The following is a 57,671-nucleotide window of genomic DNA, read 5'->3' on the forward strand; positions in this document are numbered from 1 at the left end:
GCCAGGTTGGAGGCGCGGCGGTCCAGTTCGCCATAGCTGATGCGGCGTTCGCCGCAGAGGATCGCCGGGGCTTGCGGCTGCACGGCGGCGCGGGCGATCAGCAACTGGCTGAGTGGCTGGTCGTTCCAGAGGCCGGCGGCGCGATAGCGTTGCGCCCGGTCTGTGGGCCAGGGAGTGAATTCGATGGTCATGGGCATCTCGGAAAGGCGGTTTGAGGTCAATGGTCCAGGCCGCATGCACGCAGCATGGTGCCGAGCTTGGTCTGCACTTCGTTCCATTCGCTGTCGGGGCTGGAGGCCTCGACGATGCCGGCGCCGGCGAACAGGCGCACGCGCTGGCCGCTGAAGGTGCCGCAGCGGATGGTCACCACCCACTCACCATTGCCCTGGGCGTCGCACCAACCGACCATGCCGGTGAACAGGCCACGCTCGAAGGGCTCGACGAAGCGGATCAGCTGGCGGGCGCGCTCGGTGGGGTAACCGCAGACGGCGGGGGTCGGGTGCAGGCGGCAGGCCAGTTGCAGGGCGTCGATATCGGCCGAGGCCAGTTCACCCTCGATACGCGTGGACAGGTGCCACAGCGCCGCAGTGCTGATCAGCGAGGGCTGCTCGGGGACCTGCAGGCGGCTGCACAGCTCGCCGACGCGCTGGGCGATGTCCTCGGTGACCAGGCGGTGCTCGTAGTGGTCCTTCTCCGACGCCGCCAGCCATTGCGCATTGGCGCGGTCGGCCTCGGGGTCGGCCATGCGTCGCACGGAGCCGGCCAGCGGGTTGCTGACGAAGGCGCTGCCTTGCTTGTGCACCAGCAGTTCCGGGCTCACCCCCAGCAGGGTGGAGCCATCGGCCAGGGGCACGCGGAAGTGGTAGCCCTCGCGGTTCAGTGCCTTGAGGTTGGCCTGCATCTGGGCTGTGTCCACGGGCGCGGCAAAGTGCAGTTCGCGCTGTACCGAGAGCACGGCCTTGCGCACATCGCTGTGCTGGAAGTTGACGATGGCGTGGCGCACGGCGCGCTTGAAACCGTGTTCGTCGGGGATGTTGGCCTGGCTGAGCAGAGCAGGCAGCGAGCCGGGCTGTACAGGAGCCGCGGTGCGCGCCTGCCAGGTATAGGCCTCGGGAACGTACAGGCTGGAAGCCTGGGTGGTGTCGAAGGGGATCGCGCCGACCACGATGGGATTTTCCTGCCCGGCCTGACGGGCGCGTTCGAAGGCCTGGTCGATGCTGCGCCGCAGTGCGCCACCGGCCAAATGGCTGCCGTGAGCCGGGGTGTCGATGCGTTCGCGCAGGCCGCTGACGCTCAGCTCGCGCTCGCCGGATGTGAATGAAAAGCTCGAATCCTCTTGGTTGAGCGGCATGGTGTCCCTGTCTTGCAAACGCAGGGTGCCTGTCTTCATGGGTTGCCTCCTTGGCGATGGGTGAGAAAGAAAACCTTGAAATATAATCATTCTCGTTAGTAAATATGAGGACGCGAAACACATGGATTTGTCAACTACGCGGGTAAGCGATGAGAGAGTTAACTTCGATGCAGGCCGCCTGTTGGATCGGGCGGGATGCACATGCGGCACTGGGTGGCGTCAGCGCGCACCTGTACGCCGAGTTCGATGGCCGGGCCATCGATGTGGCGCGCCTTGCCGGCGCACTTGAGGAGCTGTACCGGGCGCATCCGATGCTGAGCCTGCGCATCGACGGGCAGGGGCTGCAGACCATCGACGTAGCACAGCGCGCCCAACTGGAGCTGGAGGATTTCAGCGATCTGGATGGTCCAGCCGTGGAGCGGCGCCTGCTGGAGAAACGTCGCCAGTGGAGCCACCAGCGCCTGGACCTGGGTGCTGGCCAGGGTGCGCGCTTCGGCCTGAGCCTGCTGCCGGGCAATGCCTGCCGGTTACATGTGGACACCGACATGATCGCGGTGGACCCGTCGAGCTTCCGGGTGCTGATGGAAGACCTGGCCCGGCTGTACGAGTCGCCTGGAAGCGTTCTGCCGAGCACGCCGAGCTACTTCGACTGGCTGGACCAGGTGCGTGCCGATGCCGACCTGCGTGCCGCCCGCAGCCGCGACCGCGCCTGGTGGCGAGCGCGTCTGGCGCAGATCGCCCCGGCGCCCTCGTTGCCCTTGCTCCCTGCGGGGCCGGCACGCAGCGAGCGCTTTGCCGCTCGCCTTGAACCTGCGCAGTATCGTGCCTTGCAGCACGCGGCGCGCGCACAGCGGATCACCTCGTCGGCGTTGATGCTCGGGCTGTTCGCCACCGCCCTGGGTGAGCACACCGGCGATCGGCGCTTGCGCCTGAACGTCCCAGTGTTCTGGCGCGAACCGCTGCTGGAGCCTGTGCAGCGCATCGTTGGCGAGTTCGCCAACCTGGTGCTGGTGGATGTCGACTTCAGCGGAGTCGCCAGCCTTGCCACGCTGTGTCGGGATCTGCATCGGCAACTGCTGGAGCGTCTGGCGCACAGCGCCTATCCGGGCGTGGACCTGATGCGCGACCTGTCGCGCCATCACGGTACGCCGCAACTGGCACCAGTGGTGTTCACCGCAGGGCTGGACCTGCCTGGCGGCGAGCTGTTCTCCGAGCGGGTGAGCCGGGTGTTCGGGCCGATGGACTGGGTGATCTCCCAGGGCCCGCAGGTGGCCCTGGACGCACAGGTGGCGCGGGCCGACGGTGGCCTGCTGATCAATTGGGACGTGCGCCTGGACGCATTGCCCGCTGATTGGGTCCAGGCACTGTTCGAGCGCTTCATCGCCCTGGCTGGGGCGGTGGCTGCCGACACGGGCGCGCTGCACCAGCCATTGGCGATCGCGGCGAGCCGGGATCGACCACTGAACGCTCTGCAACAGGCTTACCTGCTGGGGCGTGGCGAGCATCTGCCGCTGGGCGGCGTGGCCATGCAGGAGTTCCGCGAGTATCGCGGGCGCCTGGACCTGGCGCTGCTGCGCAGCCGCCTCACGGACATGGTGCGCCGCCACGACAGCCTGCGCACCCGTATCGATGCCCAGGCATTGACCCAGTCGATAAGCGCCCAGGTGCAGGTCAACCTGGAGGTGATCGACCTGCACGGGTTGACGGCCGAGCAGGCCCAGGCGCAGCTTGAGGTCCGTCGCGAGGACTATGCCCATGCGCTGTTCGACCTGGCCGGGCCGCCCTGGAATGTGACCGCCTTCCAGTTGCCACAAGGCGAGCTGGTGGTGTTCGTGCGCTTCGATGCGCTGATTCTCGATGGACGCTCCATCGCTACCTTGATGGTCGAGTTGTTCGACGGTCACTGCCAGCCGCTGACGGCCAGCGAGCCGACGACAGCTGTCATCGACCAGAGCGAGGTGCGCAAGGCGGATGCCGAGTATTGGAAGGCAAAGCTGGCCGAGGTCGACGGCGCACCAAGGCTGCCGTGGCGCCAAGCCTTGGACAAGGTCGGCGTGGCCCGATACGCCCGCCAGCGTCAGGTAATCTCCGCCCAAGCGTTCAAGGCATTGAGCCGCGCCGGTGCGCGTGAGGGGCTGTTCAAGAACTCGACGATCATGGCCGTGGTGCTGGAAGTGCTCGGCCACTGGCTCGACGAAGGCAGCCTGTGCGTGGCGGTGCCGGTGGCGCCGCCGCAGGACGGCGCATTTGCCAACCGCTCCAGCTTCATCGCTGTCGATTGGCAGCGCGGCCTGCCCAGCCTGGCCGAGCGCGCCAAGCGCCTGCAGGCCGATGTGCTGGAGGGCTTGCAGCATCTGGCGTTCTCCGGCGTGGACCTGGCCCGCCTGCTGTACGACAGCAACGGCCCGGGCCCGGCGCTACCGGTGGTGCTGACCAACGGCCTGTCCTGGCCGGTGGGCGCGGTCGATGGCCCGATGTCCCTGAGCGCGGGCCTGACCCAGACGCCGCAGGTGGCCATGGACATCCGTTTCTGCAACACCGCCGAGGGCGGGTTGGCGTTCGAGATCGACTATGCCCGCGAAGCAGTCGATGGCTGCTGGGTCGGGCAGTTGCTCGCGGCCTTGAACCAGGCGGTGGCGCAATTGGCCGGGCAGGCTGCATTCGAAGTCCACGCACGGCAGTTCATCGACCTTGGCCATTACCGCCTGAACAGCAGCGAGGCGCAGGCCGAGCCGGTCGATTTCCTTGGGCGCATCGCCCACAACCTGTTCGGCCCGGACAATGGACGCATCGCCTTGCTGCATGGCGAGTGGCGCATCAGCTATGCCGAACTGGGGGAGGGTGTGAAGCGCATTGCCGGGGCATTCCAGGCCCGCGGGCTGCGCCCCGGTCAGGTGGTCGCCATTTGCCTGCCACGCGGTCCTGAGCACACCATGACGGCCCTGGCCTGCGCCCTGAGCGGGCTGGTCTGGGTACCGATCGACGCGGCGGCGCCCGAGGAGCGCCTGCGCTATCTGCTGGACAACTGCCAGCCGGCACTGGTGGTCGACGCCGTCGCGCCACTGCTGGCCAGCCCTCCGGCAACCCTGGACCTGACGGGTCTGGCGGCCTTGTCGGCGAGTACCGCGCCGGCCTACTACCTGTACACCTCCGGCACCACCGGCAAGCCCAAGTGCGTGGTGCTGAACAACCGCGCCACCGCCAACGTCATCGGCAGCACCTTGGCGCAGTGGCAGGTCAGCCGCGACGATGTGTTCATCTCGGTGACCCCGCTGCACCACGACATGTCGCTGTTCGACGTGTTCGGCAGCCTGTGCGCCGGGGCGGCGCTGGTGCTGCCCGAGCCCGGCGAGGAAAAGGATGCGCTGCGTTGGAACCAGTTGGTCAGGCAGCACGGCGTGAGCCTCTGGTGCTCGGTGCCGGCCATCCTCGAAATGCTCCTGGCCTGCCGTCAGGGTGATGGTCTGCGCAGCCTGCGCCTGCTGGCCCAGGGCGGCGACTACATCAAGCCGGCGGTGATCGCCGAACTACGCGAGCAACTGCCCGAGGCGCGGCTGGTGTCCCTGGGTGGCCCGACCGAAACCACCATCTGGAGCATCTGGCACGAAATCGGTGAACAGGACCGCGCCAGGGTGCCCTATGGCCGGCCACTGCCGGGCAACCGCTACTGGCTGCTGGATGAGCACGGCGCGCATTGCCCGCAGGGCGTCGCCGGTCGTATCCACACCAGTGGGGTGGGCTTGGCCTTGGGCTACCTGGAGGACGGCAAACTGGTGCAGAACGACTTCGTCAATGTGCCCGACGAGCACGGCGCGCCAGTGCGTGCCTTCCGTACCGGTGACCGGGGCCGCTACCGCGAGGACGGCGTGCTGCTGTTCGACAGCCGGGTCAATGGCTATGTGAAGGTGCGTGGCGTGCGCGTGTCGCTGCCGGACATCGAGATCGAGCTGATCCGCCATCCGGCGGTGCAGCAGGTGCTGGTGGTGGATTACGGCGACACGCTACAGGGCGAGGCCTGCATCGGCGCGCTGTATGTACGGCGCCATGGTGCGCCGCCCGGCGCCGTGGCGTTGCGCGAACATGCCCGGGCCCTGCTGCCGCAGTCCCACGTGCCCACACGGTTTGTCGAGGTCGACGCCTTGCCGTTGACCGCCAACGGCAAGCCGGACCGCAGGCTCGCCCGCGCCTTGCTTGAAGGTGACACCGAGCAGGCGCCGATACCGGCGGCTGTGCCCAGCGACCCGCAGCGTCATGCCCAGGTGCTGGCGATCTACCAGCAGGTGCTCGGCGCCACACAGCCGGTCAGGGATTTCCTCGCCATGGGCCTGCGGCCGCAGCACCTCAAGCCGCTGGCGGCACGCTTGGGCGAAGCCTTCGCGGTGCGCCTGTCGCCCGCGCAGTTGCTGCCGTGCCGCACGGTGGAAGAGGTCGAGCGCCTGCTCGTCAGCGCCCCCGTGTGAAACCACCGGCCTGAATCAATCGCCCTGGGCCTGGCCTGGGGCGCCAATCATCGTTCTTGGGAAATCATCGAGCATATGGACATCGCACACCTGGATATCGCCGGCATCGGCATCGGACCGTTCAACCTGGGCCTGGCCGCGCTACTGTCGCGCCACCCGCACCTGAGCTGCGCGTTCCTCGAGCGCAAGGCGCAGTTCCGCTGGCACGAGGGCCTGCTGCTGCCCGGCACCACCTTGCAGGTGCCGTTCCTGGCCGACCTGGTGACCCTGGCCGACCCATGTCACCCGCTGAGCTACCTCAACTACCTGCACCAGCACGACCGCCTGTTCCAGTTCTACTACTACGACCACTTCCAGGTGCCCCGGCGCGAGTACGACCACTATTGCCGCTGGGCGGCGGGCCAACTTCCGGGCTGCCATTTCGGCGAGGAGGTCACGGGCGTGCGCTACGACAACGCCAGCGAACGCTTTGTCATCGACAGCGTGTCGGTGTCGGGCCTGGAGCGGCGCTACACCAGCCGCGACCTGGCCATCGGCCTCGGTACCCGGCCGTGGTTGCCGGCCTGGGCGCAAACCCGCACCCAGGCGCCGTTGCTGCACTCGGCGGAGTTCGGCAAGCGTCAGGGCGAGCTGGAGCAGTGCCGGCGCGTGGTGGTGGTCGGCTCCGGACAGAGCGCCGCGGAGTGCGTGCTGGCGCTGTTCAACGCGCTGACCCCGGAGCAGGTGGAGGCGGGGGCGTCGATCCACTGGATCACCCGCTCGGGAGGCTTCCACCCCATGGAATACTCCAAGCTCGGCCAGGAGTGTTTCACGCCGGCGTACATGAACTACTTCCACACCCTGGCGCGGGACAAACGTCGGGAGATCGTCGCCCAGCAGGGCCTGTTGTACAAAGGCATCAGCTTCTCGACCATCGGCGCGATCTACGACCTGATCTACGAACGCTCCATCGGCGGGCGCGAACCTGGGCTGACGCTGTTGTCCAGCTGTGACGTGGAGACGGTCGAGGAGCTGGGCTCGGCGGGGCTGCGCATGACCTTCCGGCACAGCCAGCTGGAGCAACGGGCAACGCTGGAAGCCGACGCGATCGTCGCGGCGACCGGCTATGCCCATGCCTGGCCGCAGTGGTTCGAGCAGCTCAAGGGTTCGGTGCTGGCCACCGACGCGCACGGCGACTGCATCGTCGGCGAGGATTTCACCGCGCAGCGTTGCGATGGCGGCAGTGGCCGGGTGTTCGTGCAGAACGCCGAGATCTTCCAGCATGGCGTCGGCTCGCCGGACCTGGGGCTGGGGCCGGTGCGCAATGCGGTGATCGTCAACCAGTTGCTGGGCCGGGCGCAGTACCGGGTGCCGCAACGCTCGTCGTTCCAGCGCTATGGGTTGCCGGAGGGGTGATTGGCGTTTGGGCTGCGAGGTGTTCGCCGGGAGGGATGTTGCGCCTATGAAATCGAGCGCCGCGCGGGCGGCGCTCGATCTTGAAGGCGCTGAACCTCTTTCGCCAAACACATAGCAGGCGACGCTCAACCCCAGAAGCGCCGCCCACCTTGAACTACAAAACCACCGCAGCCAAAGCCCGCCGGCCGCCATCCACCTCGGCCAACACCCCAAATGCCGCCGAAATCATCGCGCACAGGCGCTCGACCTGAGCACCGCTGTAGCGATCGCTGCGGTAGGTGATCACCAGGCGCAGCGAGCGCTGGCCATCGAACACATCTTCCATGATCTCGAACTGCAGGCCGAACATCGACTCGCTCTTGTCCGGGTCGATCTGCTTGTAGCGGATAGCCCGGCCATCGGGTGCCTGCAACGCGCCATTGAGGGCGTTGTTGGCGTGGATCTGCACATACACATCGAACATCAGGCCCTCGGCGGGGGTCATGCCCAGCGCCTGCTGGATGGTCTCCATGGGCACGTCGGCATAGGCCATCGAGTCGTTGATCATCCGCGTCACCTCGCCCAGCAACCCGGCCAGCGACTGTTCGGGGGCGAACTGCACGCGGTGGGCGACCATGGTGGTGAAGTAGCCGACGGTGTCGAAATACGCAGGGTCGGTGCGCCCGGACGCCGAGGTGCCGATCACCAGGTCCGAGAGGTTGCCGAGCTTGTGCAGCGACAGGGCGATGGCGGTGTAGATCACGCTGAACAGCGATGACTGATGCAGCCGGGCACTGGCGCCCAGTTGCTCCAGCATGCCGGGTTCGGGGCGCAGCTCCAGCCAGCGCGCACGCGTGGTCGCCTGGTCGGCGGGCAGCAGCGTGGCATCATCGCAGGCGGGTAGGGCGAGACCGCGGGTGGCGTCGCGCAGCAGCTCGGTCCAGTACGCCAGGTGGCGCGGGTTCGGGCCCTGGGCACTCTGGGCCAGGGCGAATTCGTGGAAGGTGCGCGCCGCCGCGGGCCATTGCGGCGCCCGGTCCTGGGCGCGGGCCAGGTAGGCCTCGACCAGTTCGGCCATGATCACGTTCAGCGACCACTCGTCGATGGCCATGTGGTGGACCAGGAACGACAGCACCTGGTGGCCACTGTGCGGGTCACGCAGCATGCGTAGCCTGAGTGGCAGTTCGCGGGCCAGGTCGAAGCGGTGCTTAGCCTCGCTGGCCAGGCTCGCGCCAGCGCTTTCGGCGCTGTTCCAGAACCACTTGAAACGGCCCAGCTCGGCCAGCGGCACGATGCGCTGGCAGGCGTCGTCGCCCTCGCCATGGTAGGTGGTGCGCAGGCTGGCATGGCGCTCCAGCAGGTCGGTGAAGGCCTGCTGCAGCAGCGCCTCGTCCACCGGGTCGTGGAAGTCCAGGGCAAAGGGCAGGTTGAAGATAGTGCCGTAGTCGAAGGCCGCACAGGCACGCCACAACGATGCCTGAGCCAGGGCCATCGGCGCCTGCTGGATATCCACGGCCTGATCGCTGGCCTGGCTGGCTTGCCCCTGGCTCAGCTTGGCGCGTGTGGCCAGCGCCGAGGCGCTGGGCGAGGCGAAGAAGTCGCTGAAGCGCAGTTCGATGCCATGCTCGCCCTGCAAGCGCCCGATGATCCGGGTGGCCAGCAGCGAGTGGCCGCCCATGTCGAAGAAATCATCGTCCAGGGTCATGCCAGGCTCCGCCAATGCCTGGCGGAACGCGTCGAGGATGCGTTGCGCGATGTCCGTCGAAGGCGCCTGCGACAACGGTTCGAGCACCAGTGGCTGGTCGCCGGCCTGAGCGTCATAGGCGGCGCGGATGCGTTCGAGCAGGGCTTGCGGCGACTGACGCAGCACCGCATGGCAGAGCAGACCGAGCGCCGCCTGGTGATCGCCGGCCAGCAGCAGGGCCTCGAATGGCGGCTGCGTGGTGGAATCCCAGGACGCCGCCTGACGCGTCCGCAGCAGGGCGTCCATGCCCTCGGCCGTGCTCCGCTCGATACGCAGGCACGGGTACCAGCCGGGTTCCTGGATCTTGTACAGGTCGCCATCGTCGCTGAAGTGGTAGCGGCTATTCAGGCCCGGCGTGGCTTCGACCACCGCCTGCACGGCCAGGGCCAGCAGCGACAGGTCGGCCGTGGGCCCAAGGCGCCAGGCGCCCAGTTGCCGGTGCAGCTGCTCGGGTTGCTGTTGCTGGGCGAACCAGGCGAGTTCTTCGTGTTCATCCAGGGCCTGGGGCGAGGGTAGGGTGGTGTTGCGTTCCAACATGGTTAGCTTCCTGCTGTTCGATCGATCAAGGCCCGCGTCGGCCTTCACTGCCATCCGTGGATCGCGGTGAGTGGCCGCGCAGAGGGTTCGCACCACCGGGGTGCATTGCGTGAATCCCGAGGATTCGTTATGGTGAGAAAGATGCAAATAATTATCATCTAGATTGGCGCACGTCAAAGGAAGCCGTCTGGAATGCACCACGCTCAGGGAGAGGTACCGTGGACAACGGAACGTTCGCGCTTCGTCAACAGCTGCAACAGCTGTATCAGGATCATCACGGCTGGTTGTGCGAGCTGCTGCGCCGCAAGCTGGGCAACGCGGTGGATGCGGCGGACCTGGCCCACGATATCTACCTGCACCTGATGAACAAGGGCCAGGTGCCGACGGCGGAACAGTCGCGCTGCCACCTGACGCAGATCGCCAACGGCAAGGTCATCGACCTGTACCGCCGCCGCCAACGTGAAACCCGTTACCTCGAGGACCATGGCCTGCAGCCCGAGCCGCGGGTGCCGTCGGAAGAGGCGCGGGCGCTGGTGGTCGAGGCCCTGGGTGCGATCGACAGCGCCCTGCAACGGCATTCGCCCAAGGCCCGCCAGGCCCTGCTGCTGTGCCGGCTCGACGGCATGGCCCATCGCGCCATCGCCGCCGAGTTGCGGGTGTCGGTGTCCTCGGTCGAGAAGTACATCGCCGCCGGCGTGCGCACCTGCAGGCGCTACCGCATGGGCAGTGGCGCCTGAGCGTGGGCATTGTTTTTTGCGGGTTTGTCCGCCTCGTGCGGAATACAGGTTGAGAAGGACTGGCGGGCCAGGCGCCAAAGTGGCTGCCCGGCCTGCTCCTCGTGCTGAAAAGGAGCATTCATGAGTGTTGAACAAGGGGTGGCGGTGGAACAGCCCGCCAAGGGGCCGGTCGCCGCAGTGCTGGCGCCGATTCGCGGGCGCTTGATCGTCGCCGGGTTGCTCGCCGCGCTTGGCGCCATGCTCAGCCTGGCGCCCCTGGCCGCGATCGCCGAGGTCGCCCGGCTGGCGTTCGCCGAAGGGCAGGGCGTCGCGCAGGCCTGGCCGGTGATCGTGCTGGGGCTGGGCTGCCTGTTCGTCGGCATGGCCCTGATTTCGCTGGGCGACCTGGTGGCCCACCTGGCCGACAACCACATCACCGGCACGCTGCGCCTGGCGATCATCCGCCGCCTGGCACGGGTACCGCTGGGCTGGTTCACCAGCCGCGCCTCCGGCGAGGTGAAGCAGGCCATGCAGGACGATATCGGCATCCTGCACAGCCTCACCGCGCACTTCTACACCACCCTCGGGCGCAGCGCCGGGGCAGTGCTGGCATCGATCGTCTACCTGTTCGCCATGGACTGGCGCATGGCGCTGGTGTCGATGCTGCCGTTCCCGCTGTTCTTCCTGTTCTTCGCCCGTGCCCACCAGGCCAGCGCCCGCAACATGCAGGCCTTCGGCGCCGGCATGGGGCGGATCAACCAGGCGGTGGTCGAGTTCGTCAACGGCATCCCGGTGGTCAAGGCCTTCGGTGGCCAGCGCAAGGCGCATGGCAGCTACCGCGAGGCGGTGGACGCCTTCGCCGCGGCCTTCACCGACTTCACCCGGCCGCTGGTCAGCGCCATGGCCAATGCCAACGCGATGATCGCGCCGGTGTCGGTACTGGGCGTGGTGCTGGCGTTCGGCACGCTGTTCGTCGGCCTGGGCTGGATCACCCCGGTGCAGGTGCTGCCGTTCGCCCTGGTGGCGCCGGGCATCTGTGCGCCGCTGCTGTTGCTGGCCTATATCACCCACGACCTGAATAACGCCACCGGTGCGGCCCAGCGCGTGCAGGCGCTGCTGAACACGGCGGTGCTGGAGACCGACGGCCAGGGCGCCGGCAAGCTGCCGGCCGATGCGCGCATCGAGGTGCAGGGCCTGGGCTATCACTACGACCCGCGCAATCCGGTACTGAGCGAAGTGTCGTTCACCCTGGAACCGGGCACGGTCACGGCGGTGGTCGGCGCCTCGGGCGCCGGCAAGTCGACCCTGGCGCGCCTGCTGCTGCGCTTCTTCGACCCCAGTGCCGGGCGTATCACCCTGGGCGGCGTTGACCTGCGGCAGATCGACAGCGCGCAACTGTACCGGCGCATCGGCTTTGTCCTGCAGGACGTGCGCCTGATCCATGCCAGCGTGCGCGAGAACATTGCCCTGGGCCGGCCTTCGGCGAGCCAGGAGCAGATCGAGGCGGCGGCGCGGATTGCCAATATCCACGAGCGCATCCTCGCCCAGCCGCGCGGCTACGACGCGGTGATCGGCGAGGACGTGCAGTTCTCCGGCGGCGAGCTGCAACGGCTGAGCATTGCCCGCGCGGTGCTGCTCGACCCGCCGGTGCTGGTGCTCGACGAGGCCACCGCGGCGGCCGACGCCGAGAACGAAGTCAAGCTGCAACAGGCGCTGTCGCGCTTCGCCCGGGGGCGCACGCTGCTGGTGATCGCCCATCGCCTGGACACGGTGATGCACGCCGACCAGATCCTGGTGCTGGACCAGGGCACCGTCGCCGAGCGCGGCAATCACGACGAACTGCTGGCCCGTCGCGGGCTGTATGCCCGCTTGTGGGCCGCCGGCGGCTATGCGAAGACGCGGGCGACCGCGCAGGTGGAGGAGCACTGATCATGTTGGGGACTTTCGTTCGACTGCTCGGCGACGACGCCGTGTTCCTGCGCCGCTACATCCGCCTGGCGCTGGTGTATGGCGTGCTGTGCGGGCTGACCATCGTCACCCTGGTGCCGATCCTGCGCTACCTGCTGGGCAATCAGCTGGAGGCCGCCGGCCAGTGGCTGGCACTACTGGCCGTGGGCGTGGTGGTGTGCTGGTACCTGCGGCGTCGGGTGGAGAAGGCTGGCATCTCCGTGGGCATTGCCGTGCTGCGCGGTGGCCGCCAGCGCCTGGGCGAGCATGTCGGCACGCTGCCGGTGGGCTGGTTCAATGCCGCCAATACCGCGCGCCTGAGCCATGTCACCACCCAGGGCATGATGGAGATCGCGCAACTGCCGGCCCATGTGTTCACGCCGCTGTTCACCGGGGTGGTGACGCCACTGGTGATCCTCGTTGCGCTGTTGCTGGTCGACCTGCGCCTGGGCCTGGTGGCCCTGGTCAGCCTGCCGCTGCTGGCCCTGGTGATGCTGGCGACAATGCGCCTTGGCCAGCGCGCCGACCAGCGCTACCAGCGCGACACCGCGCAGACCAGCCAGCGCATGGTCGAGTTCGCCCAGGCGCAGTCGGTGCTGCGTGCCTTCAATGGCGAACAGGGCGGCACGCGCTTCCTGGAGCAGGCCGTGGCCCAGCAACAACAGGCGGCGCGCAAGCTGATCCAGCTGTCGGCGCTGTCGTCGGTGCTCAACGTCTGGGCGGTGCAGGCCAGCTTCGCCGCGTTGCTGGTGGTCGCCACGCTGTGGCTTGGCGAGCAGGCCGGCGCGGGCTTCGACAACGCAACGGTGATCGGCACCCTGGTTGCGCTGGTGCTGGCGACCCGTTTCATCGACCCGCTGCTGGATGTGGCCGGCTACAGCGAGGTGCTGCGCGGCACCCGCGGCCAGTTGCAGGCGGTGGCCGAGTTGCTGGCCGTCGAGCCGCTGCCCGAGCCCGCCGCACCGCAGGCGCCGGTCGACGGTTCGGTGCAGCTGGAGCAGGTCGGATTCCGCTACGGCGACGACCAGCCAGAGGTGCTGCGCGAGGTCAGCCTGGACATCGCGCCCGGCAGCATGACGGCACTGGTCGGCGCATCGGGTTCGGGCAAGACCACCCTGGTACGCCTGATCGCCCGTTTCTTCGACGTCACCCAGGGCCGGGTCAAGGTCGGCGGGGTGGATGTGCGGCAGATGTCCGCCGAACAGCTGGCTGGGCAGATCAGTCAGATCTTCCAGGACGCCTACCTGTTCCAGGGCAGCATCGCCGACAACATCCGCCTGGGCAAACCCGACGCCAGCGAGGCCGAAGTGCTCGAGGCGGCGCGGCTGGCCGGGGTGCAGGAGATCCTCGAACGTCTGCCCGAAGGCTTGCACACGCCGGTGGGCGAGGGCGGTGCGCGCCTGTCCGGCGGCGAACGCCAGCGCATCTCGATTGCCCGCGCGCTGATCAAGGACGCGCCGATCCTGCTGATCGACGAGGCCACCGCGGCGCTGGACGCCGAGAACCAGGCGGCCATCGCCGAAGCGCTGGCACGGCTGCGCGGCAAGCGCACGCTGATCGTCATTGCCCACCAGCTGTCGACGGTGGCCATGGCCGACCAGATCGTGGTGCTGGACGAAGGGCGCATCCGCGAACAGGGCGCCCATGCCCAGCTGGCTGCCGAGGGTGGCTTGTACGCGCACTTCCTCGAGCAGCGCCGGGCCGCCAAGGGCTGGCGCATCGGTGAGGCCGCAGGCGATGGAGTGACCGCTTGAGTCGGTTGTTGCTGCCAACACTGTTGTTGCTGCTGTGTGGCGTTTCACTGATGGTCGGGGCCAGCCAGATGTCCTGGTCGGCCTTGCTGTCGGCCTCCGACGATGCCTGGCTGACCCTCACCGCCAGCCGCCTGCCACGCCTGGCGGCATTGGTGCTGACGGGTGTCGGCCTGTCGATCTGCGGGGTGATCCTGCAGCAGATCGTGCGCAACCGCTTTGTCGAGCCGGCCACCTGCGGCGGACTCGATGCGGCCAAGCTGGGCATCCTGGTGGCCCTGACCGTGCTGCCGGGTGCCGGGGCCACCGGGCGCATGCTGTTTGCCCTGGTGTTCTGCCTGCTGGCGAGCCTGGTGTACGTGGCGATCATCCGCCGCATCCGGTTCACCAACCTGGTGCTGGTGCCAGTGATCGGCCTGATGTACGGCAGCGTGCTCAGCGCCATCGCCGAGTTCTATGCCTATCGCCACAACATCCTGCAGAGCATGCAGGGCTGGCTGCTGGGCGACTTCTCGCGGGTGATCGAGGGCAACTACGAGATCATCTACCTGATCCTGCCGATCGTCGTGCTCACCTATCTATATGCCCAGCGCTTCACCGTGCTGGGCATGGGCGAGGGCATGGCTACCAGCCTCGGCCTTAACTACGCGGCCACCGCGATCCTCGGTCTGGTGCTGGTAGCGGTGACCGTGTCGGCCACGGTGATCACCGTGGGCGCGATCCCCTTCGTCGGCCTGGTGGTGCCGAACCTGGTGGCGCTGCGCTACGGCGAGAACCTCAAGCGCACCTTGCCCATCGTCGCCATGTGCGGCGCGGCGTTGCTGCTGGCCTGCGACATACTTGGCCGGTTGTTGATCCACCCCTACGAAGTGCCCATCGGCCTGACCGCCGGCAGTGTCGGCGGTGTGCTGTTCCTGGTGCTGATCCTGTGGAAGTGCAAATGATGCGCCGCGCCGCCTGGTTGTTGCTGCCGGCCCTGGCGCTGGCGTTCCTGTTGCTGGGCTCGGGCCTGGACTTCAGCTACGTGATCCCCAAGCGCCTGGTGCGCCTGGGCGCGATCGTGGTGGCCGGGGTGTGCATCGCCTTGTCCTCGGTGATCTTCCAGACCTTGGCCGGCAACCGGGTGCTGACCCCGGCGATCATGGGCTACGAAGGCATCTACCTGTTGTTCCAGGCCGTGCTGGTGCTGTGGCTGGGCACCGGCAGCGTGGCGCTGCTCGGCGCGCAGGGCAACGCGTTGCTGTCGATCGCGTTGATGCTCGGTTACTCGTGGCTGCTGCAGCGCTGGCTGCTGCGCGAAGGGCGCGGGGATGTCTACCGCCTGTTACTGCTGGGGCTGGTGCTGACCATGGTGCTGGGCACCTTCACCCAGTTCATCCAGCTCAAGACCAGCCCGGGGGAATTCTCCATCCTGCAAGGCTTGGGTTATACCTCGTTCAACCGCGCCCAGCCGGCCCAGGTGCTGTACTCGGGCCTGCTGGTGGCGGCAGTGGCAGTGCTGGTGGCGCGCGGCACACGGGTGCTTGACGTGCTGGCGCTGGGTCGCGACCAAGCCATTGCCCTGGGCCTGGACCATGGGCGCTGCCTGCGCCTGCAGATGGCGCTGATCGCCGTGCTGGTAGCGGTGTCCACCAGCCTGGTGGGGCCAACCGCATTCATGGGGGTGTTCGTCGCCAACATCGCCTATGCCCTGGCGCGCAGCGCCCGGCACCAGGTGACCCTGCCACTGGCCTGCGCCGTGGCCATCGGCATGTTCCTGCTCGCCCAACTGCTGGTCGAGCATCTGTTCAACTACCGGACCAGCGTGAGCATCCTCGTCAACCTGGTGTGCGGCGCGTACTTCCTAGCGCTGATGGTCCGTACCCGAGGCACCCCATGATCACCCTCGAACACCTGCACAAGGCTTATGGCGACAAGACCGTGCTCGAAGACGTGAGCCTGACGTTCCCGGCCGGCCAGGTTACCTCGCTGATCGGCCCCAACGGCGCCGGCAAGAGCACCTTGCTGATGTGCATGGCTCGGCTGCTGCCGGCCAGCCGCGGGCGCATCCTGCTCGACGGCCTGGACATCGGCCGCATCGCCATCGCCGACTACGCCCGCCGCGTGGCCACCCTGCGCCAGGTACTGGACTTCAACCTGCGCCTGACCGTCGAGGAACTGGTCGCCTTCGGCCGCTTTCCCTACAGCCGCGGGCTGCTGACCGCCGACGACCACCAGGTAATCGACGAATCCCTGGATTTCCTGGGGCTGCAAGCGCTGCGCCGCGCCTACCTCGACGAACTCAGCGGCGGCCAGCGGCAGATGGCCTTCCTGGCCATGACCATCGCCCAGCGCACCGACCTGTTGCTGCTCGACGAGCCGCTGAACAACCTCGACATGAAGCACGCGGTGCAGATCATGCAGGCAATCCGCAGGCTCTGCGACGAGCAGGGGCGCACGGTGATCCTGGTGGTGCACGACATCAACTTTGCCGCCAACTATTCCGACCACATCGTCGCCATGAAGCAGGGCGCGGTGCACAGCCACGGGCCGGTCGCCGAGGTGGTCACCGAGGCCAACCTGCGCGCGCTGTTCGGCCTGGCGTTCGAGATCCTGCCGAGCGCGCAGGGTTTCGTCTGCAACTACTTCAACCCATCACTATCGAGAGAGCTGGTATGAACGGAATCTGCAAGATACTGCTGGCCGCCGCCGTGGCGGCCACGTTGCCGGGCTGCGACCAGGCCCCGCCGGAGCAGGCGCGCGCCGCCAGCGCCGACTACGCCCCGGTGAAGGTCGAACACGCCCTGGGCACCACGCTGGTCGAACACCAGCCGCAGCGCGTGGTGGCCTTCGACATGAGCGAGCTGGACACCCTCGACCAACTCGGCGCGCCGGTGGTCGGCATCGCCAAGGACTATGTCGCGGGCTTCCTGGCCAGGTACCGCGACGACCCCAAGGTGGCCGACGTCGGCACCACCATCCAGCCCAACCTTGAACGCCTGCATGCGCTCAAGCCCGACCTGATCCTGATCTCGCCGCTGCAGGCGCAGAGCTACCAGGAGCTGAGCCAGATCGCCCCGACGGTGCACTACGACATCGACATGGACAACCGCCAGGGCAATGTCATCGACACCGCCAAGCAGCACCTGCTGACTGTCGGGCACATTCTCGGCAAGGAAGACTTGGCCCGGGAAACCGCCGCGCGCATCGATGCCAAGGTGGCCCAGGTGCGCAAGGTGACCGACGGGCGCCCGGAAAAGGCGCTGGTGGTGCTGCACAACAACGGCGCGTTCACCGCCTACGGTGTGCGTTCGCGCTACGGCTTCATCTTCGACACCCTCGGGGTCAAGCCGGCCAGCGACGACATGCAGGCCGGCCTGCACGGCCAGCCGATCTCCAACGAGTTCATCCACCAGGCCGACCCGGACATCCTCTATGTGATCGACCGCACCGCGGTGATGGAGCGCCGCGCCGCGCTGGACCGCGAGACCCTGGACAACCCGCTGCTGCGCCAGACCAAGGCGTGGAAGAACGGCCATGTGGTGTTCGTCGATCCGCAGACCTGGTACCTGTGCACCGCCAGCGTGACCTGTCTGGAGCGGGTGGCGGACGAGGTGGTGAAGGGGTATCAGGGCTGACTTCCTGAAAGGGGGCTGCTACGCAGCCCATTCGCCGGCAAGCCGGCTCCCACAGAAACTGCAGCCATGCGCGATTCCTGTGGGAGCCGGCTTGCCGGCGATGAGGCCGGTACAGATGTGAAACCGATAGTGGCCAAGTGACTGTAATTTCTGTTGAGGGATTCGCCGACTCGTACGGAATGACTAATGAGAAACATTACCATTCTGCCCCGAAAGGAATCCCTCATGCCTCCACTGCAACATCCCCAGGCACCGAAACTGCCCCGCAGGGCCTTGCCCATGGCCGTGCTGCTGGGCATGGCCGCCATCGCCGGCAATGCCTTCGCGCAACCGCCACGCAGCACCACCTCGGCGCAGCAGCAGACCCCCGATGTGAAGGAAGAGGGCCTGACCCTGCCGGAAACCCTGGTGCAGGAAACCCGTGACGCCCTTGGTACCCCGCCACCGGAATATGCCGGAGGCCAGGTTGGCTCGGGCAGCCGGGTAGGGCTGATGGGCAACAAGGACTTCAGCGAAACCCCGTTCAACGCCATCAGCTACACCAAGGAATACATCGAGAACCGCCAGGCCCAGGACATCGGCGCGGTGATCGGTGCCACCGATCCGTCGGTCTACGTGCCGAGCAAGCGCGGCATCTTCGAGACCTTCTTCATTCGCGGCCTGTACAGCACCGGCAACGACATTACCTTCAACGGCCTGCCGAGCATGGCGCCGAACATGCGCGGCTCCACCGAGCTTGCCGAGCGCATCGAAGTGCTCAAGGGCCCGTCGGCGCTGCTCAACGGCATGCCGCCAGACGGCAGCGTCGGCGGCAGCATCAATATCGTGCCCAAGCGGGCCGGCGACGAGCCCCTGGCCCGGTTGACCGCCTCCTACGAGTCCGATGGCCTGGCCGGCATGCATGCCGATATCGGCCGCCGCTTCGGCGACCAGAAGCAGTTCGGCGTGCGCTTCAATGGCGTCTACCGCGACGGCGACACCCCGGTGGACGACCAGCAGCACCGCATGCAGCTGTCGTCCCTGGCCCTGGACTGGCGCGGCGAGCGGGCGAGGGCGTCGCTGGACTACTACCACCAGCGCGAACGCATGGACGGGGTCAACTATTTCGGCATCGCCTCGATCAGCCCCGGCGTGACCCACCTGCCCAAGGCCAAGAAGGGCGATCACTCGCTGGCCCCGGAGTGGGGCTACACCGTCAACGACACCGACACCGTGGTGCTGCGCGGCGAGTACGACCTCAACGACTCGCTCACCGCATTCGCCGGCTGGGGCCATCGGGAAGGGGGCTACAACGCGCTGATGACCAGCGGCATGCTGCTCAATGATGCCGGCGACATCTCCGCCACACCGATCCGCTCGGCTCGAGATGGTGAGCAGAAGTCCGGCGAGGTCGGCCTGCGCGGGCGCTTCGCCACTGGCCCGGTGGACCACGCCTGGTCGCTGGCGGCCACCCGCTACGACTCCGAGAACAGTTTCAAGGACAAGCGCCTGCCGACACGCATCCTCACCAACTACTACAACCTGGACTATGGCCCGCGCCCGGAGATCGGCGAGTACGGCAACGTCACCTCGCGCATGCGCGCCCGGCTGAGCAGCGAAGCCTTGCTCGACACGATGTCGTTCCTCGATGACAAGGTGCAGTGGACCGTCGGTGCACGCCACCAGAACGTGCGCGCGTCGAACTACAACGGCAACCACCAGCGTACTTCCAAGCCCTACGATGAAAGCCGGGTTTCGCCGGCCACAGCCTTGCTGGTAAAGGTCACCGACGAGCTGTCGCTGTACGGCAACTACATCGAAGGCCTGAGCCAGGGTGGCATCGCCCCGGACAACGCGCGCAACGCCGGCGCGATCATGGCGCCGTACCAGACCAAGCAGTACGAACTGGGCGCCAAGCTCGACCTGGGCACCTTCGCGCACACGGTCAGTGTCTACCAGGTGAAAAAGCCCAGCGCCTATACCGATCCGCTCACGCAGATCTACGGCGTGTACGGCGAGCAGCGCAACCGTGGCCTGGAGTGGTCGTTCTTCGGCGAGCTCGAGCCGGGCCTGCGCCTGCTGGGGGGGGCCTCCTACACCAAGGCCGAGCTGACCCAATCGATACGCAAGGAAAACGAAGGCAACCAGGCCACCGGGGTGCCCAAGGTGCTGGCCAAGCTCGGCGTCGAGTACGACCTGCGCGAGATGCCCGGGCTGACCCTGACCGGCAACGCCAACTATGCCGGCCGGCGCTATGCCACCGATGCCAACAACCTGTCGCTGCCGTCCTACACGATTTTCGATCTCGGGGCCCGGTATACCCTGAAGGTCTCGGACAAGCCGGTCACGTTGCGTGCCACCGTGCAGAACGTCACCAACAAGGCCTACTGGATCGGCTCGTGGAACGGCGGCGACGGCAGCGGCCTGTCCGGAGGGCTGGGCACGCCGCGGTCGTTGTTGTTCTCCACCTCGGTGGATTTCTAGCCAACGCCGTGTGGGAGCGGAGGTGCGCCGATGCCCCGCGACCATCGGCGTAGCCGGTGCAAGGCTACGCAGCCCGTTGACGCAGAATGACCATTCACTGTTTTTGCATCAAACTGCGAGGAGACCCCGCAGCACAGAGCACTACTGAAGGCACTGATGAGCGGAGGTTAGTTTCAGTTCGAACACTGAGGAGATCCGATAATGGCGAATACCATCAAAACCAGCTCTATTTTGGCCCATGAAGAAGAAAGGGTGCGGTTGACATCGGAAGCCCTGGCGGATGTTGACGCTGGCTGCGTGATTGACCACCAAGCCGTTAAAGCTTGGGTTGATAGCCTCGGCACGGACACGCCATTACCAGCACCGCACTGTGTCGTATAACTGCTTGTACAGGGAATGTAGTTTTCAAGTATCACCCGCATGGGAGGGCTTCTGCGCGACCACCAGCGCATCCGGAAACTCCTCGCGCAGGCTGCCCCCCAGCCAATCCATGAACCACAACGCATCGGCACTCGGCGGCTGAGTCGGCGTCAGCAACTGGTAGCTCTCCAGCGCCACGGCCTGTTCCACGCAACGCACCAGGCTGCCTTCGCGCAGTTCACGTCCGACCAGCACTTCGGTGGCCAGGGCGATGCCGTGGCCGCGCTGGGCCAGGTTCAGCACGATATCGTTGCTGATATGCGAGGTATCGGCCTTGACCCGCACCCTGAGGCCATTGGCCGCGAACCAGCTGTTCCACCAGGTGCCGTCATCGACATGGATCAGCCGCAAGGCGGGCAGGTCGGCAGCGCTCAGCCCTGCGGGCAACTGCGCCAGGTAGCTCGGCGCGCATACCGCGAACACCTTCGGGCGGATCAACACCTCGCGTACACCGTTCAGCTCACCCGGCAGGCCGAAGGCGATGCCCAGGTCCGCCTGGCGCGCATCCACGCTGGTGAACGTGGCATTGGGCTCGATGGCGATCCTCAGGTCCGGGCGCAGGCGGCGCAAGGTGTCGATGCGCGGTGTCAGCCAGCGTGAGGCGAACGCCGGCACGCAGAGGATCCGTAGCCAGCGCTCGCCTCCCCGTTGCGCCAGGCGTGCACCGGCATCGGCAAGGATCTGCAGTGCTTCGGCTGCGGCCTTGTAGTAATGGGCGCCGGGCAGGGTGAGGGCCACGCCGCGGGGGGAGCGCTCGAGCAGGCGCACGCCCAGCCAGGCCTCGAGGTTCTTCACATGCCGACCGATCGCCGGCTGGGTCACGTGCAACGCCTGGGAGGCCGCGACATAACTACCCAGACGGGCGGCGGCCTCGAAAGCACGCACGGCGTTGAGCGGGGGCAGTCGGTCTTCGGCCATGGGCACGCTCCTGGCTGTTAGTTTTTTTAATAGTGAAGGCAAATTTATTGTGCTTTTCCCGCCCCTTCAAGTTGTCGACACTCGGGACGGCGTATTTCCGCGCTTTACGAGGAGCCCTCCGATGCGGCCAACAACAATAAATAAGTCGTTCAACGGTCTTTCCATCCTGGCCCTGACGCTCGCCGCCCTGGCTGGTGCGGCGCAGGCGGCCGACAACAAGGGGGCCTGCGGCGTGCCAGAGCTTGAACCCTGCCCGCAGCCCTTCGACAAGGTGCTGCCGGCTGCCAGGGATATGCTCACCTGGGACCAGGACACCCGGGTCGTGGGCTTTCGCAACACCTACCGCCTCTACGGCGGCGATGTCTTCGCCCCGAACGGCGCCACGCCATTTCCCTTGCCGCCGGCCAGCCACACACTGACTGACGTGCAGTATCAGTTGGGCGGCAAGACGCACAACCTGGCGCAATACCTGGCCAACCAGAGCGTGACCGGCTTGCTGGTGCTTAAGGACGGCAAGATCGCCTACGAGTACTACGGCAAGGGCAACACGCCGCAGACCTTGTGGACGTCCCGCTCGGTGGCCAAGTCGGTGGTCAGCGTGCTGGTCGGCATCGCTGTCAAGGAAGGCAAGATCCAGTCGCTGGACGACAGAATCAGCCGCTATGTTCCGGAACTGGAGGGTTCCGAATGGCAGGACGTAACCTTGCACCAGCTGTTGCAACACACCTCGGGCGTAATCTGGGACGAGAACTACGCCTCCAAGGATTCGGACTTTTCGCACATGACCCAGTGCGAGGCCACCGCCGATCCCTATCACTGCGTGCTCGAACTGGTGAGGTCGGTCAAGCGCAAGCCCGGGGTCAAGCCGGGCGAGGTCTGGTCGTACAACACCGGTGGCGCCTGGCTGGTCGGTCGGGTGCTGGAGAATGCCACCGGCATGACCATTGCCAAGTACCTGCAGAGCCGCGTGTGGAGCCGCTACGGCATGCAACAGGCCGGGGTCTGGCATGCGCTGGTGCCCGGCAAGGTGGACATGGGCGGCCACGGCTTCAATGCCACGTTGCGTGACTGGGGGCGGTTCGGCCAGTTCGTGCTGAGTGGCGGACAATTGCCAACGGGCGACAAGCTGCTCCCGGACGACTGGATCGCGCGCTCCACCCACTGGACCCAGGCCAAGGGCTCAGTGACGGCCGCCGCACCCAAGGGTCAGTACGGCTACCAGTGGTGGTACAACGCGCCGGCCCCAGACAGCGATGCCGAACCCAAGCGCACCGCCACCAGCGGCCAGACGTTCTGGGCGCTGGGCATCTTTGGCCAGAGCATCGCCATCAACCCGGCGGAGCGTCTGGTAGTGGTGCAGTGGTCGACCTGGAAGAACGCCGAGAGCCCCGGCTCGCTGTATGACGAGCAGGCGGTATTCGTCAACGCGGTGGGCAAGGCGTTGAGCAAGTAGTACCCACCGAAGACAGGGTGCCTCGAGGCGTCCTGTCATTCGTAGCTGAGTGAGAAGGTGACCGTCCCTTCAAACCTGCCTGGCTGCAGGATCTGCCCAGCCAGGAGGTCGCGTTGCAGGTACGCATTGAAGCCGATCAGATTCTCGCCGTTGACCAAATCGCCCATCGGATGGGCCTTGTTCAACGCCAGGGCTTGTCCATTGCCGCGCTCCAGACCCACCAGCAAACCTTCGGCAACCACGAGCAGGCCAGGGGGGTCGATGCTCTCGGCGCCGTGCAGGGTGATGCTGACGCCTTTTGCGCCCACCTCTGGCGTGCAGTTCTGCAAGCGCAGGACGACTGGTTCGCCGCGGGTACGCCCATTGAGGTAGAGCGCCTTGTCGACGATGTTGCCGAAGTCGAGCGTGACCGCTTCAGACTCAGTGGCCAGCACGCAGGGCTCATTGACCAACGTGCCTGAGAAAAACAGGTTGTCCTCGTTGGCCTGGGCCTGCCCGACCAGGCAGGCCGTCATACAGACTGCGATGATCTTGTACATGGACGCTCCTAGTAGAGTTCGGCGAGCAGTAAGGCCGAGGCGGTGAAGTCCTTGCTCTGCAGCACAGCGTCGCGGCGCTTGACCGGGACCGCCTCCAGCAGCGGCAGTGGCGAACCGTTGGACACCTGGAGCGGGCGGGAGATACCCACCACAAGGTCGGCACCGTCCAGCAGAACCTTGATTCCCAGGTCGGGAATCGATGTCTGCAACGCCGCCGGATCAAAGGCTGTGGGGTCACCCACCAAGGTCAGGCGCATGCGCCAGGCAATGCCCGAACCCGCCGCGCCGGGGCAGTCGAGCTGATAGGGGATCGGCTGACGATACTCATGGCCATCGATGCGGTTGATGGCGATGTTGCGCTGGAAGCGCACATCGATACGGCCGCCTTTGTCACTGAGGGTGCACAGCGGCGTGGCGATCAGGTTGCCACTGAACTGCACGTTGTCGGCAGCCTTGCCCGAGAGCGCAAGGGCGAGCAGTAAAAGCGCCAGGAGCGCACGGTAGAGTCTGTTCATCGATAGTCCACGACCAGGGTCGCACTGGCCTTGAATGCGCCGGATTCGATATCGCTACCCGGTTGCTTGACCAGCACTGCCTGAAGCAGGGGCACTTTGCCGGAGTCGAAGTCGCTCCAGGTATTGACGCCGAGCCTGGCGTTATCCTTCTTCAAGGCAATCCCGAGGCCGGGACGGCCAGGCACGAGCAGCAACTGCGGATCGAAGCCCGCGATGCTGCCCTTGATCTGCAGGCGCAACTGGTTGGTGCCGGCTCGTTTGCAATCGAGGGTGTAGTCGAGGGTGATGGTCTTGTAGACGCCATCGATGAACGCTGTCTGCACGTCACCGAATGCCGCGTCGATCGGCTGGTCGGCATTGATCACGCAGGGAATCGAAGCGAGGACCGTGCCCTTGATGGTCAGTACTTTGCGTTCGTCCGCGTTCACGGTCGACAAGCCCCATAGCAGGGCAATGGAGACCGCCACCTTCAACACCCTCATCGGTCTACCCTCAGTCATATGTCAGGTTCACCCAGAGACTGGCGCGGAACGCGCCGGGTTGCAGCGCCGCCGAGGTGCGCTCTGGCCGCAGATAGAACGTCAGCTGGCTGGCGCCCGGAGAAACGAACCAGGCAGGTGCGCTGTTGCCCAGCCGGACATCCTGCCCATGCACGTTGAGCAGGCGCAGGCCGAAACCTGCAGCGCCAGCCACCTTGATCAGCTCCGGCGTATCACTGTCGGCAACGGCGCTGAATGTCACCGTGGCCACCGGCTCGATGGCACTCCAGCTCAGTGTTCCAGTCTGTTCATCACGGCGGCCACCCTCACTGCGCACGCAACCCTCGAGTTTCAGGCGCAATGGGACGGCAGCGCCCCGTTCACCCAGGCGAGCCAGTGTGCGGGTGTCCAGCGCCCCCAGCGCAATGGCCTGGTATGCCGAGTCAGGTGCCAGATAGCAGGCGCTCTCCAGCAACACCCCCGTGACCTGGAACTCGGCTGTCTGAAGATCGCGTGCGCTTGCCAGGAGGGGCAACAATGCATTGCCAGCGCAGAGCAAAACCGTCAGGCGCACGTTGAATGTCTTGCTCATCGACCAATAGTGCATGGCAAGGCTCATTGACTGCCGGCAAGCGGGCTGGCGGTGCAGGTGTCCCCAGCGCAGGTGAAGCTCAAGCGTGGGCGACCGCCATAATCGTTCACATACGTAAGCACCGGGCTATCGCCCAGTTGGGTACGGCCCAGCCCAAGGTCCTGTTGCGCGCCCGGGGCGACCATCAATGGCTTGAAAGCACTCACGGAGCCGGCTTTCGCATCACGGGCAGCGTCGATAAGCGTGACGTAGTAAGGGGTGGGGTTGTTTACCCGATAGGCATCCCCCTGGCGAATCAGCGTCAGACGTTCCTGCCAGGGTACCTGGCCCATGCTGGCCTTGGTGGCGATCGCGGCGGGGCGATAGAACAGCTTCACTCGCGTCTGCAAGGCGATCTGCAAGGTGTTCGGCTTGTCACTGCGCGGCGGAATTTCACGCAGGTTGAAATAGAACAGTGATTCGCGATCCTGCGGCAGTTCGGCAAGCGCGGGCAGGCCCTGGATCTTCACCTGACTGTTGCTGCCGGCCTCCAGACGCTGGATAGGCGGGACGACGACCAAGGGGCTGCCGATTTTCTCGGCATGTTCATTCTCGAGCCAGGCCTGCGCCAGGTAGGGCAGTTGGGCATTCTGGTTGCTGATACCGAGGCTCACCGACTTGTCCGCACCGGTGAAGATGACCCGGGTGCGGTCCAGCGATACTGCCGCGAGGGTCGTTTGAGCGGTGCACAAGGCAAGCATGATGCCCAGAGGTTGCAAGATGTTCATGGGTGCGTTCCTGTTTCGTGAAAATATCAAGCAGCGGTGCCGACAGGCTGGCAGGAGAGCTCCAGCGCTTGCTGCGGGCTGGTCAGTTGCGAGGGCAGGGTGAAGCGGCAACGTTCGGCGCCGTCCCAGTGCAAGGACATGGCTTCGCCGGGTTTCATGCCGCTCAGGTAGGTCGCACCGTCCTCGCCGACGATGCCGGTTTCCTGGCCGCGCAGGTTCTGCACCGTGGCGCCGAACGGTGGCGTGCCGTGCTCGCCCAGGCGAATGACGACCATGGCTTTATGTCCGGCAATCACATCGAAGCGCCGATAGCCGATAGCCCCCTCGGTCAATGTGGCCTGGGTCACCGAGCGAGTGGCTTCGACGTCGTCAGCCAGGCTGTCCAGCTCGATGCTGGCCTGGTTGCGGTAGTAACTGTTGACATCGGTGACCACGGCTTTGCCGAAACGGTTGGTACGGGTGACCGCGCCATTGCCACGTACCGGCACACCCGCCACACCCTGGGTATCTAGCAGCAGCCGGGTGCCACCCATCACGCTGCTGCGGTGCAACGCGGCGCCTTGGCCGGTCAGGGTCGCGCCGCCTTGCAGTGAAAGTCCCGCCGAGGTGTATTCGCCTGCCTGATGGCTGGCGCTGGCGACCAGTTGCATCTGATCGCCGTCACGGGAATAGAAGCCACCCAGGCTCTTGCCGCCAGCCGCTGTGCCGGCGCTGAGCATGTAGTGGCTGCGTTCGTCGATGCGGTCGTAGCCGCTCAGCGTGTGGGAGCTGTCGCCACCACTGGTCGAGGAGTTGAGACTCAGCGAGCCCGTCCCGCCCCAGGGAACGGTGAGCGACAGGTAGGCACCGTCTTCGGCGGTACCATTGGCCGTGTTGCGGTACGCCGTCAGGGACAGGCTGAGGTTCTTCAGGTTACCTGTATCGAAATAGCGCGACAGTGACAGGCTGTAGCGATCACTGGGCCGACTGTTCCAGTAGGTCTGGTGGTTGTAGTTCAGGTAGGCGCTGAGCCCGGCGTCACGGAACTGCTTGCTCAGTGTGGCGCTGTACAGTTCCTTGCTCTGGTTGAAGGGGTTGGCGCCACGACGTGCCTCGACGAACTCGTTGATGCTCATGTAGTTGCGCTGGGAAAACCGGTACCCGGCAAAGGTCACCTGGCTGTCATAGGCATCGAAGCGCTTCGAGTAGCTAGCGCGGTAGGACTTGCCGTTCAGGGCATCTTCCCCGGGCAGGTTGGCGCGAGACTGGGTCACGTCCAGCGACAGGGCGCCGAACGCCATGAGGTCCCGGCCTGCGCCCAGTGCAAGTGCGTTGTAGCCCGCTGCGCCGAGGGCACCGCCATACAGCGACCAGCCATTGCTGACGCCCCAGGAAAACTCGCCTGTGGCGAAGCTTGGGCCATCGAGGCGATGTTCCCAGTCGGAAGGCTGACCCGCGGCCAGCTTGTAGCGCACGCTGCCTGGGCGTGCGAGGTAAGGAATGCTTGCCGTGTCCAGCTGGAATTGCTGGACATGACCATCCTGTTCCTCGACGCGTACGTCGAGTTGGCCACTCACCGCATCGTTCAGGTCCTGAATGCGAAACGGCCCTGGCGGTACCTGGGTGTCGTACAGCACACGGCCTTGCTGGCGGATTACCACGCGTGCGTTGGTATTGGCCACGCCGCGCACTTCGGGGGCATAGCCCCTGAGGTTCGGCGGCAGCATGTTGTCGTCGCTGCCGAGGTTGACACCGGTATAGCGCAGGCTGCCGAACAAGCCGGAGTCCAGGTAGTCTTCCCCCACGACCAGGTTCGCACGCAGGGAGGGCAAAGGCCGCAGCGCATGGATCCGGGCCCAGGTGAATTGCTGGCTGGAGGTTCGGTCGCTGCCACGCTGCGCCTGCGCCTGCCAGTCACCTCGCAGGCGCCAGGCGCCAAGGTTGACACCCGTGGTGCCGTTGCCACTCAAATTGTCACCGCGTCCTCGTTCTCGCTTGCGCCAGCGGCTCTGCAGGTTGAGGTTGTAGTCGAACAGCAAGCCGTCGATACCGTGGTCCCAGCGCGAAGGCGGGTCCCAGTTGCTCGCTGTGTACTCCAGAGAGTCCTGGGGAATGCTCAGGTTCAGGGCCGAGGCTCCCAGGTCGCCGTGCGCCTGCATGCCCGGCACGCTGGTGAGATCCAGGCAGGCGCCATCATGCCACCAGGCCAGATCGTCGAGCCGCTGCTCCTTTAGCCCGATCTGTTCCACCAGTGACGGGGCAAGACAGGCGACGCTGTCCTTCGGATCGCCGTTGCGGGCGATATAGGGCACCTGGAATTCGGCCAGTGCCTGCTGGTTCACGCGGACCATGAGCGTGTACTCCCCGGGCATGATGAAGTTGGCCGACGCAAACACACCCAGATCCAGGTGCTGGCGATCCTTGACATCCAGTACGTCGGTGTTGAACTGAAACTGCTGGGCAGCACTCGCCCATGACGCGAGGCAGGACAGTGCCGCGATTGCCGATACCTTGCGATGAGTCACGAATGCGTTCCTTGAAAGCTGTAGCGCCAATGGTGGCGTGATCAGAGGTGCTGAATGACCAGTCTGACCGTGGCGCGGAACTCGCCCGATGCCAGGGTGGCGCCGTCGCCCACCAGTGCGAGGACGTAGTCCAGGGTCAGTCGGTCGACCGCAAAGTGACTGCCTTGCAGCACCGTTCCGGGGACGATCGGCTTTCCGTTGCTGTCCCGGATTTGCAGGGCGACGCCTCTGGCATCGCCCTGGGTGCTGAAATAGCCTTCGCTGCCCTCACCGTCGAACACGACCCGCATCAACTGCCGTGGATCGGCCTGGTCTTGCGCGGACATTGCGAAGCAGCCACTGATCTCGATGCGCAGCGGTTGCTGCGAAATACCATCGCCACGTAGCAGTCCTTGCAAGGCCGTGGCTGGCAGGCTCACCGTCTGGTTATCGCTGCCAACGCGAATGGAGCAGCCACCGACCACGATGCTGCCCGTCAGTTGCACGCGCCCTTTAGGCATCAGGGCCCTCGGTTCGGCCGTCTGCGCACAGCTCAGGCCTGTCCAGAGGCACAGTGCGGCGAGCCGTACCTGGGTCCAATGACGCATCGGCGTCTCCTCATGCGCCCCGCGGCAAAGGCGATTGCCGCGCCGCGGAGCGTTCCAGTGGTGCGCCGCGTTACTGGTAGGCGAGGGTAAAGTTGGCGAAGGTCTCGAAGCTACCTGGGGTGATCTCGGCAGCTGCGTCAGGGTTGCCGTTCTTCCCGGCGACCATGTCGCCTTGCAGGTAGGCATTGAACAACAGCGAGGTATCGCCATCGGACAAGCTCTGTGCCGGCGATTCGCTGCCAAGCTTGATCAACGCGCCGGTGTGGTCGGCAATCGCCAGGCTGGCGCCGGTGGCCGAGCCTTTGATTGCCAGCAGTTCGGGGTTGGCGGCAGGCGAGCCGGTGAAGGTCGCGGTGGCGCTCTTCAAGGCGCCAAGGTCGCAGCCTCGCAGCTCGATCTTGAATGGCGTGAGCCGGGACTTGCCGCCGTTCTTCAGGTCTGCGTTGGCGATCTGGTCCATGTCGATCGTCTGGTATTGCGACTCCTGGGCGATGGAGCAGGGCGCGTCGATAATCGCACCCTTGAAGGTAATGACACCGTGCCCCTGATCCTTGGCGACACTCGCGGTCGACAACGTGGCCAAGCTGACTGCCATGATCGCGCCGGCCAAAGTACTGACTTTCATTTTCACACTCCTGTATTGACGTAGACGTCCTCGAAGGGGGTTCGATGGAACGTGCTCGAAACGCAGACCAGCAACGTTCGAGGTGGCGCCAGTCTAGGAATGGGAGGGGAGGAATGGAGTAGGACGTTGCCGACGCACCCATAGGAAACTTCCTACAGGCGAGGAGGTGAAGTCTGTCAGGGAATCAACGCATTGCGCTTGGCGAACTCGGCCAGGTCCACCAGTGACGGAACGCAGAGTTTCTGCAGAAGACGTGTCTTGTAGGTGCTGACGGTCTTGTTGCTCAGGAACAGCATTTCACCGATCTGTTTATTCGAGTACCCCTGCGCCAGGTACTGCAGCACGGTCATCTCGCGGTCGGTCAGTGCGCGGATCTGCTCCAGCTCGGTCAGGTTTTCCGCAGGGTTGACACTGTCAGAGGGCAACGACGGGTAGAAGGTGTAACCCGAGTCCACGGCCTTGATCGCGGTAATCAGGCTGCTCAGGTCCTCCTCTTTGTTGACGAACCCCCGAGCGCCCAGCTGGATGCAGCGGCGACACACGGCATCGGCGGTCTGCGAAGTCAGCACGAGGATCTCGCTACGTACTTTCAACGCCTTGATCCGGGTAATCACGCTCAGGCCGTCCAGCTTCGGAATACCGATATCGAGCACTACTACCTGCGGCGTCAACTCACGCACCATCCGCACCGCATCAAGGCCGTTGTCTGTTTCGCCGACTACACGCATGCCGTGCTTTTCCAGCAATACCCTGACGGCAAGGCGAATGACCGGATGGTCGTCAACAATCAATACACTGTGCATCTTTCTAACCTTCAATACCCAAACAGGATGGTGCGGTGGCGTTTTGCTTGCACAGGGTAGCACTATCGGCTGCGCGAGAAAGGGCCGAGGCTTGTGGAAGTACAGTGTAGGAATTTTCCTAAAAAAACTTAGGAAAACTCATATGGAGATGGTGCTCAGCCGTTCTCAGACTGGCTTTCCCCCTGCAGGAATGACGGCAATGCAACCTCTAAGCATTTTGGTGCTGGAAGATGAACCCTTCCAGCGCCTGGTTACTGTGACCGCGCTACAAAAGCAGTTCTGCGGCCCGATACTGCAAGCCGCGGACGGCGAACAGGCCATGGCGATACTCCACCAGAGCAGCGGTATCGACATTGTGCTCTGCGACTTGCGAATGCCGGGCACCGACGGCCTGGCATTCCTGCGCCATGCCAGCCTCACCGGCAAGGTGGGGGCGGTGGTGCTGTGCAGCGAGCTGGACTCAGTGCTGCGCCAGGCCACGGTGGCGATGATCCACTGCCTGGGCCTGCCGTTCCTTGGCGACCTGGGCAAACCTTTCAGTCTCGAGGGGTTCAGCGGGTTGCTCGGACGTTATCGCGCGTATCGGCAGAGCACGGCCGCCCCCCTCGAGGCCATCGAACTGGCCACGTTGCGGGATGTACAACAAGGGCTGGACAACGGCGAGTTCGAAGCCTACTACCAGCCCAAGGTGAGCTTGCCCGGGCAACGGGGCATGGGCGCAGAAGTACTCGCTCGCTGGGCCCATCCCCGCTGGGGCGTGCTGACACCCGCGCATTTTCTGCCGGTGATGGAGCAGAGCGGCCTGGTTGATCAACTTTTCTGGCAACTGCTCAGACAAGGTCTGAGCCTGTTCCGGTTGCTGGCGGCGCATGGCAAGCCGGTCAACCTCGCCTTCAACCTGCACCCCGCGCAACTGGCCTGTGACTGCCTGAGCGAACGGATATCGGCGCTGCTCAAGCAGTTGCGGGTACCGCCGGCGCAGGTAACTTTCGAAATTACCGAATCCAGCCTGATCAGCGTTCCGGCAAAGAGCCTGGAGAATCTGCTGCGCCTGCGCATCATGGGCTGCGGATTGGCCATGGATGACTTTGGCGCTGGCTACTCGTCCTTGCAGCGGCTTGGCGAGTTACCCTTCAGCCAGATAAAGCTCGATCGCAGCTTTGTGCAGCGAATGCAAAGCCTGCCTCAGGGTGAGGCAATCATCAGTTGCGCCATCGCGCTGGCTCGCGCCCTGGATCTTTCGTTGGTCATCGAAGGCGTGGAAACGTCCGAACAGTTGGCGCGCCTGGTCGAACTCGGTGCGACCTTTGCCCAAGGTTTCCTGTTCGCCCGACCTATGCCGGAGCGGCTTTTCATCGAGTACTGGGGAAGTGCGCGGCAGGCAGATGAAACCGACGACTGTGCGCTATGATTTGTTCAGTCAGGAAGACCGATCAACGGCTCACAGCCATCATTGATGAATCCCCTTCAATCCATTGCTCCCTTCGGTTTTCTATCCCCCATGCTTCCACGGTTTCCATGGCTGTACCCATGCCTGATGCTGTTCTGCGCCCAGCTGACGGCAGCAACGCTACCGGTGCCGCAAGCGCTCACGGGGTTGCTTGCCGCCGAACACTATCCCGTCAACCTGGCGGCCGAAGACTGGCAATGGTTGCGTCAAAAGGCTGAACTCAGGATCGGTGTTTCGCCCAGCGAGGCGCCACCTTTTTCAGTGAGTGCCGAAGGCCATCGTTACGAAGGCATTAGCGCCGATGCGACGGCTCTGGTTGCGCAGTTACTGGGGTTGCGGGTGAAAGCGGTGACGTATGCCAGCGACCAGGATGCCCTGCAGGCACTACAGGCCGGTACCATTGACGTACTCAGCCGTCATGCCAGCCCAGCACCATCCGACACGTTGATCTTCAGCGCCCCTTACGCGAGTGATCGCCTGGCGGTGTTCAGGCCCAGCGCCGAACCTCGGCATTCGCCGCCCGACCTGGCCGGGCTGCAGGTGGCCGTGACAGACGAGCATGTCGAGGGATTACGCGAGCGCTTTCCCCGTGCGCAGTTCAAGGTGAGCGCCGACCCGGGCCAGGCAATCGCGGCAGCGGCGTTCGGGCAGGCCGATGTCTATCTGGACGATCTGTATAGCGCCTATTACCAGATCAACCGATCCTATTACGACTATGTGCGCTTCGAACGCTTTGTCGATGTGATCTCTGCTGACTACCGCTATGGGCTGCGTGCGGACAACACACGTCTGCAGCGACTGCTGGACACTGCCATCCATGCCATTGGCAATGAGCGGATGGGCGCCTTGGCCAAACGCTGGGTTGGCAACAGTTTCATTCCCGGCGAGACGCCACTGGAGCTGACCTCGGAGCAGCGGCGCTGGATCGAGCGTCATCCCGTCGCACGGTTGGTGATCAACGATGATCTGGCACCTGGTGCCTATTTTGACGCCAAAGGCGTGTTCACCGGTGGTATAGCCGATCTGCTGGAGGTCATTACCCTCAGTACCGGGCTGCACTTCCAGGTAGTCTCGCGCGGAGGTGGCTTCCCTGAGATCATCGATGCGGTCCGCCAGGGTGACGCGGACCTGGCGATCATGACCGCCAGCCCGACACGTGAGGAGCACCTGCGTTTCTCGCGCCCTTTGCTGGGTGGCCCGTTCGTGTTGCTGCGCCGTGCCCGGGAGCAGGCCTCTGCGATGAGCTTGGCCGACAAGAAGGTGGCCATTCCCACTGGGCATGTCGCTATTCCTCGTTTTCGTGCGACCTTTCCGCATGCCAGGCTGATCGAGGCAGGCGGTTCATTGGACTCGATGAACCTTTTGTACCAGGGCAGGGCGGACGCCGCAGTGGTGTCCTTGCCAGCTGCGCGGTACTACAACGAGCGCCTCTTCGATGGCCAACTAGCGATCGAGCGCGCGCTCGATATCGGCCCGGCGACCGTCAATTTCGCCATGCGCCGAAGTGATGCCGAACTGCAGTCGATCATCGACAAGGTCCTGCGCGACGTGGCGCCCGATGAACTCAATGCGATTTCCAACCGTTGGCGCTCCCCGCCCGGCATGAGCGGGGAGACCTGGGTCGATTACCAGTGGCTGATCGTCGAGATCATCACCGGTGCCGCGCTGTTGCTGGGGCTCTCCCTGGTATGGGTGGGCTACCTTCGTCGCCAGGTCAGGGCCCGGCTGGTCGCCGAACGGCAGCTCGGCGACCAGTTGCAATTCGTCCAGGCCCTGACCGACAGCATGCCGCCGCCGTTGTATGTGCGCGATGTAAAAGGGCGCATGCTGTCGTGCAACCGCAGTTACCTTCAGGCCGTTGGCCTGTCTGCTGCCCAGGTACTGGAGCGCAACGTGCGCCAATTGCCGGCAGGGCACTTCGAGCGCTCGGGTGATTTCCAGCGTAACTACCTCAAAGCCATGCGTGATGGACAAACCGTCGAGACGGTCTGCACCTTCCAGTTGCAGGGCCGGGAGGTGTGGGTCAACCACTGGATCCAACCGTTCAATGACTCAAAAGGTGTCACCAAAGGGGTCATCTGTGGCTGGCTGGACATCACTGAGCACCGCCAGCTGGTGCGCCAGCTCGAAGAGGCCAAAGACAGCGCTGACGCGGCCAGCCGCGCCAAGACCAGTTTTCTGGCGACAATGAGCCATGAGATCCGCACGCCGATGAATGCGGTGATCGGCATCCTGGAGCTGGCGCTCAAGCGCGCCGACAGCACGCCGATCGACCGTGCCAGCATCGAAATCGCCCATGGTTCGGCCAAGAGCCTGCTGTCCCTGATCGGCGACATCCTTGACATCGCACGCATCGAATCCGGCCATCTGAGTCTTTCGCCCAAACGCGCCAACCTGCGTGAACTGGCCGAGTCGGTGGTCCGGGTGTTTGAAGGGCTGGCGCGCCAGAAACGCCTGAACCTGTCGCTGGATGTCGACTCCAGTATCAATTGCGATGTACTGATCGATGGCCTGCGCTTCAAGCAGCTGTTGTCGAACCTGGTCAGCAATGCCATCAAGTTTACAGAGGAGGGGCGCATCAGCATCCGCATGGGTGGTGTGCTGGTCGAGGATGCTGTACTCCGGGTAGCTCTTGTGGTGGAAGATACTGGCGTGGGTATAAGCCCAGCCGAGCAGAGCCGGTTGTTCCAGCCCTTTGCTCAGGTCAAGCGCAATGTTCAGCATCTTGAGGGCTCCGGGCTTGGCCTGGTGATCTGCCGCTCGCTGTGCGAAATGATGGGTGGCCAGGTAAACCTGAGCAGTGAGCCCGGCCGTGGCACGCGAGTGGCGGTTGACCTGCGCCTGCAGGTGCTGGAGCGCATGAGTGGCGCTGTCGCGCCATCGCCCGAGCCGGCTTGTCAGGTCTGCTGTCTGCAGGTGTTGGTGGTGGATGATCATCAGGTCAATCGCCAGGTGCTGCACCAGCAACTGCAGTTCCTCGGCCATGAAGTCATCCAGGCGCAGGATGGCCAGCAGGCCCTGGCATGCTGGAGCGCGCAAGCCTTCGATGTGGTCATCAGCGACTGCCACATGCCTGTCATGAGCGGTGTGGAACTGGCGCGGGAGATTCGGCGACAGGAACAGGAGAAAGGGCTTGAACGCACCGTGATCATCGGTTTGACTGCCGATGCCCAGCCTGAAGAAATTGAACAGTGCATACAGGCCGGCATGGATGATTGCCTGATCAAGCCTATAGGACTGGATGAGCTCGGCAGACGCCTCGCTGCATTGGGCACATCTGGCGAGCCTTCAAGCATGCCTGGACCTTTGCCACTGCCGATGCGGCACGCTGAGAGCCCATTGCTGGATCTGGGGCCTCTGGAGGTACTGGTAAGCAATCAGCCAGCCAAGTTCCGCGAGATTCTTGACGAGCTGGTTGGCAATAACCGTCGGGATAGCCAAGCGCTTGGCCGATTGCTGGAGGAGGGGGCTACCGGGGCCCTGGCCGAGCTTGCGCACCGGATCAAGGGCGCCGCACGTGTAGTCAAGGCGCAGCAGGTGGTAGAGAGTTGCCGGCAACTGGAGTGGCTGTGCCAGAGCACCGATATCAGCGTTGCGCGCCTTGCGCAGGCGGTCGAGGACGTACAGTCCGCCATCGATGCACTGGATCAGGCGCTCATGTATCTTCGGAAATTTCCTAGTGATGGCTCGGATACTGCCTAGGTAATCACAGCTAATTGCCTACGTACTCTGTACGTCCAATGTGCCAGGCAAAGATTGTGATGAGCAAGTCGACAAGGTACTCCCGCTTCGCCCTGGCCATCATCGTCGCGACGGTGATCGGCAGGGCGCAGGCGGTCACCATCGTTTCGGATGAAAGCCGCATCGAACCGGGGGGAACCCGTTACTATTTCACGGTCACCGACTGGAACAGCGGGGGCGGAGCGTACTGCACCGATCTCAGGGCGGTCAGTTGTAACCTGAGCATCCATGGTGTTCACGGAGCAGGCAACTACATGAGGATGATCTCCAGTGGAAACTACTGGAGGTTGACCCCCTCGACCTCGATGAGCAGCATCTACAGCCAGTTGAGCACGCAGGGCTTCAGGATCCCTTTCCATGGATCGGTACTCGTCCCCAAGACCACGACCATCGATGACCGGTTCTGCATCTCGTTCACCGAAGGTTATTCGTACGAAGGCACTGGTGGCTTCGTGCTTCCTGTAGGCCCCTGTACCAAAGTCAAGAAGCCTGTGGTGCAGTGCCAAATCAATGGTTCTCCGCTCATTGATCACGGCACTGTGAAAGACACAGAGGTCAATGGCCACGAAGCGACGACACAACTGCAGCTGGCTTGTACCAATGTATCCAGCGTCACTGTCACGTTGAGCAGGGATGGCTCGAAGGGTGTGCGCCTGAGGTCCGACAACAGCCTTTACTCGCAGCTCACCATGAATGGTTTGGACGCCTCGGCAGGCCTGCCTGTTGCGGTGGAAGAGGGCAGTCCTGCGCCGCTCCTGATGAAGTCAAGACTGGTTGGCAGCGGCTTGGTCACTCCGGGAGAATTTTCCGGCTCCGCGGTAATGACCGTTTCCATGCCCTGAACCACGGTACCCTTCACACCCGAAAGCGCGACACACTGGCCTGCATGCCCTGGGCAATCTCGCCCAGCCGCTGCGCCGCCGAGGCCAACTGCCGCGTGGTGTCGGTGCTGTCCCGCGACATGCGGGCGATCAGCTCGACCTGCTGGGCGACATCCTGGCTGGCCCGGGTCTGCTCACCGATGGTCTGCGAGATTTCTTCGACCACCGACGCGGCGCGGCGGGCGCCTTCACGAATCTGCTGGATCGACGCCCCGGCCTGAGTGGCCAGCTCCACGCCGGCGCGCACCCGGGTGACACCGGTCTGCATGCTGTCGACGGCGTTGCCCGTGCTTTGCCGGATACGTTCGATCATGCCGGTGATCTCCCGGGTCGACTGCGCCGTGCGCCCGGCCAGGCCCCGCACTTCGTCGGCGACCACGGCAAACCCGCGCCCGGCCTCGCCGGCACGGGCGGCTTCGATGGCCGCGTTCAAGGCCAGCAGGTTGGTCTGCTCGGCGATGGTGTTGATCACCTGGATGATCGAGTGGATCTCTTCCGAGCTTTGCCCCAGCACGGTGATGGTTTCAGAGGAACGGTTGACCGCTTCGTCGATCCCCTGCATGCCGCCAACCACGTTGAGGATGACCTCGCCGCCGTCGCTGGCCAGGCGCTCGGACTGCCCGGAGATGGCCTGCGCATCGCGGGCGTGGTCGGCGATCCGCGCCAGGCTGGCGATCATCTGCTCGGTGGCCGAGGCCATGCTCACGGCGCTGTCGGACTGCTGGCTGGTACGCTGCACCAGGCTACTGGAGGCCTGGCCCAGCTCGTCGGCCACTTCGAGCAGCAGCAGGTTCTCTTCATGGATGGCCTTGATCATGTTGCCCAGGCTGTCACGCATGTCCGCCAGCGAACGCAACAGATGCCCGGTTTCATCACGGTCGTGGACCTCGATCGCGGTGGTGAGGTCGCCCTGGGCGATACGCTCGGCAACCGCCATGGTCTGGCTCAATGGCCGCAGGATCGAGCGCAGCAGCAGGAAGGTGCACAGCACCAACGCCAGGGTCGCCAGGATCATCCCGGCCACCAGCACGCTGATGCCCTGATGCAGGGTGGCGGTGCTCTGCTCGCGGCTCTGCTCGGCATTGCCGGCGATCAGGTCGCTGAGGGTGCTGTTGCGCTGCTCCAGCTCCTTGAAGGCGGCGACGAAGGCCGGCAGCTGCGCCTGGGCCTGTTCAGGCGACTGCAATGCCAACTGAATGATCGAGGTGGCGCTGGCGATGTAGTGGTCGAGGAGGGGGCCCAGGTCGTTGATGGCCTGGTGCAGGTCAGTGTCCAGAGGCAGTTCCAGGTTGCTTTGCACGACGCTGCGGAACCACTTGGCGTGCTCGTCGAGGTCGGCCAGCACCTGGTTGGCGGTGTCGGTATCGCCCGGCTTGACCAGCAGGGCGGCCAGCACATCGGCGCGCAGCGCATCGTGCATCATGTCGCCTTCCATATGATTGCGCAGGGCCGCCATGCTGGCCTCGCTACGTTGCAACGCCTGGTTCTGGTCATGCTCGGCGAGCAGGCCGCTACCGCCGAGCAACAGGGCGGCGAGGATGCTGACCAGACCGAACCCGATGGTTTTCTGGCGAATGTCCATTTTCGAACAGGCTCCGTGGGGTGGGTTTGGTGAGCATAGATGGTTGGAGGTATTTCGCTGGCCGGAACAGGTCTGTGGAGGAGGGTAGGCAGTAGGCTCATGTCACGGCTTCAGAATTTCCTGGTTTATGCATATAACTCAACTAAATGTTTATTTAGTTGAGTTATACTTTATGGTTATTAAAAGCTGAGTAGGGCGCAGGGACGTGTTGCAGGAATCTATTAAGCGTGTGAAGTTTTCGCCCAACTCGCTTACCTTGGCAAAAACATCAAAGGAATGAGACACCTTCATGCGTCGATTCGCCGTGTTACCGCTGTTGCTTGCCCCCATGATCGCCTGGGGCGATTGCACGCAGCACCTGCAAACCTGGGCCCAGGACCTGCATCCAACCTTGGAGCTCGCCACCGAGTTTGTGGTCTGCAAGGTCAATCCCGCAGACGCCAGTCAGGTGCTGGCAGTCTTGCCTTTGATGGTGAACGTCGATGAATACGGGCAAGGCGATTACGGCCTGGATGTGCTGGTGGCCGATGCCGCCAGCGGCAAGGTCATAGCCCACAGTTACCAGGAGGCTGCGATCGCTTCCGACGCGGTGCGGTTTTCAGGCCTGACGCTGGACACCGCACGTTACCAGGTCGCGCCCGGACTGCGGGCATTTGGCGTGCGCATCAGTCATACAGGCTCGTCACGGGTCAATCCGTTCGGCAGCGAAACCCTGAATCTCTACGTAACCGACGGTTCGCAGTTGCGGCAGATCATGGGGCAGTTGGTTGTAAGCGAGAGCAATGGCGAATGGGACGGTGTCTGCGCCGGTGAATTCGGCGAGACGAAGCGGACCCTGGCGATTGGCAAACCTGGCAAGGATGGATTCAGCCGATTGCGGGTTACCGAGGTTTCGACTGGCAGGCAGGCCGTTCTCAAGGGCGAGGATGACTGTGAAGAAATGGAGGTCAAGTCGAGGACGAAGACGTTCAGCCTGGATTATGACGGCGGTCGGTATGGAGTACCGAAGGAATTGACGTACCAGTGAGCTGGACTGGTAATGGGGCTTTGATGGAGGCTGAAATCTGGCCTCCCTCTGGGCATGGTGCTCAATACGAACTTACGCATAATGTATATTATGTTAAATTGCGTATTATGGGAGGTGATCTTCTGAGTCGATCACCTGGGGTTTGTGCCTGCCATCACGCTCGATGCACCAATCGCGTTTTTGAGTAGATCCCCCTCCAACACCCTCAAGCCCTTGTATTCCGGGGCCTCAAGCACACCAGATGTCAGGCAACTTCTTTTGACGCTCATACCGATCAGCTTGGTTGATTCTGAGTGATCAGTTCTACCCCGTTATCCAATAGCTCCCGCAGAAAGCTATCTCTGGGTTGTGTAGCCTGGCTCGCGTAGTGAACGACCGCCGCCGCTATTGCAGCCGCCAAGCGTCGTGCTTCAACACGCTTGAACGTTGAGATTTTTTCCATGCTCTCGCGTCCATGGATGAACGCGCTCCGCAAATCGAACAGCTCGGTATAAAGGCCGCCAGCTGAAGCATCGTCCAGGATCGATGCCACTCGTGCACCCACTCGCCTGGTGGCCCACCATCCTGGATGGTGAAGACTCCGGGCCTTACGATCGTGATCAGCCTGAAGCCCCAGAGCAGCCTCAATCGTCGTCATATGAGCCATGAACTCATCAATGCCGTCGGATAGAAATGCCCTCACCAAAAAATGCATGATCGGTGGTTTCAACAGATCGGATTTGAGGGCAGTTTGGAAACTGTTCCATCGCGCCTGACAAAACTGAGCCATCTCACGCTCCGCAGAAGCTGTCAGTGGGAACTCGATAGGACGCTCTGTTTCAACACAATCTCCATATTCATTCGTGTAGATATGCGGCTCCCATGCAAGGGTATTTGCGTCAGGAGGCGGCGCGGGCGGGACGAACAAGTCATCGTTCCGGATGTAAATCCAAGGCACCCGGAAGCCACGCCAATCTACCTCGTTCATAGTTGACCATCGTTCCCAAGGAGCTAGCAGTAGGAAAAACAAAGCTGTCTCAACCGCTTGGGGAAAGCGGCCTTCGTGAGGGTCAATCGCGCCATTGTCCCTATCCATGAACCCGAAAAAATCCGGTAATGCTCGTCTCCCGGCACTTTCCGCGACAGGCCGGTTTTCCTTGACCACTAGCCAGTGAAATTGCGACAGCCGCGCAACGTCGAGCGAGCGATCTGGATAGTGCCTAGCGAGCCTTGGCAGATCGAAAAGCGCTTCGAGATCCGCTTCACTGAATCTATCAAGCTTGATCGGGCCGAATTCGAGGGATGGCAAGTCCTCTGCGTAATCAAGCGGACAGATGTATGTATAGCATGCGTGTGTTTGCCTGAAGGCTTTATCCATTGCCTTTGCAGATGCTGCCACATCACCAACGCATCCCTGCGCTCCCTGACCCTGAAAGCACGGAGCTCCAAGTGATCTCAATGCATGATTCAGAGCGAAAGTGCGCCCGAGATTACGATTTCCTCCCTCGTACACATCAGCGCAAACCTGCTCAAGTTGCTTGAATTCCGTTTGCGAGAAAACTCCATTTTGAGCGCTGCTTATGCTCCAAAGCTTACTCATGGCCTTAACAAGCCGGGGGTCAACCACTGCCATCTCAGTCCTCCATTGACGTCGAATTAGATGTTATCCCTGACCTCTTCAACAGATTCAAGCCACTCTTGTGTACAGCGCACATCAGCACGGTTGCCAGTACAACCGCATGGTCCAGCGGATGGCCCGCTACAATACGCAGCCGCAGGTCCTGAGCGCCCTCCTCTGCAGCCGCTGATCAGGAAACCCGCCGGGCCTACTCAAGCTCGAGCTCAATCAAAACCTCAAAGCGCGTTGCTGGGCGTCAGTATCAGAGCGCTCCGCGTCACAATCCCAAGATTGGGCAATCTGCTCAAGCATCGCCCTCGTTCGAACAGATCCCGCAGAGGCCTCAGCCCACTCCCGTGTTTGCTTAGCCAATGCGCGCTCCTGGTCGCCCCCTTCGCCTATCGCCTTACCAAATACTCCCCTCATATTGAAGCGCTCGATGCTGATCCCACGCTCGACCTGGGTGGACGCCAAGGTTTCAATCACATTCCGTACAGCTTGATGAGGCCAGGCACCATCTTTTGTGCTCAGAGGGGAGTGAGCCAGAACCTGCCCGATCAGTTGATCCGTAATCTCTGTGCGATCCTTCTCCCTAGACAACCTCTGAACCTCGAGACACCACTCAAGCAATGCCGTCTCGTCAACCGCCTCCGCCGACTGGCCTGGGAGCGTCTTTAAGCTCTTGAGTAAGCGGTAGGCATTCGAGGCGTAATTTTTTTCTTGCTCGGAAATCTCCCTTGGCTCTTCACTCTTACCCCTAAACACCTTGCAAAGCATTTCCACAAAGAAGCTTGGTTGCTCGAGAAGAAGTCGGTGTAGGACCTTTGGGTCATTTCGAAGAACAGGGAAATAGGCAAACTCCAGAGCAGCCACCTCAGCTACAGAGATGTCCACGCGGGCAGATAAATTCAAGATAGCTTTTTCGACTTCATAAGAGTCCAAGCCGGCCTGAGCATGCCCCTTAGAATTCTGCTCAGTGATGCTGTCCTTGAGCAGCGAAACAAGTTCGGTGGTAGGGACGTCAGAGAGACGCCGCGAGGCTGCAGTCAGAGCTGCGGCCGGCCTGCTTGCACATTTGTATTTTTCTATCGCAAACAATAGATCTCGAACGCTACCTTCTATCTGATAAGCGGGTTTCTGCGCCCAGTAGAGTTCTTCAACATCTCCTCCGAACGATGCAACATACGACCAGGCTCGTGCGCTCTCTGGCAGCGACTCGAGTATCGACGCTAAACGAGGCGAGCCCAAGGCAGAGTTTTGAGCAGAGGATCGGCCAGCTGCTTCCCAAGGTTGTCCCAGACGGTTAAAGCCATCAGCCAACACCGCTCCGGCAATAAGTTCAAGCTCAGCTATAGAGCTTTTGACGATCTTTTCGAATAGCTCCACGAGGTCGTCGTAAGGTAACTCCAGCCCTCGGCAGGCATAGCCAACAAGTCGCGGAATTTTGACGCGCCCCATCAGCTCAAGGAGCCCTTGCACGCCATGCGCCTCTCGAATAACTCGCAAAGCATTCTGGCGAATATCGTCAACTAGTTTAATTGAATCGACATCCTCATCTGCTTGTCCCTCCACAGGTGGCATCCAATCATCGAAAAGCCAGCTGTGGTGCTCAAACAACGTAGTGGGCGCGTACCTGTCCACCAAGCTTGCAAGTCGTCCCAGTCGCTCCTCGGGGATAGCCCATTCGAAACCAGAGAACTTCTGATGACGTTTCACCTCCCGATTCAGATTTTTCCAGATCTGTGTACGGGGCTCCTCTGGTGCGGAGTTCAGAGCGCTGTCAAGACCGATCACGACTGCGTCAAAAGCAGAATTTTGAAGAACCTGAAGCGAGTCAACAATAGATTTCCAACGTTCATCACGATGGCCCGCCACTATGATCGCGAGCTCGACAATCTTGCTTTCGCTTTCCCATACCAAGCCGTAAGTCAGGATTTCGCCACCGCCTTCATCATACTCTCGGAATTTTGGCTTTGCAGTGGCGGAACTGTTGTCGCAAGATCGTGGAAGAAGTGCTTCAAGCAAGGGCCAGGCGATCGTGGGTACGTCTTTCACGACTGCCTGCAAAACAGCTAGCCGCCGCTCTGTGTTGACTCCAGCGCTGGGTATCCATGAGAGGAAAATAGCTCGCAGACTGTTAATCGGCCGGTTACTCATCTTCCCGCCAGGATCAATGGCAGCAAGCTCCGCTAGGCAATGCACTGCACGATCAAATGTTCCAGGAATCCAAGCCAGCACCTCCAGAGCCCACAGTAGGCCGCAGTGATAGGTAATGGGGGTTAACATCCCTGGATATTCGTCGAAGATTGGCCGGATGGAAGGCGATGCGCCCTCAAGCTGACGCTCAAGGGCCTCGAGAAAAGAATTGGGGGATGCTTCCGCAAGCAACGCTAAATCCTGACCCAAACTCGCCATCAGCCGATGGTCAGATGACAGTTCCGGCAATGAGCGGACGAGGTCATCAACGAAGGTCTTGGGGCTTCCGCCGAGAACTGTGAATTTAGCCGGAACGTGGAGCACCGCCATGTGCAGTAAGGTGGTCATCAGACCATTTCGCAGGTGCTCGCTGTGGGTCGTATCACGCTGAGCATGACGCACGAACGGCTCATCTGGACTTGGTGGTTTATGCGACCGCACTGCTGCGGCAAAAACGGTGGTAATCGCATCCTTGAAAAGCTGAAGGTGCTTGCGGCCGACATAAGGAGCGAGGTAAAGGAACGCATCCACCGGAGCTCTTGTGGCCCACAAATTGCCCACGTTCTCGATAGGTGAATCTGGCATGACCAGGTATTTGCGAAGCTCATCTTCCGCATCCTCATAGTCTTGCTGACTGAGCGACGAAATAATGGACTGATCTTCCGCGGCATCAGATGCCCACGCGCCGGCAAGCATGACCGGAATGAGTGCTTTTGTGTCATCGAGCCATTTAGGCTTGACTGCAGTGCCACTGGGGTACTGCCTAGCTAACACTGCCAAACTTCGTCCGCATGTCCGTGCCGCTTCGTACCCTTGATCCTCGGTCATCCCCATCTTCGTGATTGCGATACCGAGCTCTCTGCTGGACGGACGGCGTAGTTCGATGTGCCCATGTGTCTTGTCATCGGCGCCGGCGCTCACCACGGTTGGTCCTCGCAACAGCATTTGCCCCACACACTCACAGGCGGTATTTCTAGGTAAGTAAATGAGACCTGATTTGCTCAAGAGAGCGTTTGCGGCATCTGCCGTATCAACAATCAGCGCGCGAGACTCTAGGTACTGCCGCACCGGTTCCGGTGCGCTGCGAATGGCAGCCACTGTGAAAGCGATCACCTCATCGGTGGTATCGGCAGAATATGCCAGTCGCCCGCCCTCTTGTCTTAGCTTCTGCAGAAGCTCCTCCGCCTGCTTTTCACGACCAGCTAATAAGACGTCTTCAACAAGCGCTGGCTTAAAACGGGTCGAGAAAGACTGCCAAAACTCCTCTGTACTGAGCATTCCGGCCGGTGGAGTGATTTCAAGCTCAAACTTGGCCCAGCGGGAAGCAACGGCCGGGCATTTCGAGAGCCAATCTTCCAGCAGGGTACTCTCCAGATAGATGACGCCCTTCCAATCTCCGCTCGCATTTTTTCCTGCTAGCCAATCCTCAACTTTCTCGCTCGTGTCGTTCCATGTCCGTGGCGTAACCAATACCAAGGTAGTATCTGCCCGCTCATCCGCACTCACCTCAGCGGTACGCTTGTCATAGTCGGTGTTCGCCTTCGTCTTCCCGACCCCACTGGTGCCAAACTCCCAGATCGAACGTCCGTCAGGAACAAAAGGTGAGATAGAGTCCGCGTCCAGGTATCCGTCGTATCCACGCACCTGGCCCTTGTCACCTTGAGGAAATCTGATTCTTCTAATTTTTGGCGAGGTCGCCCAGATCAAGTCTGCTACTAGACCAGGTATCTGGACGCGAGATTGCAGTGTGTCAGCCCATTGCTCCAACTGAAGAGCCGTAATCCATTTCAACGCCAGTCTCCTTTCAGTGCTGTTGCAGGTTACCGAATCACCACGGCCCTGCGGCAAAAGGCCACTCTACTCCTTCGGCCAATGCCATTACCACACACCGGCGGCCTGAGTGAACATCAAGTGCGAGTTCGGGACCGGCAGGTCAATGCCGGGATTGCAAACGGCTCAACTACACTTCCACAGGGCTGCGGGTGCTTGCATGGCGGCGAGAGTCTAGGGGGTTGGCGTGGAGTGGGACGGTCTGCTGGATGACGGTTAGGCCTTTCAACATTGGAGCTCGCCACCCTTCGAAAGATTAGCTTGCCTGCTGGTCGGCTGGAGCTGGGCACAGCGTAGGTGGAAATCCACAAAAGCTTCGCGTATCTCAGTGTCTGCCAGCGTAAGAGTCATACCGTTGCCGACTACCCTTAAACTGGTTAGGTCTACTTGGTACTCGACAAAGAACTGATCCAATAGGCGCCAGAAGGCGACCTTATGGTCGATGTGCAGATCGTTTGGATGGGCTATTGATGCCCCCGAGATTGCACAGTTGACGGGCCATACGAGACTTGCTCGGAAGTCGTCCAGCTGTGGTCTTACCGCGAAACGAAGTGCCTCACAAACCTTTCCATAGTGGGATTGGGTTACACCAGTTATGCAGCGCTTGTAAGAGAAGCTGTCAGTGGTGCCGTCAAAACGCACTAGACGTAAGCCTCGGCCTGCTAGTAGGTTTCTTTTTAAGCAGAAATGATCAACGCCCACGCCGACCTTCCGGTGTGCATCTGGATGCAGAGCCAGCAACAAACGCAATTTTTGCTCGGCAATCGGATGGGTTATCCGCCCAACATCGGCAGTTCGAATGAAATGCTTTAGTCGTGCCAAGAGCTCTTGTTTCGAGCTGTATTCAAACGGACCTAGCCAGTACATCCTTGTACTCCCTGCATTGTGGTAAAGGTCATCCTAAATGATATTTGTGTCGCCGCTGGGTGCTACTTTTTTTGCCCATAATCTCTTTCAGGAAGCCCTTTGACTGATACTGGGATTAGCTTTGGGCAGCGAAGCGCTCTGATTGCTGGATTGCCGGTTTGGGCAATGCCATGCGAAGGCTTTCACGGTACTGCTCTGCAGGCGCTTCATGGGTTACCTCGACAACAGCATCATAATTTTCCCGGATGACCCTCTCGATTTCTGCAATTTCAGCTCGGAAGAACTCTTTCCGCCCGTTGACCTTGTTAAGCCGGCCAGATGCGAAATGCTCGTGGAGTTTTGCTTCCAATGCTGGAGCGTTGTTCGAGAAAACCATTGCATGCACGTCGAACCAGAACGGTACTGAGGCGTCACCCAGCTCATCAACTCGATCCATCGGCTCTAGGCGGCGAGTCATGCCGATCTTGTAAATTCCTTCCCCGAATGCCCCCAGGTTAGAGATCACATACACATACCCAGCTTTGGCATTCTGCTCACGGTAATCAATGAGCTTTTCTTCGCTTTCAAGCTCGGCTCGACCTGCCTCAACTTCAGCCAGCTTCACCAGCAGCGCTGAGCGCTCATCATCAGATTGCACTTGCTCAAGGCGAGCCTGAAGGTCACGCATTGCGGTCGTGAAGTGTTTTCGCTCCTTGGCAATTTTCTCCCGGGCCGCGCGAATTTCCTGCTCGAGCTTTTGCTGCTCTCGCAACTCTTCACGAGCGCGTTTAGCCTCTTCCTTTTCTTCTTGTTTCTTGATTTGGAATTCATGAGCAAGGTGCAGCTCATCGAGTTTGAGATCGAGATAAATTCCAGATATCTCTACGCTCATGATCTTGCCTAGTCGATTGCAAGCCTCAAAGGATTTGAGGATTCGCTTTTCACCTAGCTCGACATTGTCAAATTTCACGTTAGACACGCAGGCATCGGCTTCGTTGTTGAATGAACGAATCACCAATTTGATCATATCGTTTACGAGCTTACGACCTTGGGTCTGGCTGTTGTTCACCGTCCAGTTCGTGTTGCCGGTGGCTGCCTGCCCATTCTTGATCAGGACTTTTTGACGATCACGAATATGATCCAATCGAGCCTTGTACTCCTGACTGGTTGTCAGCTTGAACTTAGGCTCATAGAGGGCAAAGCTTTCGAGGAGCAACGTCTCTTCCCATACGAGTATCTGCCCCTGCAGATCAGTGGAGCGCTGTGCAAGTGCAGCCAACTCCCTCTCTGAACGCTGGGTTTCCTCGCGTACAACTGCCAGCCTCGCTTGCTCTTGTTCAATCAGCTTCTGGATATCCACTACATCCATGGCGCCAATTTTCGTGACGAGCTCTTGCAGTTGCGAATGCTGTACCAGAACCTCCGCAAGCTGTGCTTCTAGAGCTTCAGCACGCTGTCGGTGAGCCGGGCCTTTCAGATAGTCACTAAACGACATGGGTTCCTTCCTCGTTTTGAGTCGAATGCATAGACTGAAGAAGCACGAGGTAGGTATCGCAACGCCCTACAACGAAAGCCCAAATTGCACTGGCTCGATGCACCTCTTCTCTGCTGAGAATGAGCGTAACCGGAGTGAAATCATAAAGCCATCACGAAGTCATCGTTGTCCGATGCTTCACTGCCTGGGGAAAAAGCTATACACACTCACACTGCGAACGGACCGGGCGCCGTGAGCGGGGCATGTCTGCTCGAGTGCGGCGCGGTCGGTGCAGGAGCCGGCTTGCCGGCGATGGGCCGCAAAGCGGCCCTGAGGTCTAACAGGCTGACGCCAGCCAGAGCGACCATCGCATTCCTACTCAGCCCTCCGCCCCACCATCAACCCATGGTTACATCTTGGGCCAGCGCCTTGGCCATCCCACTGAGGTAATGCACCGCCGTCAACAACGTCGGCAGATGATCCGTTTCCGCCATGGCCAGATCACTGATCTTGTGCACTGCACACATCAGCACGGTTGCCTGTTCAACCGCATGGTCCATCGAATGGCCAGCAACAACACGGAACAGCGGGTCTTGACCACCCTCCTCTCCAGCCTCGCCGAAATGCCCGACGCCAGTGGTGGCGAGCTTCCTGATGCTTGGGGTTTGCAATTCCTTATCCATACCATTCCTCCTGCGGCCCCGCGAACTGCACGGGGCCTGATCGGTGAACATCAAGTGCTCGTGCACGCGGCTCAACGCCACTTCCACCAAGGTGCGGGCGCTGTCGATTTCATGCATGGCGGCGAGGGTCAGGACCTGGCCTGGGGGCTTGGCGTGCAGCAGGACGGTTTGCTGACTGACGGTCAGCGCGCAGACAAGGTATTCAGAGATCTGGACCAGAAGGTCTTCGAGAGTGTGGGTGGTGTATTTGTCGTGTAGCGGTGGATCGGAGACGATCTTTAACATGATAAAGCTCCGATATCTGACTGGAGCTACCACATCTCTGCTGTCAAACAAATGGGTGGCAGCGGTACGTGGGTTGACAGACCGAGGATATCGGAACTCGGCGCACCGAAGTGCCCCACGCACAGCCGCCATAGAGCGTTGCGCATGATCCGTATATCAGGGGACGGTCTGTCAAAACCGTGTCGTCGAATTTGCGGCGACGTGGCGAGACTAGATGGCTGATAGGACTGCTGCAATGACTGGAAGGCGGTGGGAGTATGTTTTGGAAACGGACTACAGAGAAGAGGGAAAATCCGATTCACAGCACATATAAGGCATCAAAGGGCTGGTTGTGCCCCTGGATGTTCCCTAGCTGCACCACAGGTCAATTTTCCCCCTCAGGCGCCCGAAATGCTTTGCTGTAGTAACCAGACGAGTCGAAACAGCAAACCGCCTTCTTACCGGTCGCAAGCATCTCGCAGGCATCCCCAATGCGCTTTTCACGTGTCTTGAGTTGCTTCGCTGAAGTAATCCAGTGGATCCAGTCCACCCGCGCGAGGGTCGTCGTAGAGTTCCAAACCTTTTGAGCCTCAGGTGTGGCTGCCAGGGCTTTCTCGAAATCCGCTGGGATATCGGGTTCGGGCTCCTTCTTCACAGGGGCTAGTTCGAGGGTGACGATATCTCCAACAGCCACACCCGCCGCATCGAGTAACTCGCTACTGACCTTCAACCAATGGCTCAACTGCCCATCGGGTTCAAGGGTTGCCCGGAAACGATGCCCATTGATCGTGCCGTCAACGGACGTCCTTCCCCGCCTAGGAAGCCGCTCACTCGCGTCCCTTGGAAGCACCACGAACGCCCACAACCTGCCATCACCGGGCTTTGCCGGACGAAGAAGCTTGGCTTCGAATCGCGACCGCGCATCCTCTGCTGTCATGGCAGGTTCTCCAACCGTGCGCTCAGTTAACCATCACCTCGTCCAGCGCCTGCTCAAGGGTGCTGACCGTGCGCTCGAGATTGTGCAGCTTTTCGAGCCCGAACAGGCCGATGCGGAAGGTCTGGAAGTCGGCCGGCTCGTCGCATTGCAACGGCACGCCGGCGGCAATCTGCAGGCCGTGGCTGGCAAACTTCTTACCGCTCTTGATATCGGCATCATCGGTATAGCTCACCACCACGCCAGGGGCCTGATAGCCCGCTGCGGCCACGCTCTTGATACCTTTGCGGGTCATCATTGCGCGCACCCTATCACCCAGGGCCTGTTGTTCGTCGCAGACCTTGTCGAAACCGTAGGCCTGCGTCTCTTTCATCACTTCGTTGAATCGCGCCAGGGCATCGCTGGGCATGGTCGCATGGTAGGCGTGGCCGCCCTGCTCATAGGCCTGCATGATCTGCAGCCACTTCTTCAAGTCGCAGGCGAAGCTGGTGCTTTGGGTCGATTCGATGCGCTCGAGGGCCAACGCGCTGAGCATCACCAGGGCGCAGCAAGGTGAGGCGCTCCAGCCTTTCTGCGGTGCGCTGATCAGCAGGTCGACCGCGCATTTGTGCATATCAACCCAAATCGCGCCAGAGGCGATACAGTCCAGCACGAACAGGCCACCCACCGCATGCACGGCGTCGCCCACGGCCCGCAGGTACTCATCGGGCAGGATGATCCCTGATGAGGTTTCAACGTGGGGGGCGAAGACAATCTGCGGTTTCTGCGACTCAATGGCCGCCAACACTTCTTCCAGAGGGGCCGGGGCGTAGGCCGCCTGGCGCCCCGTTTCAACCGGCCGGGCTTTGAGCACCGTTGTGGCCGCCGGGATATTGCCCATCTCAAGGATCTGGCTCCAGCGATAACTGAACCAGCCGTTGCGTAGCACCAGGCATTGCTGGCCGGTGGCAAACTGCCGGGCTACCGCTTCCATGCCGAACGTGCCACTGCCCGGGACCACCGCAACCGCCTGGGCGTTGTAGACCTGTTTCAGGGTGGTTGAAATGTTCTTCATCACACCCTGAAACGACTGGGACATGTGGTTGAGCGAGCGGTCCGTGTAGACCACCGAATACTCGACCAGCCCCTCGGGATCGATACCGGGATAAATCTTCGACATGGTGTGGCTCCTTTGGCAGAGATGTCCTTGGCATCGACCCTGCCCTAAGCCATTGCAAATGACAAGCATCGCTCACAGCAGTTCGGGGAAGGCCACGCCAAGCAGGCCGGGATCTTTGAGGATCGATGCACTGCTGGCGATATCCGGTGCCAGCCAACGGTCCTGGGCATAGGCCGGGACCTGCTCGCGCAACAACCGCCAGGCAATGCTGGTACCGGCGCCAAAGCGCTGCTCCTTGAGGAACTCGAAGGCCTGGGCCGCCAACAGGTACTCGATGGCGAGGATCTGCGTGCAGTTCTCCAGGGCGCGGTGCAGCTTCAGCCCGGCATTGGTGCCCATGCTCAGGTGATCCTCCTGCAAGCCGGAGGTGACGTAGTTGTCGATGACGGCCGGTTGAGCCAGCTGACGGTTTTCGGCACACAGTGAAGCGGCCACATACTGGACGATCATCATCCCCGAGTTCACACCCGGTTGGCTGACCAGGAAGGCCGGCAAACCGCTGACCAACGGGTTGATCAGGCGATCGAGACGACGCTCGGCAATCGCCCCGATCTCGGCCACCGCGATGGCCAGCAGGTCGGCCGCCATGGCCACGGACTGGCCGTGCGGGTTGGCTTGGGAAACCACCCGATACGACTCGGGTGTACCCAGCAACATCGGGTTGTCGGTGGTGGAGTTGAGTTCGGTCTCGATCTGCCGCGCCGCGTGTTCCAGTTGATCGCGCGCGGCGCCATGCACCTGGGGGATCGAGCGAATGCTCAAGGCGTCCTGGGTGCGGATGCCATGGCTACTGGCAATGATTTCGCTGCCCTCGAGCAGGCGCCGCAAGTTCCTGCCCACGCGCTGCATGCCAGGGTGCGGTTTCATCGCGATGATTTCAGGGTCGAAGGCATCGAGTTGGCCGCGCAGGGCCTCGAAGCTCATGGCGCCGATAACATCCGCCCATTGGCTCAGCCGAGTGGCATCGTCCAAAGACAGGCAGCTAAGGCCGGTCATGCAAGGGGTACCGTTGACCAGGCACAGACCATCCTTGGCACCCAGTTTGATCGGCGCCAGGCCGACCTCGGCCAAGGCTTGCTGCGCCGGCACGATCTGGCCGCGATAGCTGACCTGGCCGACACCCAGCAAGCTGATGCTGATATGGGCCATGTGGGTCAGATACCCCACCGACCCCTGTTTCGGCACCTGCGGGGTGATGTGCTGATTGAGCAAGGTCAGCAGCGCCTCGACCACCTTGCGCTGAAGGCCGGAACGGCCCTGGCAGAAGTTGATGATCGCCGCGCACATGATCGCCCGGGTCTGCTCGTCCGACAGCGCGGTACCCACGCCGCAGGCATGGCTGAGCAAGGTGTTGTGCGACAGCTGGCTGAGTTGTTCGTCCTGCAACGAGACATTGCACAAGGCGCCAAGCCCGGTGTTGACGCCATAGGCGCGGTCACCGCTGGAAACGATGCGCTGGACGATCGCCTGGGCGTTCTCGATCCGCGCCCAGGCCGCTGGGTCCAGCTCAAGCTTCGCGCCATGCCGGGCCACAGCCACCACGTCCTGCCAGCGAACGGGCGTGTCGGTGATGATGATCTTTTCGGCAAACGACATACACGCGGTTCCTTATAGCGAAGCTACGCGACGCTGCACGAAACGATCGACGTATTCGTCCGCAGGCTGGTAGAGGATTTCTTTCGGCGTGCCTACCTGGATCAGGCGGCCGTCCTTGAGAATGGCAATGCGGTTGCCGATGCGCACCGCTTCGTCCAGGTCGTGGGTGATGAAAACGATGGTCTTGTGCAGGGTCTTTTGCAGTTCCAGCAACTGGTCCTGCATTTCGGCGCGGATCAGCGGGTCGAGCGCACTGAAGGCTTCGTCCATCAGGATGATGTCGGTGTCGGCAGCCAACGCACGCGCCAGGCCCACACGTTGGCGCATGCCGCCCGACAACTGGTGCGGGTACGATTTTTCGTAACCCTTCAGGCCCACGGTGTTGATCCAGTGCAGGGCACGCTCCGCGCACAGGGCTTTGCTCTCGCCGCGTACTTTCAGGCCGTAGGCGACGTTGTCCAGCACGGTGCGGTGCGGTAACAGGCCGAAGCTCTGGAACACCATGCTGATCTTGCGCCGGCGGAATTCGCGCAGGGCCTGCATGTCGTACTGCAGAATGTCCTCGCCATCGACCAGGATCTGCCCGCTGGTGGGGTCGATCAGGCGGTTGAAGTGACGCACCAGGGTCGACTTGCCCGAGCCCGACAACCCCATGATCACGAAGATCTCGCCGCTGCCGATGGACAACGACAGATCGTTTACCCCCACCACACAACCGGTTTCGGCCAGGACCTGCTCTTTGCTTCTGCTCTGGCGGATCAGTTTCAGGGCATCTTCGGCACGCGCACCGAAGATCTTGAAGACGTTTTTGACTTCGATCTTGTTCATCGTCTGCTTGGCGCTCATTTGCCCACCCCATGCCGTGGCCGGCCATAGGCCTGGGTAATGCGGTCGATCACAACCGCCAGAATCACAATGGCCAGGCCTGCTTCGAGGCCGCGACCCACGTTCAGGGTCTGGATGCCGACCAGGACGTCTTCACCCAGGCCACGGGCACCGATCATCGAGGCGATGACCACCATCGACAGGGCCATCATGGTGGTCTGGTTGATACCGGCCATGATGCTCGGCAACGCCAGTGGCAACTGCACGCCGAACAGTTGTTGCAGGCGATTGGCACCGAACGCATTGATCGCCTCCATGACCTCGCCGTCCACCTGGCGAATGCCCAGGTCGGTCAGGCGAATCAGCGGCGGCGCGGCATAGATGACGGTGGCAAAGATCGCCGGCACCTTGCCCAGGCCGAACAGCATCAGTACCGGGATCAGGTACACGAAGCTGGGCATAGTCTGCATAACGTCGAGCAGCGGCATCAACACCGCCCGCAGGCGATCATTGCGCGCCGACAGGATACCCAGCGGAATGCCGACCAGGACCGAGATCAGCGTGGCCACCAGCATCAGCGCCAGGGTCTGCATCAGCTTGTCCCAGAGCCCTACCGCACCAACCAGGAACAGCAAGCCGACGATTACCACAGTGGGTACGATTCTGCGGGTGGCGTGCCAAGCAATACCGCCGACGATGGCCAGCATCAGCCACCAGGGTGTTGCGCGCAGTAAACCTTCGAGATTGACGATGGCCCACAGCAGGGTGTCGGAAATGTGCCGGAACACGTCACCGTAGTTGGTGACCAGCGCATCGACCCAACCATTGACCCAGTCGGCAATGGAAAACGTGAAGTTCTTGGGAAACATGGAGTTCTCTCGAGCAAGTGCGTGAAGCGGGCTGCTGTGTGGCATGCCCGGCAGGCGCCGGACTGGCCCACACCCTTCAGAGTGCCGCGTCTACCTTTTTGGCTGCGTCTTCGCTGACCCAGCTGTGCCAGATTTCGGGGTGCTCCTTGAGGAACGCCTTCGCCAGTTCCGCCGACTCGATGCGGTCCCTGGTCATACGCGCCAGATTCTGGTTCAGCAGATCGATCGGCAGGTTGACCTTTTCCAGCACCGCCACCAGTTCCGGTGCCTGCTCGTGGAAGGTCTTCGACACGCCCACCTTGATGGTCACGGATTTATCCACGCCTGGCTTTTCGTCCAGCTTGACCAGGTCGGCCTGGCCCATCAGCGGGGTTGGCGACCAGTAGTAGAAGAGGATCGGCTCGCCACGCTTGTAGCTCGAGAGCACGGCGGCATCCAGTGCCGGGCCGGTGCCCGGGCGGAAGTTGGTGTAGGTGTTTTCCAGGCCATAGCTCTTGAGCATCTGGCTGTTGTCCAGCTCGCAGGTCCAGCCGGCCGGGCAGTTGTAGAAGCGCCCCTTGTCCGGTTCTTCCGGGTCCTTGAATACCTGGGCGTATTGCCCCAGGTCGGCAATGCTCTTGAGGTTCGGTGCCTTGGCTTCGAGTTTGCGCTTGGCATCGCCTTCGATCACATAACGCGGCACATACCAGCCTTCGACCGCGCCAACCACCGGCGAGCCGACACCGACGACCTTGCCGGCGGCCTGCGCCTTGTTCCAGACCTCGCTGCGCCCTACCCACTCCTCGGCGAACACCTGGATATCGTTGCTGCTCAGGGCGTTCTCCATGGAGATGGAGTTACCCGGCAGGCTGTCGGTGTCACAGCCATAGCCATTTTTCAGCACGAACTGCATCACCTCGGTGAGCAGCATCCCGCTTTCCCAGTTCAAACCGGCGAACTTCACCGGCTTGCCAGACTCGCACCAACCGGCGGCCTGGCTGGCGCCAGCGCACGCCAGGAGCCCTAGAGAAAGTGTCGTGGTCAGCAGAGCCTTTGTAATTGTCATTGTGACGCTCCCAAACAAGATGATCACTGCGCAGGAGAAATATTTCACAACGATAAAAAAGGATAAAATAATAAGTCCTGATGCATCACCACGGAAAAAACTATGAAGTTCACACTGCGGCAGCTTCGCTACGCGCTCGCAGCGGCCAAGCACGGAAACCTGACCACTGCCGCCATGGAGCTTCATGTTTCACAGCCTTCCATCTCGGCGGCCATCACCGAACTGGAGGAAGTGCTGGGGCAATCCATCTTCATACGCCAGCGTGGCCTCGGCATATCGCTGACCCCCTTCGGTCGTACCGTCATGGTGCAAGCGCGTCGCGTGTTGGCAGAGGCCCAGACCTTTGCCGAGATCAATGCCAATGCAGGCGAGTGTGTCGGGGAACTGGTGGTGGGCTGTTTTGAAGATCTGGCGCCCTATTGCCTGCCGCAGATCGTGCGACGGATGCAGCAGTCGTGCCCACGGGTCACGGTCGATATGCGCGATGGCAGCTTCGATTATGTGGGCAAGCGACTCAGTGAGGGCGCGATAGAACTGGCCATCACCTATGACCTGGGTTTACCGCCGAACACTCAATGCACCCAGCTGTGTCAGCTGACCGCCCAGGTGCTGCTGTCGGCCGATCACCCGTTGGCCAAGGCGCCGCGCGTCAGTCTCAAAGCGCTGGCCGAATACACCCTGGTCGTCACCGATCAGGTCCACAGTTGGCAGCATGTGTTGGATCTGTTCAGCTTTTACGACATTTCACCCGCTGTTGTGCACCGTGTGCGCACCTTTGAGTTGCAGCGCAGCCTCGTCGCCAATGGCTTTGGCGTGGCGCTGATTTATACCCGGCCATTTGGTGACCATAGCTACGATGGCCAAGCGCTGGTGTGTCGGCCGACTCAGGAGAAACTGCCAACCCATAGCATCGTACTGGCGCATGATCAGCGCTACCCGCTGACGCCTTCGGCCGAGGCGTTCAAGGAGCTGGCGGTGGCATGGTTCGCCGAGCGACCGTCGTTTGCATCCGAAGCCGTTAGCAAGCACGGTAATTGACCGAAAGCGGCCATGAGGCCAGCCTCATGACGTTCGACAGGTAAGCCTACGAGCCTTGTGGCGTCGAGACTGCGACAGCGTCCGATCTTCAGCGCTGTGAGTCAAAAGCGTGGTCAACTCGGGATCCATAGGAAACCCATCCTCCAACCATTTGAGCGCTAACCCGGCCCAATAGTCGGAATGTGACATCAGCGCTGTAACGACCAGCGGCTGCAATGTTATGTCGGCAGGCAGTATGTATTTTTCTCCGAGGGCTTTTAACGCGCGGGGCAATTGTTGCGCTGCTTGTTCTAATGGTTTTTCCAGCAGAGGCAGTAACCATACGTAGGTGAATGCCTCTTTCATCCTCTCTCCAAGAATACTGATGGCTGTGCTTTGTATGACATAGGTTGCGTTGACCGACTTCTGCCTGCCGTCACCTGCGCTATCCGGTTACGTGGAATTGCGTGCTACTTAACCAACGCACGTACTCGTTGAGCCATCTCATTGGCATGATCAGGTACAGATATTGAAATGCCCAGATAGTGCTCAAGATGCAGGGTAAGCGCCTGCTCGCCTACCATCAGATCCCAGTAGCGCTGATCCAGGCCGTCGAATTTTTCCTTCCAGTAACCGCCCAGCCCTTGCTCAAGCTGCTGAGCCACGTTCTCGAAAAATTCCCAATCTGCGTGCTCTGATATTTCTATGATCGCCATGCGCCACCTCACCAAGCGAATGCAGATTTTCGTGGTTCTTGCGATCGGCAGCAATAGGGCGTAAGCGGACGGTCTCGAAAGGCCGCAATGGATCGAAGTCCGCCAGGTGGTGTACCTCTCCCCCTTTGGGCTGTTTTGCAGCCCTTCGCGGTTGACCCGCTCCCGCAGGTACTGCGCCAACTCCAGAAAGTGCGTGGCCCAAGGAGAGCCGGCTTGGCTTGTCGAGGCGCAAGACAGCTTGCGCCCCGAGTAAACCTTCGGTGCTGTTCAAGGAACTGGATAGAAGCCTCTGCATTCACGTCCTAATGGGCCGTCTGCAAAGGTGTTGCCGCTGCAACAGTCCAAGCCGTCGCGCCCCACGTAGGTACCCGCCCTACACGCTGCAGGCAGCAGCTTCCTCCAGGTTTTAGTCCCTGCGTCGTTTCTGCCCGTGCCATTCAGCTCGTAGGTGCAGTCATGCTTGCGCTTCTCTGCATTCGGCACCTGTTGGTTATAGGCTGCTTCCCCGAGCTGGAGACATTTCTTGAACTTCGGGAGATCCAGTTCGCGTGCAGCCTTTGCCTCTGCAATGATTGCGCTGCATTTGGGGTCGCCAGGTGTAGCGAGGCAGTTGATTCGCCCACTCAATGCCTTGGCTCTCTCCCTCAAACTTACGCACTCCTTTGCCAACAGCGGCTGCGCCGGTGTGCTGGCACACGCTTGCTGATAGAACGCCGGGGTGAAGTCGAACGTATCAGGGTGCGGGCCACTCCCCCGATACATGACGTTCAAGCACTGCTTTTCGCCGGACTCGAAGCAGATGCGACACGCTTCTCCCTTCACACACTTGCTGTACTTCGTCCCTTCCTTGTGAGCGAACGCTGTTCCATTCATGGCGTTGGAGAAGACGACATGTGCGTCGCAGTTGGCGGGACAAGAAACCCCATCGTCGTAGATCGTGATTTTCTTGACCTCTGCCTGGCTGGCCGGTACCGCCGCTGTGAGGAACAGCATTGAGAACAGGAGTCGGATAAGCATGTGACCCTCCGTGGAACGTGCATGAACCGCTGCTCTTTCGACCTTACCCTCCTCGATAGGCAGGAAGGCATTCAAAGAGCCTAGCAGCCATACTGGCACAGTGCCCTGTGCTTCACCCCGTCACCACCTCATACCTCACCCGATGCGCCTCAGTCGGCAACGGCACCTCCCACTTGAACATCATCCGCCGTATATCGTCATTGCGCAGCGATGTATCGCGTCGCTGGTTCCGCCGCATGATCTCGTCCTCCGGCCGCTCCAGGTAGACGATCTCCACCTGCGCCCCGTAGCCGTACAGCAAGTCCAGCGTCCGGCTGCGCATCTGCGCCGACAGGTGCGTCGAGTTCCACACGAAGGGCCTGCGCTCGCGCAACAGCGCCTTGGCCCGGTCGATGGCGTAGTGCGCGGCAGCGCCTTCGTTCTGGCCGTGGCGCAGGCCCAGCGCCTGGCGCGCGTCGTCGAACGACACCACCGGCAGGTCCGGGTGGTGTCGGGCAGTCCAGGTGTCCTTGCCGCTGGCCGGCAGGCCGGAGAGCATCACCACCGGGGAGCCCTGGGGTTCGTGCAGCGCATAGTCCGGGTGCACGCGGGCGCCACGCAGGTACTGAATACGCGTGTAGTCGTCGGCAAACGGCCTTGGGCCGTACAAACACCCCTCCTCTGCGGCCAGTTCGCGCCACAGCTCGATGGCGGTCAGCACATCGGCCTTGCCGGCATAGTGGCGGCCCTGCATGTCGGCCTCAGCCACTGCGCAGAGCAT

At 62.2% G+C, this 57,671-nt stretch carries 45 protein-coding genes and 2 pseudogenes (2 of these 47 running past the window's edge); 17 read left to right on the top strand and 30 right to left on the bottom strand.

Translation table 11 applies throughout. The features are described 5' to 3' along the window. Together AC3WL2_RS04360 and AC3WL2_RS04365 are read right to left on the bottom strand one after the other, a co-directional pair. Nucleotides 1-191, bottom strand: the 5' end (the start) of a protein-coding gene (locus AC3WL2_RS04360) for a (2,3-dihydroxybenzoyl)adenylate synthase (protein WP_102682014.1). The gene continues 1,411 nt to the left of window position 1, outside the view; the window shows 191 of its 1,602 coding nt (coding positions 1-191); the start codon lies at nt 189-191; its stop codon lies beyond the left edge, outside the window. A 26-nt stretch (nt 192-217) separates the two neighbouring features. Then, complete coding sequence (locus AC3WL2_RS04365) at nt 218-1,390, bottom strand: isochorismate synthase (protein ID WP_102682013.1); 1,173 nt, start codon at nt 1,388-1,390, stop codon at nt 218-220. Between the two features lie 128 nt (nt 1,391-1,518). Here AC3WL2_RS04365 and AC3WL2_RS04370 point away from each other — a divergent pair, with 128 nt between their 5' ends. Both AC3WL2_RS04370 and basC read left to right on the top strand, forming a co-directional pair. Next, on the top strand, nt 1,519-5,811 hold the full coding sequence (locus tag AC3WL2_RS04370) for an amino acid adenylation domain-containing protein (RefSeq protein WP_256582625.1): 4,293 nt from the start codon (nt 1,519-1,521) through the stop codon (nt 5,809-5,811). A 75-nt stretch (nt 5,812-5,886) separates the two neighbouring features. After that, the gene (basC, locus tag AC3WL2_RS04375) at nt 5,887-7,206 is read left to right on the top strand and encodes a putative histamine N-monooxygenase (protein WP_102682011.1); all 1,320 of its coding nucleotides are present in this window, start codon (nt 5,887-5,889) and stop codon (nt 7,204-7,206) included. Between the two features lie 154 nt (nt 7,207-7,360). Here the strand turns inward: basC and AC3WL2_RS04380 are convergent, their stop codons facing one another. Beyond that, nucleotides 7,361-9,466, bottom strand: a complete 2,106-nt coding sequence (locus tag AC3WL2_RS04380) for a condensation domain-containing protein (RefSeq protein WP_102682010.1) — start codon at nt 9,464-9,466, stop codon at nt 7,361-7,363. A 218-nt stretch (nt 9,467-9,684) separates the two neighbouring features. On the opposite strand from AC3WL2_RS04380, the gene AC3WL2_RS04385 reads away from it, so the two are divergent. From AC3WL2_RS04385 to AC3WL2_RS04425, 9 genes and pseudogenes are all read left to right on the top strand, one after another. Beyond that, complete coding sequence (locus AC3WL2_RS04385) at nt 9,685-10,203, top strand: sigma-70 family RNA polymerase sigma factor (RefSeq protein WP_102682009.1); 519 nt, start codon at nt 9,685-9,687, stop codon at nt 10,201-10,203. Nucleotides 10,204-10,323: 120 nt separating this feature from the next. Further along, the gene (locus AC3WL2_RS04390; RefSeq protein ID WP_102682008.1) at nt 10,324-12,111 is read left to right on the top strand and encodes an ABC transporter ATP-binding protein; all 1,788 of its coding nucleotides are present in this window, start codon (nt 10,324-10,326) and stop codon (nt 12,109-12,111) included. Nucleotides 12,112-12,113: 2 nt separating this feature from the next. Next, nucleotides 12,114-13,883, top strand: coding sequence for an ABC transporter ATP-binding protein (locus AC3WL2_RS04395; RefSeq protein ID WP_102682007.1), 1,770 nt, complete (start codon nt 12,114-12,116; stop codon nt 13,881-13,883). Further along, nucleotides 13,880-14,824: an ABC transporter permease gene (locus AC3WL2_RS04400; RefSeq protein WP_102682006.1), complete on the top strand. Its 945-nt coding sequence runs from the start codon at nt 13,880-13,882 to the stop codon at nt 14,822-14,824. The genes AC3WL2_RS04395 and AC3WL2_RS04400 overlap by 4 nt, the downstream gene beginning before the upstream one ends. Next, nucleotides 14,824-15,759 carry an iron chelate uptake ABC transporter family permease subunit gene (locus AC3WL2_RS04405; RefSeq protein WP_102682064.1) on the top strand — a complete coding sequence of 312 codons (936 nt, stop codon included), beginning with the start codon at nt 14,824-14,826 and terminating at the stop codon, nt 15,757-15,759. The genes AC3WL2_RS04400 and AC3WL2_RS04405 overlap by 1 nt, the downstream gene beginning before the upstream one ends. Beyond that, nucleotides 15,756-16,538, top strand: a complete 783-nt coding sequence (locus AC3WL2_RS04410) for an iron ABC transporter ATP-binding protein (RefSeq protein ID WP_102682005.1) — start codon at nt 15,756-15,758, stop codon at nt 16,536-16,538. Before AC3WL2_RS04405 ends, AC3WL2_RS04410 begins: the two co-directional genes overlap by 4 nt. Further along, entirely contained in the window at nt 16,535-17,497 is a 963-nt protein-coding gene (locus tag AC3WL2_RS04415; protein WP_102682004.1) for a siderophore ABC transporter substrate-binding protein, read from the top strand. The genes AC3WL2_RS04410 and AC3WL2_RS04415 overlap by 4 nt, the downstream gene beginning before the upstream one ends. A gap of 225 nt (nt 17,498-17,722) precedes the next feature. Beyond that, entirely contained in the window at nt 17,723-19,960 is a 2,238-nt protein-coding gene (locus AC3WL2_RS04420; protein ID WP_102682003.1) for a TonB-dependent receptor, read from the top strand. A gap of 237 nt (nt 19,961-20,197) precedes the next feature. After that, nucleotides 20,198-20,341: pseudogene (locus AC3WL2_RS04425) on the top strand (CopG family transcriptional regulator); the annotation flags it as partial. A 24-nt stretch (nt 20,342-20,365) separates the two neighbouring features. Here the strand turns inward: AC3WL2_RS04425 and AC3WL2_RS04430 are convergent. After that, nucleotides 20,366-21,298 carry a LysR substrate-binding domain-containing protein gene (locus AC3WL2_RS04430; protein WP_102682001.1) on the bottom strand — a complete coding sequence of 311 codons (933 nt, stop codon included), beginning with the start codon at nt 21,296-21,298 and terminating at the stop codon, nt 20,366-20,368. 121 nt (nt 21,299-21,419) lie between these two features. On the opposite strand from AC3WL2_RS04430, the gene AC3WL2_RS04435 reads away from it, so the two are divergent. Beyond that, nucleotides 21,420-22,751: a serine hydrolase domain-containing protein gene (locus AC3WL2_RS04435; RefSeq protein WP_102682000.1), complete on the top strand. Its 1,332-nt coding sequence runs from the start codon at nt 21,420-21,422 to the stop codon at nt 22,749-22,751. 35 nt (nt 22,752-22,786) lie between these two features. On the opposite strand, the gene AC3WL2_RS04440 is transcribed toward AC3WL2_RS04435, so the two are convergent. The 9 genes from AC3WL2_RS04440 to AC3WL2_RS04480 all read right to left on the bottom strand — a co-directional run bounded on the left by AC3WL2_RS04440 (nt 22,787) and on the right by AC3WL2_RS04480 (nt 30,162). After that, nucleotides 22,787-23,290, bottom strand: a complete 504-nt coding sequence (locus AC3WL2_RS04440) for a fimbrial protein (RefSeq protein WP_102681999.1) — start codon at nt 23,288-23,290, stop codon at nt 22,787-22,789. An 8-nt stretch (nt 23,291-23,298) separates the two neighbouring features. After that, on the bottom strand, nt 23,299-23,805 hold the full coding sequence (locus AC3WL2_RS04445) for a fimbrial protein (protein WP_102681998.1): 507 nt from the start codon (nt 23,803-23,805) through the stop codon (nt 23,299-23,301). Continuing rightward, nucleotides 23,802-24,287 (bottom strand): fimbrial protein, encoded by a 486-nt coding sequence (locus AC3WL2_RS04450; RefSeq protein WP_158247483.1) that lies wholly within the window; start codon nt 24,285-24,287, stop codon nt 23,802-23,804. The genes AC3WL2_RS04445 and AC3WL2_RS04450 overlap by 4 nt, the downstream gene beginning before the upstream one ends. A 10-nt stretch (nt 24,288-24,297) precedes the next feature. Next, nucleotides 24,298-24,891 carry a fimbrial protein gene (locus AC3WL2_RS04455; RefSeq protein WP_158247484.1) on the bottom strand — a complete coding sequence of 198 codons (594 nt, stop codon included), beginning with the start codon at nt 24,889-24,891 and terminating at the stop codon, nt 24,298-24,300. Nucleotides 24,892-24,899: 8 nt separating this feature from the next. Next, nucleotides 24,900-25,643 carry a fimbria/pilus periplasmic chaperone gene (locus AC3WL2_RS04460; protein ID WP_102681995.1) on the bottom strand — a complete coding sequence of 248 codons (744 nt, stop codon included), beginning with the start codon at nt 25,641-25,643 and terminating at the stop codon, nt 24,900-24,902. Between the two features lie 26 nt (nt 25,644-25,669). Beyond that, nucleotides 25,670-28,147, bottom strand: coding sequence for an outer membrane usher protein (locus AC3WL2_RS04465; RefSeq protein WP_207238321.1), 2,478 nt, complete (start codon nt 28,145-28,147; stop codon nt 25,670-25,672). 41 nt (nt 28,148-28,188) lie between these two features. Then, nucleotides 28,189-28,734, bottom strand: a complete 546-nt coding sequence (locus AC3WL2_RS04470; RefSeq protein WP_158247485.1) for a fimbrial protein — start codon at nt 28,732-28,734, stop codon at nt 28,189-28,191. Between the two features lie 70 nt (nt 28,735-28,804). Then, a complete protein-coding gene (locus AC3WL2_RS04475; protein WP_102681994.1) occupies nt 28,805-29,359 on the bottom strand; it encodes a fimbrial protein in 555 nt (184 codons plus the stop codon). A 176-nt stretch (nt 29,360-29,535) separates the two neighbouring features. Further along, nucleotides 29,536-30,162: a response regulator transcription factor gene (locus AC3WL2_RS04480; RefSeq protein ID WP_102681993.1), complete on the bottom strand. Its 627-nt coding sequence runs from the start codon at nt 30,160-30,162 to the stop codon at nt 29,536-29,538. A 199-nt stretch (nt 30,163-30,361) separates the two neighbouring features. On the opposite strand from AC3WL2_RS04480, the gene AC3WL2_RS04485 reads away from it, so the two are divergent. The 3 genes from AC3WL2_RS04485 to AC3WL2_RS04495 are packed head-to-tail and all read left to right on the top strand — an operon-like array spanning nt 30,362 to nt 36,195. After that, entirely contained in the window at nt 30,362-31,573 is a 1,212-nt protein-coding gene (locus AC3WL2_RS04485; protein WP_102681992.1) for an EAL domain-containing response regulator, read from the top strand. A gap of 45 nt (nt 31,574-31,618) precedes the next feature. After that, complete coding sequence (locus AC3WL2_RS04490) at nt 31,619-35,314, top strand: response regulator (protein ID WP_492574577.1); 3,696 nt, start codon at nt 31,619-31,621, stop codon at nt 35,312-35,314. 59 nt (nt 35,315-35,373) lie between these two features. Next, nucleotides 35,374-36,195, top strand: coding sequence for an MrpH family fimbial adhesin (locus tag AC3WL2_RS04495; protein WP_102681990.1), 822 nt, complete (start codon nt 35,374-35,376; stop codon nt 36,193-36,195). Between the two features lie 13 nt (nt 36,196-36,208). Here AC3WL2_RS04495 and AC3WL2_RS04500 read toward each other — a convergent pair whose 3' ends face one another. Together AC3WL2_RS04500 and AC3WL2_RS04505 are read right to left on the bottom strand one after the other, a co-directional pair. Next, nucleotides 36,209-37,072, bottom strand: a complete 864-nt coding sequence (locus AC3WL2_RS04500; protein WP_408980285.1) for a methyl-accepting chemotaxis protein — start codon at nt 37,070-37,072, stop codon at nt 36,209-36,211. Further along, nucleotides 37,070-37,816: pseudogene (locus AC3WL2_RS04505) on the bottom strand (HAMP domain-containing protein); the annotation flags it as partial. The pseudogene AC3WL2_RS04505 and the gene AC3WL2_RS04500, both read right to left, overlap by 3 nt. A 289-nt stretch (nt 37,817-38,105) precedes the next feature. Here AC3WL2_RS04505 and AC3WL2_RS04510 point away from each other — a divergent pair. Next, a complete protein-coding gene (locus AC3WL2_RS04510) occupies nt 38,106-38,843 on the top strand; it encodes a PA3715 family protein (RefSeq protein WP_102681988.1) in 738 nt (245 codons plus the stop codon). A 274-nt stretch (nt 38,844-39,117) separates the two neighbouring features. On the opposite strand, the gene AC3WL2_RS04515 is transcribed toward AC3WL2_RS04510, so the two are convergent. From AC3WL2_RS04515 to AC3WL2_RS04565, 11 genes are all read right to left on the bottom strand, one after another. Continuing rightward, complete coding sequence (locus AC3WL2_RS04515) at nt 39,118-40,455, bottom strand: hypothetical protein (RefSeq protein WP_102703501.1); 1,338 nt, start codon at nt 40,453-40,455, stop codon at nt 39,118-39,120. 213 nt (nt 40,456-40,668) lie between these two features. Next, on the bottom strand, nt 40,669-44,427 hold the full coding sequence (locus tag AC3WL2_RS04520) for a hypothetical protein (RefSeq protein ID WP_173862414.1): 3,759 nt from the start codon (nt 44,425-44,427) through the stop codon (nt 40,669-40,671). A gap of 264 nt (nt 44,428-44,691) precedes the next feature. Further along, a complete protein-coding gene (locus AC3WL2_RS04525) occupies nt 44,692-45,333 on the bottom strand; it encodes a DUF3223 domain-containing protein (RefSeq protein WP_102681986.1) in 642 nt (213 codons plus the stop codon). 115 nt (nt 45,334-45,448) lie between these two features. Further along, on the bottom strand, nt 45,449-46,807 hold the full coding sequence (locus AC3WL2_RS04530; RefSeq protein WP_102681985.1) for an SNIPE associated domain-containing protein: 1,359 nt from the start codon (nt 46,805-46,807) through the stop codon (nt 45,449-45,451). A gap of 377 nt (nt 46,808-47,184) precedes the next feature. Further along, the gene (locus AC3WL2_RS04535; RefSeq protein WP_102719661.1) at nt 47,185-47,754 is read right to left on the bottom strand and encodes a DUF3077 domain-containing protein; all 570 of its coding nucleotides are present in this window, start codon (nt 47,752-47,754) and stop codon (nt 47,185-47,187) included. A gap of 364 nt (nt 47,755-48,118) precedes the next feature. Next, complete coding sequence (locus AC3WL2_RS04540; RefSeq protein WP_102681984.1) at nt 48,119-48,670, bottom strand: YdeI/OmpD-associated family protein; 552 nt, start codon at nt 48,668-48,670, stop codon at nt 48,119-48,121. Between the two features lie 22 nt (nt 48,671-48,692). Next, nucleotides 48,693-49,826 (bottom strand): pyridoxal-phosphate-dependent aminotransferase family protein, encoded by a 1,134-nt coding sequence (locus AC3WL2_RS04545; protein WP_102681983.1) that lies wholly within the window; start codon nt 49,824-49,826, stop codon nt 48,693-48,695. Nucleotides 49,827-49,898: 72 nt separating this feature from the next. Then, nucleotides 49,899-51,422 carry a histidine ammonia-lyase gene (hutH, locus tag AC3WL2_RS04550; protein WP_102681982.1) on the bottom strand — a complete coding sequence of 508 codons (1,524 nt, stop codon included), beginning with the start codon at nt 51,420-51,422 and terminating at the stop codon, nt 49,899-49,901. A 12-nt stretch (nt 51,423-51,434) separates the two neighbouring features. Beyond that, the gene (locus AC3WL2_RS04555; protein WP_102681981.1) at nt 51,435-52,268 is read right to left on the bottom strand and encodes a quaternary amine ABC transporter ATP-binding protein; all 834 of its coding nucleotides are present in this window, start codon (nt 52,266-52,268) and stop codon (nt 51,435-51,437) included. Continuing rightward, on the bottom strand, nt 52,265-53,116 hold the full coding sequence (locus AC3WL2_RS04560) for an ABC transporter permease (protein WP_102681980.1): 852 nt from the start codon (nt 53,114-53,116) through the stop codon (nt 52,265-52,267). Before AC3WL2_RS04560 ends, AC3WL2_RS04555 begins: the two co-directional genes overlap by 4 nt. 76 nt (nt 53,117-53,192) lie before the next feature. Then, entirely contained in the window at nt 53,193-54,161 is a 969-nt protein-coding gene (locus AC3WL2_RS04565) for an ABC transporter substrate-binding protein (RefSeq protein ID WP_102681979.1), read from the bottom strand. Between the two features lie 102 nt (nt 54,162-54,263). Here AC3WL2_RS04565 and AC3WL2_RS04570 point away from each other — a divergent pair, with 102 nt between their 5' ends. Further along, nucleotides 54,264-55,199: a LysR family transcriptional regulator gene (locus AC3WL2_RS04570; RefSeq protein ID WP_102681978.1), complete on the top strand. Its 936-nt coding sequence runs from the start codon at nt 54,264-54,266 to the stop codon at nt 55,197-55,199. Nucleotides 55,200-55,223: 24 nt separating this feature from the next. Here AC3WL2_RS04570 and AC3WL2_RS04575 read toward each other — a convergent pair whose 3' ends face one another. The 4 genes from AC3WL2_RS04575 to AC3WL2_RS04590 all read right to left on the bottom strand — a co-directional run. Continuing rightward, nucleotides 55,224-55,544 carry a hypothetical protein gene (locus tag AC3WL2_RS04575; protein WP_146022585.1) on the bottom strand — a complete coding sequence of 107 codons (321 nt, stop codon included), beginning with the start codon at nt 55,542-55,544 and terminating at the stop codon, nt 55,224-55,226. 104 nt (nt 55,545-55,648) lie between these two features. Continuing rightward, nucleotides 55,649-55,894, bottom strand: coding sequence for a DUF3630 family protein (locus AC3WL2_RS04580; protein WP_102682061.1), 246 nt, complete (start codon nt 55,892-55,894; stop codon nt 55,649-55,651). Nucleotides 55,895-56,161: 267 nt separating this feature from the next. Next, complete coding sequence (locus AC3WL2_RS04585; RefSeq protein ID WP_102681977.1) at nt 56,162-56,911, bottom strand: hypothetical protein; 750 nt, start codon at nt 56,909-56,911, stop codon at nt 56,162-56,164. Nucleotides 56,912-57,023: 112 nt separating this feature from the next. Beyond that, nucleotides 57,024-57,671 carry the 3' portion of an AAA family ATPase gene (locus tag AC3WL2_RS04590; protein ID WP_102681976.1) on the bottom strand. Its footprint extends 495 nt past the window's final position, so only the last 648 of its 1,143 coding nucleotides appear in the window; its start codon lies beyond the right edge, outside the window; it ends in the stop codon at nt 57,024-57,026.

The sequence above is a fragment of the Pseudomonas sp. FW305-96 genome (assembly GCF_058783825.1).

What these genes read in the sequence shown, in the direction of transcription:
- AC3WL2_RS04365 (WP_102682013.1), bottom strand. Translation starts at nt 1,390, where the DNA reads ATGAAGACAGGCACCCTGCGTTTGCAAGACAGGGACACCATGCCGCTC.
- AC3WL2_RS04370 (WP_256582625.1), top strand. Translation starts at nt 1,519, where the DNA reads ATGCAGGCCGCCTGTTGGATCGGGCGGGATGCACATGCGGCACTGGGT.
- basC (WP_102682011.1), top strand. Translation starts at nt 5,887, where the DNA reads ATGGACATCGCACACCTGGATATCGCCGGCATCGGCATCGGACCGTTC.
- AC3WL2_RS04380 (WP_102682010.1), bottom strand. Translation starts at nt 9,466, where the DNA reads ATGTTGGAACGCAACACCACCCTACCCTCGCCCCAGGCCCTGGATGAA.
- AC3WL2_RS04390 (WP_102682008.1), top strand. Translation starts at nt 10,324, where the DNA reads ATGAGTGTTGAACAAGGGGTGGCGGTGGAACAGCCCGCCAAGGGGCCG.
- AC3WL2_RS04395 (WP_102682007.1), top strand. Translation starts at nt 12,114, where the DNA reads ATGTTGGGGACTTTCGTTCGACTGCTCGGCGACGACGCCGTGTTCCTG.
- AC3WL2_RS04405 (WP_102682064.1), top strand. Translation starts at nt 14,824, where the DNA reads ATGCGCCGCGCCGCCTGGTTGTTGCTGCCGGCCCTGGCGCTGGCGTTC.
- AC3WL2_RS04410 (WP_102682005.1), top strand. Translation starts at nt 15,756, where the DNA reads ATGATCACCCTCGAACACCTGCACAAGGCTTATGGCGACAAGACCGTG.
- AC3WL2_RS04415 (WP_102682004.1), top strand. Translation starts at nt 16,535, where the DNA reads ATGAACGGAATCTGCAAGATACTGCTGGCCGCCGCCGTGGCGGCCACG.
- AC3WL2_RS04420 (WP_102682003.1), top strand. Translation starts at nt 17,723, where the DNA reads ATGCCTCCACTGCAACATCCCCAGGCACCGAAACTGCCCCGCAGGGCC.
- AC3WL2_RS04430 (WP_102682001.1), bottom strand. Translation starts at nt 21,298, where the DNA reads ATGGCCGAAGACCGACTGCCCCCGCTCAACGCCGTGCGTGCTTTCGAG.
- AC3WL2_RS04435 (WP_102682000.1), top strand. Translation starts at nt 21,420, where the DNA reads ATGCGGCCAACAACAATAAATAAGTCGTTCAACGGTCTTTCCATCCTG.
- AC3WL2_RS04440 (WP_102681999.1), bottom strand. Translation starts at nt 23,290, where the DNA reads ATGTACAAGATCATCGCAGTCTGTATGACGGCCTGCCTGGTCGGGCAG.
- AC3WL2_RS04445 (WP_102681998.1), bottom strand. Translation starts at nt 23,805, where the DNA reads ATGAACAGACTCTACCGTGCGCTCCTGGCGCTTTTACTGCTCGCCCTT.
- AC3WL2_RS04450 (WP_158247483.1), bottom strand. Translation starts at nt 24,287, where the DNA reads ATGAGGGTGTTGAAGGTGGCGGTCTCCATTGCCCTGCTATGGGGCTTG.
- AC3WL2_RS04455 (WP_158247484.1), bottom strand. Translation starts at nt 24,891, where the DNA reads ATGCACTATTGGTCGATGAGCAAGACATTCAACGTGCGCCTGACGGTT.
- AC3WL2_RS04460 (WP_102681995.1), bottom strand. Translation starts at nt 25,643, where the DNA reads ATGAACATCTTGCAACCTCTGGGCATCATGCTTGCCTTGTGCACCGCT.
- AC3WL2_RS04470 (WP_158247485.1), bottom strand. Translation starts at nt 28,734, where the DNA reads ATGCGTCATTGGACCCAGGTACGGCTCGCCGCACTGTGCCTCTGGACA.
- AC3WL2_RS04475 (WP_102681994.1), bottom strand. Translation starts at nt 29,359, where the DNA reads ATGAAAGTCAGTACTTTGGCCGGCGCGATCATGGCAGTCAGCTTGGCC.
- AC3WL2_RS04480 (WP_102681993.1), bottom strand. Translation starts at nt 30,162, where the DNA reads ATGCACAGTGTATTGATTGTTGACGACCATCCGGTCATTCGCCTTGCC.
- AC3WL2_RS04485 (WP_102681992.1), top strand. Translation starts at nt 30,362, where the DNA reads ATGCAACCTCTAAGCATTTTGGTGCTGGAAGATGAACCCTTCCAGCGC.
- AC3WL2_RS04490 (WP_492574577.1), top strand. Translation starts at nt 31,619, where the DNA reads ATGAATCCCCTTCAATCCATTGCTCCCTTCGGTTTTCTATCCCCCATG.
- AC3WL2_RS04495 (WP_102681990.1), top strand. Translation starts at nt 35,374, where the DNA reads ATGAGCAAGTCGACAAGGTACTCCCGCTTCGCCCTGGCCATCATCGTC.
- AC3WL2_RS04500 (WP_408980285.1), bottom strand. Translation starts at nt 37,072, where the DNA reads ATGCGTGACAGCCTGGGCAACATGATCAAGGCCATCCATGAAGAGAAC.
- AC3WL2_RS04510 (WP_102681988.1), top strand. Translation starts at nt 38,106, where the DNA reads ATGCGTCGATTCGCCGTGTTACCGCTGTTGCTTGCCCCCATGATCGCC.
- AC3WL2_RS04515 (WP_102703501.1), bottom strand. Translation starts at nt 40,455, where the DNA reads ATGGCAGTGGTTGACCCCCGGCTTGTTAAGGCCATGAGTAAGCTTTGG.
- AC3WL2_RS04525 (WP_102681986.1), bottom strand. Translation starts at nt 45,333, where the DNA reads ATGTACTGGCTAGGTCCGTTTGAATACAGCTCGAAACAAGAGCTCTTG.
- AC3WL2_RS04530 (WP_102681985.1), bottom strand. Translation starts at nt 46,807, where the DNA reads ATGTCGTTTAGTGACTATCTGAAAGGCCCGGCTCACCGACAGCGTGCT.
- AC3WL2_RS04535 (WP_102719661.1), bottom strand. Translation starts at nt 47,754, where the DNA reads ATGTTAAAGATCGTCTCCGATCCACCGCTACACGACAAATACACCACC.
- AC3WL2_RS04540 (WP_102681984.1), bottom strand. Translation starts at nt 48,670, where the DNA reads ATGACAGCAGAGGATGCGCGGTCGCGATTCGAAGCCAAGCTTCTTCGT.
- AC3WL2_RS04545 (WP_102681983.1), bottom strand. Translation starts at nt 49,826, where the DNA reads ATGTCGAAGATTTATCCCGGTATCGATCCCGAGGGGCTGGTCGAGTAT.
- hutH (WP_102681982.1), bottom strand. Translation starts at nt 51,422, where the DNA reads ATGTCGTTTGCCGAAAAGATCATCATCACCGACACGCCCGTTCGCTGG.
- AC3WL2_RS04555 (WP_102681981.1), bottom strand. Translation starts at nt 52,268, where the DNA reads ATGAGCGCCAAGCAGACGATGAACAAGATCGAAGTCAAAAACGTCTTC.
- AC3WL2_RS04560 (WP_102681980.1), bottom strand. Translation starts at nt 53,116, where the DNA reads ATGTTTCCCAAGAACTTCACGTTTTCCATTGCCGACTGGGTCAATGGT.
- AC3WL2_RS04565 (WP_102681979.1), bottom strand. Translation starts at nt 54,161, where the DNA reads ATGACAATTACAAAGGCTCTGCTGACCACGACACTTTCTCTAGGGCTC.
- AC3WL2_RS04570 (WP_102681978.1), top strand. Translation starts at nt 54,264, where the DNA reads ATGAAGTTCACACTGCGGCAGCTTCGCTACGCGCTCGCAGCGGCCAAG.
- AC3WL2_RS04575 (WP_146022585.1), bottom strand. Translation starts at nt 55,544, where the DNA reads ATGAAAGAGGCATTCACCTACGTATGGTTACTGCCTCTGCTGGAAAAA.
- AC3WL2_RS04580 (WP_102682061.1), bottom strand. Translation starts at nt 55,894, where the DNA reads ATGGCGATCATAGAAATATCAGAGCACGCAGATTGGGAATTTTTCGAG.
- AC3WL2_RS04585 (WP_102681977.1), bottom strand. Translation starts at nt 56,911, where the DNA reads ATGCTTATCCGACTCCTGTTCTCAATGCTGTTCCTCACAGCGGCGGTA.